This is a genomic window from Kitasatospora sp. NPDC059648 (assembly GCF_042734825.1).
Classification (GTDB): Bacteria; Actinomycetota; Actinomycetes; order Streptomycetales; family Streptomycetaceae; genus Kitasatospora.
The window spans coordinates 1-56,370 of sequence record NZ_JBHWDU010000038.1; the positions used below are offsets into that span (position 1 = coordinate 1).

At 71.0% G+C, this 56,370-nt stretch carries 52 protein-coding genes, 1 pseudogene and 1 riboswitch; of the genes and pseudogenes, 37 read left to right on the forward strand and 16 right to left on the reverse strand.

What is annotated here, in order from left to right; all coding sequences use genetic code 11:
• Window positions 1-672 precede the first annotated feature (672 nt).
• Together ACFV1W_RS22340 and ACFV1W_RS22345 are read left to right on the forward strand one after the other, a co-directional pair.
• Window positions 673-1,206, forward strand: coding sequence for a SigE family RNA polymerase sigma factor (locus ACFV1W_RS22340; protein WP_380418963.1), 534 nt, complete (start codon window positions 673-675; stop codon window positions 1,204-1,206).
• Window positions 1,203-2,024 carry a hypothetical protein gene (locus tag ACFV1W_RS22345; protein WP_380418964.1) on the forward strand — a complete coding sequence of 274 codons (822 nt, stop codon included), beginning with the start codon at window positions 1,203-1,205 and terminating at the stop codon, window positions 2,022-2,024. The genes ACFV1W_RS22340 and ACFV1W_RS22345 overlap by 4 nt, the downstream gene beginning before the upstream one ends.
• Before the next feature lie 341 nt (window positions 2,025-2,365).
• Here ACFV1W_RS22345 and ACFV1W_RS22350 read toward each other — a convergent pair whose 3' ends face one another.
• Together ACFV1W_RS22350 and ACFV1W_RS22355 are read right to left on the reverse strand one after the other, a co-directional pair.
• Window positions 2,366-3,055, reverse strand: a complete 690-nt coding sequence (locus tag ACFV1W_RS22350; RefSeq protein ID WP_380418965.1) for a PIG-L deacetylase family protein — start codon at window positions 3,053-3,055, stop codon at window positions 2,366-2,368.
• A 596-nt stretch (window positions 3,056-3,651) separates the two neighbouring features.
• On the reverse strand, window positions 3,652-4,335 hold the full coding sequence (locus ACFV1W_RS22355) for a hypothetical protein (RefSeq protein WP_380418966.1): 684 nt from the start codon (window positions 4,333-4,335) through the stop codon (window positions 3,652-3,654).
• Between the two features lie 879 nt (window positions 4,336-5,214).
• On the opposite strand from ACFV1W_RS22355, the gene ACFV1W_RS22360 reads away from it, so the two are divergent.
• The 3 genes from ACFV1W_RS22360 (at window position 5,215) to ACFV1W_RS22370 (ending at window position 7,793) form a co-directional block, all read left to right on the forward strand.
• A complete protein-coding gene (locus tag ACFV1W_RS22360) occupies window positions 5,215-5,805 on the forward strand; it encodes a TetR/AcrR family transcriptional regulator (RefSeq protein WP_380418967.1) in 591 nt (196 codons plus the stop codon).
• Complete coding sequence (locus ACFV1W_RS22365) at window positions 5,802-7,286, forward strand: MFS transporter (protein ID WP_380418968.1); 1,485 nt, start codon at window positions 5,802-5,804, stop codon at window positions 7,284-7,286. The genes ACFV1W_RS22360 and ACFV1W_RS22365 overlap by 4 nt, the downstream gene beginning before the upstream one ends.
• Window positions 7,287-7,583: 297 nt before the next feature.
• Entirely contained in the window at window positions 7,584-7,793 is a 210-nt protein-coding gene (locus ACFV1W_RS22370) for a hypothetical protein (protein WP_380418969.1), read from the forward strand.
• Window positions 7,794-7,848: 55 nt separating this feature from the next.
• Here the strand turns inward: ACFV1W_RS22370 and ACFV1W_RS22375 are convergent, their stop codons facing one another.
• A complete protein-coding gene (locus tag ACFV1W_RS22375; protein ID WP_380418970.1) occupies window positions 7,849-8,631 on the reverse strand; it encodes a DUF6193 family natural product biosynthesis protein in 783 nt (260 codons plus the stop codon).
• A 143-nt stretch (window positions 8,632-8,774) separates the two neighbouring features.
• On the opposite strand from ACFV1W_RS22375, the gene ACFV1W_RS22380 reads away from it, so the two are divergent.
• From ACFV1W_RS22380 to ACFV1W_RS22390, 3 genes are read left to right on the forward strand one after another with little or no spacing between them, the layout of a single operon-like run.
• Window positions 8,775-9,407: a TetR/AcrR family transcriptional regulator gene (locus ACFV1W_RS22380; protein ID WP_380418971.1), complete on the forward strand. Its 633-nt coding sequence runs from the start codon at window positions 8,775-8,777 to the stop codon at window positions 9,405-9,407.
• Window positions 9,397-10,014 carry a hypothetical protein gene (locus tag ACFV1W_RS22385; protein ID WP_380418972.1) on the forward strand — a complete coding sequence of 206 codons (618 nt, stop codon included), beginning with the start codon at window positions 9,397-9,399 and terminating at the stop codon, window positions 10,012-10,014. The genes ACFV1W_RS22380 and ACFV1W_RS22385 overlap by 11 nt, the downstream gene beginning before the upstream one ends.
• The gene (locus ACFV1W_RS22390) at window positions 10,007-10,609 is read left to right on the forward strand and encodes a GNAT family N-acetyltransferase (RefSeq protein WP_380418973.1); all 603 of its coding nucleotides are present in this window, start codon (window positions 10,007-10,009) and stop codon (window positions 10,607-10,609) included. Before ACFV1W_RS22385 ends, ACFV1W_RS22390 begins: the two co-directional genes overlap by 8 nt.
• Window positions 10,610-11,053: 444 nt before the next feature.
• On the opposite strand, the gene ACFV1W_RS22395 is transcribed toward ACFV1W_RS22390, so the two are convergent.
• The gene (locus ACFV1W_RS22395; protein ID WP_380418974.1) at window positions 11,054-11,422 is read right to left on the reverse strand and encodes a hypothetical protein; all 369 of its coding nucleotides are present in this window, start codon (window positions 11,420-11,422) and stop codon (window positions 11,054-11,056) included.
• Between the two features lie 619 nt (window positions 11,423-12,041).
• On the opposite strand from ACFV1W_RS22395, the gene ACFV1W_RS22400 reads away from it, so the two are divergent.
• Both ACFV1W_RS22400 and ACFV1W_RS22405 read left to right on the forward strand, forming a co-directional pair.
• Window positions 12,042-12,320 carry a DUF6939 family protein gene (locus tag ACFV1W_RS22400; protein WP_380418975.1) on the forward strand — a complete coding sequence of 93 codons (279 nt, stop codon included), beginning with the start codon at window positions 12,042-12,044 and terminating at the stop codon, window positions 12,318-12,320.
• A 124-nt stretch (window positions 12,321-12,444) separates the two neighbouring features.
• Window positions 12,445-12,879 (forward strand): hypothetical protein, encoded by a 435-nt coding sequence (locus ACFV1W_RS22405; protein ID WP_380418976.1) that lies wholly within the window; start codon window positions 12,445-12,447, stop codon window positions 12,877-12,879.
• A gap of 226 nt (window positions 12,880-13,105) precedes the next feature.
• Here ACFV1W_RS22405 and ACFV1W_RS22410 read toward each other — a convergent pair whose 3' ends face one another.
• Both ACFV1W_RS22410 and ACFV1W_RS22415 read right to left on the reverse strand, forming a co-directional pair.
• A complete protein-coding gene (locus ACFV1W_RS22410; RefSeq protein WP_380418977.1) occupies window positions 13,106-13,480 on the reverse strand; it encodes a hypothetical protein in 375 nt (124 codons plus the stop codon).
• A gap of 44 nt (window positions 13,481-13,524) precedes the next feature.
• Window positions 13,525-15,120, reverse strand: coding sequence for a restriction endonuclease fold toxin-2 domain-containing protein (locus ACFV1W_RS22415; RefSeq protein ID WP_380418978.1), 1,596 nt, complete (start codon window positions 15,118-15,120; stop codon window positions 13,525-13,527).
• 303 nt (window positions 15,121-15,423) lie between these two features.
• On the opposite strand from ACFV1W_RS22415, the gene ACFV1W_RS22420 reads away from it, so the two are divergent.
• The 10 genes from ACFV1W_RS22420 to ACFV1W_RS22465 all read left to right on the forward strand — a co-directional run bounded on the left by ACFV1W_RS22420 (window position 15,424) and on the right by ACFV1W_RS22465 (window position 28,847).
• Window positions 15,424-15,789: a helix-turn-helix domain-containing protein gene (locus ACFV1W_RS22420; RefSeq protein ID WP_380418979.1), complete on the forward strand. Its 366-nt coding sequence runs from the start codon at window positions 15,424-15,426 to the stop codon at window positions 15,787-15,789.
• A gap of 381 nt (window positions 15,790-16,170) precedes the next feature.
• Window positions 16,171-16,755: a TetR/AcrR family transcriptional regulator gene (locus ACFV1W_RS22425; RefSeq protein ID WP_380418980.1), complete on the forward strand. Its 585-nt coding sequence runs from the start codon at window positions 16,171-16,173 to the stop codon at window positions 16,753-16,755.
• Window positions 16,756-16,839: 84 nt separating this feature from the next.
• Entirely contained in the window at window positions 16,840-17,820 is a 981-nt protein-coding gene (locus tag ACFV1W_RS22430) for a zinc-binding dehydrogenase (protein ID WP_380418981.1), read from the forward strand.
• A gap of 1,209 nt (window positions 17,821-19,029) precedes the next feature.
• Window positions 19,030-20,292, forward strand: a complete 1,263-nt coding sequence (locus ACFV1W_RS22435) for a phenylacetate--CoA ligase family protein (protein ID WP_380418982.1) — start codon at window positions 19,030-19,032, stop codon at window positions 20,290-20,292.
• Window positions 20,289-21,659 carry an MFS transporter gene (locus tag ACFV1W_RS22440; RefSeq protein ID WP_380418983.1) on the forward strand — a complete coding sequence of 457 codons (1,371 nt, stop codon included), beginning with the start codon at window positions 20,289-20,291 and terminating at the stop codon, window positions 21,657-21,659. Before ACFV1W_RS22435 ends, ACFV1W_RS22440 begins: the two co-directional genes overlap by 4 nt.
• A complete protein-coding gene (locus ACFV1W_RS22445; protein ID WP_380418984.1) occupies window positions 21,656-22,801 on the forward strand; it encodes a GNAT family N-acetyltransferase in 1,146 nt (381 codons plus the stop codon). The genes ACFV1W_RS22440 and ACFV1W_RS22445 overlap by 4 nt, the downstream gene beginning before the upstream one ends.
• Window positions 22,798-23,964: an acyl-protein synthase gene (locus ACFV1W_RS22450; RefSeq protein ID WP_380418985.1), complete on the forward strand. Its 1,167-nt coding sequence runs from the start codon at window positions 22,798-22,800 to the stop codon at window positions 23,962-23,964. The genes ACFV1W_RS22445 and ACFV1W_RS22450 overlap by 4 nt, the downstream gene beginning before the upstream one ends.
• On the forward strand, window positions 23,961-26,486 hold the full coding sequence (locus ACFV1W_RS22455; RefSeq protein WP_380418986.1) for an acyl-CoA reductase: 2,526 nt from the start codon (window positions 23,961-23,963) through the stop codon (window positions 26,484-26,486). The genes ACFV1W_RS22450 and ACFV1W_RS22455 overlap by 4 nt, the downstream gene beginning before the upstream one ends.
• A gap of 366 nt (window positions 26,487-26,852) precedes the next feature.
• On the forward strand, window positions 26,853-28,130 hold the full coding sequence (locus ACFV1W_RS22460; RefSeq protein WP_380418987.1) for an aspartate aminotransferase family protein: 1,278 nt from the start codon (window positions 26,853-26,855) through the stop codon (window positions 28,128-28,130).
• Window positions 28,131-28,289: 159 nt separating this feature from the next.
• Window positions 28,290-28,847 (forward strand): hypothetical protein, encoded by a 558-nt coding sequence (locus ACFV1W_RS22465; RefSeq protein ID WP_380418988.1) that lies wholly within the window; start codon window positions 28,290-28,292, stop codon window positions 28,845-28,847.
• 363 nt (window positions 28,848-29,210) lie between these two features.
• On the opposite strand, the gene ACFV1W_RS22470 is transcribed toward ACFV1W_RS22465, so the two are convergent.
• Window positions 29,211-29,630: a MarR family winged helix-turn-helix transcriptional regulator gene (locus ACFV1W_RS22470; protein ID WP_380418989.1), complete on the reverse strand. Its 420-nt coding sequence runs from the start codon at window positions 29,628-29,630 to the stop codon at window positions 29,211-29,213.
• A 61-nt stretch (window positions 29,631-29,691) separates the two neighbouring features.
• Here ACFV1W_RS22470 and ACFV1W_RS22475 point away from each other — a divergent pair, with 61 nt between their 5' ends.
• Window positions 29,692-30,486, forward strand: coding sequence for an alpha/beta fold hydrolase (locus tag ACFV1W_RS22475; protein ID WP_380418990.1), 795 nt, complete (start codon window positions 29,692-29,694; stop codon window positions 30,484-30,486).
• A gap of 18 nt (window positions 30,487-30,504) precedes the next feature.
• Here ACFV1W_RS22475 and ACFV1W_RS22480 read toward each other — a convergent pair whose 3' ends face one another.
• Both ACFV1W_RS22480 and ACFV1W_RS22485 read right to left on the reverse strand, forming a co-directional pair.
• The gene (locus ACFV1W_RS22480; RefSeq protein WP_380418991.1) at window positions 30,505-30,816 is read right to left on the reverse strand and encodes an alpha/beta hydrolase; all 312 of its coding nucleotides are present in this window, start codon (window positions 30,814-30,816) and stop codon (window positions 30,505-30,507) included.
• Window positions 30,817-31,288: 472 nt separating this feature from the next.
• A complete protein-coding gene (locus ACFV1W_RS22485) occupies window positions 31,289-31,666 on the reverse strand; it encodes a winged helix-turn-helix transcriptional regulator (protein ID WP_380418992.1) in 378 nt (125 codons plus the stop codon).
• Window positions 31,667-31,796: 130 nt separating this feature from the next.
• On the opposite strand from ACFV1W_RS22485, the gene ACFV1W_RS22490 reads away from it, so the two are divergent.
• From ACFV1W_RS22490 to ACFV1W_RS22500, 3 genes are read left to right on the forward strand one after another with little or no spacing between them, the layout of a single operon-like run.
• Window positions 31,797-32,765, forward strand: a complete 969-nt coding sequence (locus tag ACFV1W_RS22490) for an NADP-dependent oxidoreductase (RefSeq protein ID WP_380418993.1) — start codon at window positions 31,797-31,799, stop codon at window positions 32,763-32,765.
• A 31-nt stretch (window positions 32,766-32,796) separates the two neighbouring features.
• A complete protein-coding gene (locus ACFV1W_RS22495) occupies window positions 32,797-33,117 on the forward strand; it encodes an NIPSNAP family protein (protein ID WP_380418994.1) in 321 nt (106 codons plus the stop codon).
• A gap of 58 nt (window positions 33,118-33,175) precedes the next feature.
• Window positions 33,176-33,622 (forward strand): heme-binding protein, encoded by a 447-nt coding sequence (locus tag ACFV1W_RS22500; protein ID WP_380418995.1) that lies wholly within the window; start codon window positions 33,176-33,178, stop codon window positions 33,620-33,622.
• Window positions 33,623-33,866: 244 nt separating this feature from the next.
• Here the strand turns inward: ACFV1W_RS22500 and ACFV1W_RS22505 are convergent, their stop codons facing one another.
• Window positions 33,867-37,232 (reverse strand): patatin-like protein, encoded by a 3,366-nt coding sequence (locus ACFV1W_RS22505; RefSeq protein WP_380418996.1) that lies wholly within the window; start codon window positions 37,230-37,232, stop codon window positions 33,867-33,869.
• A gap of 627 nt (window positions 37,233-37,859) precedes the next feature.
• Here ACFV1W_RS22505 and ACFV1W_RS22510 point away from each other — a divergent pair.
• Both ACFV1W_RS22510 and ACFV1W_RS22515 read left to right on the forward strand, forming a co-directional pair.
• On the forward strand, window positions 37,860-39,707 hold the full coding sequence (locus tag ACFV1W_RS22510; protein ID WP_380418997.1) for a peroxidase family protein: 1,848 nt from the start codon (window positions 37,860-37,862) through the stop codon (window positions 39,705-39,707).
• 266 nt (window positions 39,708-39,973) lie between these two features.
• Entirely contained in the window at window positions 39,974-40,153 is a 180-nt protein-coding gene (locus ACFV1W_RS22515) for a hypothetical protein (RefSeq protein WP_380418998.1), read from the forward strand.
• Window positions 40,154-40,162: 9 nt separating this feature from the next.
• Here ACFV1W_RS22515 and ACFV1W_RS22520 read toward each other — a convergent pair.
• Window positions 40,163-40,687, reverse strand: a pseudogene (locus ACFV1W_RS22520) (DUF4241 domain-containing protein); the annotation flags it as partial.
• A 13-nt stretch (window positions 40,688-40,700) separates the two neighbouring features.
• Window positions 40,701-42,029, reverse strand: coding sequence for a mucin-1 (locus ACFV1W_RS22525; RefSeq protein ID WP_380418999.1), 1,329 nt, complete (start codon window positions 42,027-42,029; stop codon window positions 40,701-40,703).
• Window positions 42,030-42,197: 168 nt separating this feature from the next.
• On the opposite strand from ACFV1W_RS22525, the gene ACFV1W_RS22530 reads away from it, so the two are divergent.
• The 5 genes from ACFV1W_RS22530 (at window position 42,198) to ACFV1W_RS22550 (ending at window position 47,599) form a co-directional block, all read left to right on the forward strand.
• Window positions 42,198-43,226, forward strand: coding sequence for a LacI family DNA-binding transcriptional regulator (locus ACFV1W_RS22530; protein ID WP_380419000.1), 1,029 nt, complete (start codon window positions 42,198-42,200; stop codon window positions 43,224-43,226).
• Entirely contained in the window at window positions 43,223-44,551 is a 1,329-nt protein-coding gene (locus ACFV1W_RS22535) for an extracellular solute-binding protein (RefSeq protein WP_380419001.1), read from the forward strand. Before ACFV1W_RS22530 ends, ACFV1W_RS22535 begins: the two co-directional genes overlap by 4 nt.
• A gap of 66 nt (window positions 44,552-44,617) precedes the next feature.
• The gene (locus ACFV1W_RS22540) at window positions 44,618-45,589 is read left to right on the forward strand and encodes a carbohydrate ABC transporter permease (protein ID WP_380419002.1); all 972 of its coding nucleotides are present in this window, start codon (window positions 44,618-44,620) and stop codon (window positions 45,587-45,589) included.
• Window positions 45,586-46,419 (forward strand): carbohydrate ABC transporter permease, encoded by an 834-nt coding sequence (locus tag ACFV1W_RS22545; RefSeq protein WP_030555812.1) that lies wholly within the window; start codon window positions 45,586-45,588, stop codon window positions 46,417-46,419. The genes ACFV1W_RS22540 and ACFV1W_RS22545 overlap by 4 nt, the downstream gene beginning before the upstream one ends.
• A gap of 331 nt (window positions 46,420-46,750) precedes the next feature.
• The gene (locus ACFV1W_RS22550) at window positions 46,751-47,599 is read left to right on the forward strand and encodes a hypothetical protein (protein WP_380419003.1); all 849 of its coding nucleotides are present in this window, start codon (window positions 46,751-46,753) and stop codon (window positions 47,597-47,599) included.
• On the opposite strand, the gene ACFV1W_RS22555 is transcribed toward ACFV1W_RS22550, so the two are convergent.
• Window positions 47,568-47,873 carry a hypothetical protein gene (locus ACFV1W_RS22555; protein ID WP_380419004.1) on the reverse strand — a complete coding sequence of 102 codons (306 nt, stop codon included), beginning with the start codon at window positions 47,871-47,873 and terminating at the stop codon, window positions 47,568-47,570. The two genes, ACFV1W_RS22550 and ACFV1W_RS22555, sit on opposite strands and share 32 nt — an antisense overlap.
• 429 nt (window positions 47,874-48,302) lie before the next feature.
• Between ACFV1W_RS22555 and ACFV1W_RS22560 the strand changes: the two genes are divergently transcribed.
• From ACFV1W_RS22560 to ACFV1W_RS22570, 3 genes are all read left to right on the forward strand, one after another.
• The gene (locus ACFV1W_RS22560) at window positions 48,303-48,557 is read left to right on the forward strand and encodes a hypothetical protein (RefSeq protein WP_380419005.1); all 255 of its coding nucleotides are present in this window, start codon (window positions 48,303-48,305) and stop codon (window positions 48,555-48,557) included.
• Between the two features lie 746 nt (window positions 48,558-49,303).
• Window positions 49,304-50,230, forward strand: a complete 927-nt coding sequence (locus ACFV1W_RS22565) for a hypothetical protein (protein ID WP_380419006.1) — start codon at window positions 49,304-49,306, stop codon at window positions 50,228-50,230.
• 589 nt (window positions 50,231-50,819) lie between these two features.
• A riboswitch (cyclic di-AMP (ydaO/yuaA leader) is annotated at window positions 50,820-50,988 on the forward strand.
• Window positions 50,989-50,990: 2 nt separating this feature from the next.
• Window positions 50,991-51,896 (forward strand): CAP domain-containing protein, encoded by a 906-nt coding sequence (locus ACFV1W_RS22570; protein ID WP_380419007.1) that lies wholly within the window; start codon window positions 50,991-50,993, stop codon window positions 51,894-51,896.
• Between the two features lie 221 nt (window positions 51,897-52,117).
• Here ACFV1W_RS22570 and ACFV1W_RS22575 read toward each other — a convergent pair whose 3' ends face one another.
• Window positions 52,118-52,252: a hypothetical protein gene (locus ACFV1W_RS22575; protein WP_380419008.1), complete on the reverse strand. Its 135-nt coding sequence runs from the start codon at window positions 52,250-52,252 to the stop codon at window positions 52,118-52,120.
• 609 nt (window positions 52,253-52,861) lie between these two features.
• On the opposite strand from ACFV1W_RS22575, the gene ACFV1W_RS22580 reads away from it, so the two are divergent.
• Entirely contained in the window at window positions 52,862-53,533 is a 672-nt protein-coding gene (locus tag ACFV1W_RS22580; RefSeq protein ID WP_380419009.1) for a DUF4232 domain-containing protein, read from the forward strand.
• Between the two features lie 37 nt (window positions 53,534-53,570).
• Here the strand turns inward: ACFV1W_RS22580 and ACFV1W_RS22585 are convergent, their stop codons facing one another.
• Window positions 53,571-54,035, reverse strand: a complete 465-nt coding sequence (locus ACFV1W_RS22585) for a hypothetical protein (RefSeq protein ID WP_380419010.1) — start codon at window positions 54,033-54,035, stop codon at window positions 53,571-53,573.
• A gap of 10 nt (window positions 54,036-54,045) precedes the next feature.
• Window positions 54,046-54,462 carry a DUF3052 family protein gene (locus ACFV1W_RS22590; protein ID WP_380419011.1) on the reverse strand — a complete coding sequence of 139 codons (417 nt, stop codon included), beginning with the start codon at window positions 54,460-54,462 and terminating at the stop codon, window positions 54,046-54,048.
• Window positions 54,463-54,596: 134 nt separating this feature from the next.
• Between ACFV1W_RS22590 and ACFV1W_RS22595 the strand changes: the two genes are divergently transcribed.
• Window positions 54,597-55,184 carry a transglutaminase family protein gene (locus ACFV1W_RS22595; protein WP_380419012.1) on the forward strand — a complete coding sequence of 196 codons (588 nt, stop codon included), beginning with the start codon at window positions 54,597-54,599 and terminating at the stop codon, window positions 55,182-55,184.
• Window positions 55,185-55,484: 300 nt separating this feature from the next.
• On the forward strand, window positions 55,485-56,252 hold the full coding sequence (locus tag ACFV1W_RS22600) for a hypothetical protein (RefSeq protein ID WP_380419013.1): 768 nt from the start codon (window positions 55,485-55,487) through the stop codon (window positions 56,250-56,252).
• Window positions 56,253-56,370: the final 118 nt, after the last annotated feature.

A 56,370-nucleotide genomic window follows, 5' to 3' on the forward strand; every position in this document is an offset into this window, starting at 1 on the left:
GACGCGTCCCCACCGACGACAACGACTGACAGCGAGACCACGACTGGCCCTCAACTGAACCGTTGGAACCGGCCCGTTTTCAGCCGTCGCCGACAGGGCCGACCTTCGGCATCGCCGTCGCGGCCGGTGCAACCGGCACGGCTGTTTCAACCATGAGCTCCACTCTGCTGATCCTGGCCGCATTCGCCGCTCTCGGCCTGCTGCCCGCGTCGCGGCTGCCCCGGCGCCCGGCCCACCGGGAGGGAGACGCCACGGCCGCCGTGCCCCCGGCGCAAGCACCAGCACCACAGGCGGTACCCGCCCGGCACCCAAGCAGTTGAGCCACCGCCGAACACGCCCAGGCTGGTCCGGTCGTGCACCGGACCGGCCGAGCCCCAGCGCGAACTGATCGCGGCGCACACCGACGACGGGCCCGCCTCCGCCCACGCCGCCCGGGAGACTCCTGGCGAGCGCGCCACGGCCGCCGCCCTGTGGGCTGCCGCGGCGCCGGCCGCAGGGCCGTCACCGCCCCACGGCTCACTGGGCGGCGAAGTGCCGCGACGACTCCGCCGGGGCCGACAGTCGACGGATCGTCCCGCCCGGCGGGACCGGCGAACTTTTTCTGCGCCCGTGACATCCCGGGACCGGGTGCGCTCCGTCGGAGTGGGCAGAGACGAACGGAGGGCACGCCCTGTGCGTAGCGCAGACCTGGAGGAGTTCCGCGGCTTCGCCGAGGACCGGTTGCCGCACCTGCGGCGGACCGCGTACCTGATGTGCGGCGACTGGCACCACGCCGAGGACATCACGCAGACCGCACTGACCAAGATGTACACGGTGTGGGGCAGACGGCACCGGATCGCCAACGTGGAGGCCTATGCCCACCGCGTGCTGACCCGGACCTGCATCGACCACACCCGGCGACGCTGGCGGCGGGAGGACCCGACACCCGCGATGCCCGACCGGCCCGGCCCGGGCACCGACCCCTCGCTCGGTCTGCAGGTCCGCACCGCGCTCGCCGCCCTGCCGCCTCGTCAACGGGCCGTGGTGGTCCTGCGGTACTGGGCCGACCTGGACATCGCGAACACCGCCAAGGCCCTCGGCTGCACCACCGGAACCGTCAAGAGCAACACCGCCCGCGCACTCACCAAACTGCGCACCCTGCTCGGCGACACCGACCCGTTCGACGAACTGACCACCGCCCCGACCCCCCTGAAGGACGTGCTGTGACCCACGACAACGCCCTCGACCCGCAGGACGAAGTGCGCACCCTCCTCGCGGCCGGCCTCGGCGCCGAACCGACACTGCGCCCCGGCACGGTGGACGCGGCGGTCGCGGCCGGACGCCGCCGCCGCGGCACCCGCCTAGCCGTGCGCGCCGGCGCCGGGGTGGCCGCCACCGCCGCCCTCGCCGCCCTGGTGGCGAACCTGCCCGGTGTCACCACCCCCGCCCCCGGCACCTCGGGCGCCCCGGTGGCGGCCGCCGACCCGCTGACCGGCCCGCTCACCCTGGCCGGCTCCGCCGACGCCACCCCCGAGGCGCTGCGCCCGGACTCCTTCGGCCCCGGCAGCGGCCGCGCCACCGACTGGACCAGCGAGCGCCTGGGAAGCACCCTGGCCTCCCTGCTCCCGGACGGTGCCAAGACGGTGCGCGCCGGCGACATCCCGGGCCGCAGCTTCCGGGTCGGCTGGCAGTCCCCGGCCGGCCCGGTGGACTTCGTCGGCGGCGCCGAGCGCACCGCCGACGCGCCGAAGGTCCCGTTCTGCGCCGCCATCGCCCTGCCGAAGGTCACCGCACGCCCCGGCGTGCCCGCCCCGCAGGATGCCGCCCCGCGCACCGACTGCCACCTGGTCGAGCTGCCCTCCGGCGCGCGCGGCGAGGCCGTGACGCTGACCGCCCGCCAGGACGGGCGCGCCTCCCAGTACGTCCGCCTCCAGCGCGCCGACGGCCGGACGGTGACGCTCCAGCAGTGGGCCGGACAGCCGGACGCGGGCCTGGACGAGGCCGCCCTGCTGGCGATCGCCGACGCCGCCGCCTGGCAGTTCTGACCGCCCCCACACCGGGGGGCCCGGTGCAGCCCCCGCTGGCTGGAGCGGCTCTGACAGCGCCGGTCGCCGCCCGCTCCACTGGCACGAACAGGCCCCCGGCATGCTGCTGACCAGCAGGCCGACCGCCAGGGCCATGGGGAGGTGCGGCGCACCAGGCGACCGCACCTCCCGGTACTCCGGCCGGACTTCTCCATCGTGGCCTGGAAACACTCCTCGACTGTCCAGCGCATCCCGGCGGTCCGCACGAGCTCCCGGTCCGGGACGCTGTGGTAGCCGAGCGCGTAGAGGTTCCGGGACGGGGCCCAGGTGTTGTAGCAGTAGAGGGTGGTTGCGCTTGACCGTCATGTGGGCCGGCGGGATGGCGAGCACGTACGCCGCGCCGTCCGCACGGGAGGAGAGCGGCTGGTCGTAGGCGTAGACGTAGTTGAAGCGCACGTCGGTGAGCGTGCCCGCGCGGTACAACTGCACGGCCGCATCGGTGATCGCCGGGTGGCGGTGGTCTCCAGCCAGCCCGCGGTGAACCTGTGCGAGGCGCCCGGGTACTTCGCGGCGAGGGCCGCGATCTTCAACTTGACGTTCGCGGTGAACTGCTTGAAGGGCTCGGCCCCCTGCCACACGGAGTCGCTCATCTGGAAGTTGATCACCTTGTCCACCCCGATGGCGGCGGCGGACGCCATGAACTCACTCGTCCGGCCGGGGACGATCATGCTGGCGCCGTCGGTCGGCCAGTTCAACCCGTGGTGGCCGCCGGCCGCGCACGGGTGCGCGGGGACGTTCGGGCACGGGTCGGTGTTCATCACGGTTGCCAGATTCGGGTTTTCGCCCCTGGACACCAGCACCAGGTACACCGGTCGGCCGGCCGCCTTGTGCTCCAGGATCGACCCGGCCAGGCCCAGCGCCTCGTCGTCCTGGTGCGGCGAGTAGAAGGTCGCCGGCGGGGTCGCCGCCGAGGCCTTCCCCGCACCCAGTCCCGTGCCCAGCACCGTCGCCCCGGCCAGCGCACCCGCCGTCAGCAGCTGCCGTCGTGACACGACCCCATACCCGTTCCCCACCATCGCCACCTCCCGGTCCGGCCGGACTGTCCCGTGCTCAGCTCCCCGACCGTCAGGGCTCATCAGGCTCGACGGGACGGACGACACCGACCGGTTCACCGGCAGTTCCCGGGGCGGGTGGTCGGAAGCGCGGCCGGTGCTGCCGACCGATGTGCGGCGGCCGGCTTCCGTGTGAGCAGGCTCGCACCGAGAAGAAGCCGGGCCCGCGGCCTCACATGATGTAACGATTCACTATCTGGTAGCGACACCCCGGGGCAGTCACCGCCGAGCCCGTACACCCCGTACGGCGGCCCAGTGCCGGAGAGCCGCCCCGTCGGTCCGTGTGCGCCGTCGGCGGCGCGCCCTGGTGACCCGTCACCACAGCGGCGGCCGCTGTGGCGCCCGTGCCATCGCAGGAGAACCGAGGGGGAGGCTGCCAGCGCTCGGAGCTGGGGAACGCCACGAACACGGGCCCGAGGTGCGGGAATTGATCTGTTGACGTCGTGCAGGATGGTTTGGAACGGGGGTCGTGGCGTCGGTGGAGAGGGCCGTAGGCCCCTCTTCGGCGTGTCTGGATTGGATTTCTGTGCGGGGTCCTACATCAGGTCGCTGATGACCGGGTGATCTGAGGAGCGGGAGCAGGTGAAGATGCGCATGGTCTCTCCTCGCCCGAGTACGACGTCGGTCGGCTCCTGGCACTGACGCCGATCGCGTGGGCTGCCTTCGAGAAAGCCGACAGGCGCCCAGCTTTTCGTGCCCCCGTCCCATTCCCTGCTGGCGATCGCGGCCACGAAGCGCATCTCGCTCCCGCACGTGCCGCACCGCACCGGGCCGTAGTAGCCCTGGTAGTTCCAGGGCTCATGGCCACCGAGCTTCCAGCCCGGGGCTGTCGACAGGTCCCAGGAGTAGCGGGATTCGTATTCTTCGGGGTAGTCGGGATCGGGGAAGGTCGCCATCTCCCATTCCTCGACCCGGGCCTCGAACTCCTCGCCCAGGACACCCGGGTGCGGGTACTCGGTCACCGGCTCCGGCCGCAGCAGGCACGGGGCGGGCAGATAGCCGGGCTCACCGATGGCCACCGGTTCCGGCGGCGTCAGAAAGCGGTCTCCCAGGTCAGCGGTGTGGCGGTAACGGACCTGGACCCACGGGCCGGCGATTCCGTTGTAGGGCACCCCCCGAGCGTCGTAGGAGTGCTGGAACGGACACCACAGGATCTGAAGGATGTCCATGCCCTCCGGAAAACCGTCGTACCAGGGCACGTCACGCGCATACACCTGCATTACGGGCAGCAAGGGCCACGACGCGTCCGCGGGTATCCGGTCCCAGGTGATCTCACCGTGGTAGGCGAACGTTGTCGACCGATCACCTCGGACGTTGGCGGGGCGATGAAGCTGCCTGTGCATCGGATGACGGCCACCCGGGCAGGTCGGCCATGTCTCATCCTCCGGCCAGGCCAGCGGCCCTCCCGCGGAGCTGTCACGCGGGCCCGGATCCGCCGCCGCAGGGTGCAGCCGGACCGCTGTCCTTGCATGGGCGGCGAGCTCGGGAAAGACCGACGTGACATCCAACGGCCGCGGCGGAGACACAGGGGCTTTCATCGCCGCCCCCGACGGTGTCCCGCGTAGCCAACGCGGCCGTGAGGAAGACCATCAGACGACCATGGCGTCTGGACCGGACAAGCAGGCTTTTTCTTGATCACACGCGGCATCGTACGGAGGTGCATTCTCCCGCAACAGTGGAGCCTGCGGCTTCAAGACCACGGCGGTGGGTCCACGGTTCCACAGACGTCCGGCAGCTTTACAAGCTCGGCCGCCTCGCGCACCTCGGGGGTCCGGGCCACCGGACGCCCGGTGCGACGCCACGAACGCGCCGCACGTTTCCCTGTCCGCCGGTAGCTGGAGGGTCCGTGCGGTCCATACCGAGGCCGACGGGTCCATTCCGAGGCCGACGAGCACAACTTGGGACGGCCTGGTAGCAGCTCCTTCCCGCCAACCCGTAGGCACTGCCCGCTGCCATCGCCGCGCCCGCCACGACGCCGACGCCGACGAATGGCCCACGGTCCGCCGCCCAGAACACAATTGACGGAGTGAGTACTCACTCCGTAAGGTGAGGGTATGGCAGAGACTTCTCCCGCTCCCTCTCGGCGCCGTGCGGCGCCCATGGAACCCGACCAGCGCCGCGCGATGATCGTCGCCGCGGCCCTTCCCCTCGTCATCGAATACGGCGCCTCCGTGTCCACGGCGAAGATCGCGCGCGCCGCAGGCATTGGAGAGGGCACGATCTTCCGGGCCTTCGCCGACAAGGACGCCCTGCTCGCGGCCTGCATGGCCGAGGCGGTACGGCCCGACGACACCCTCGCCCACCTGGAATCGATCGCACTGGATCAGCCACTGGCGGCCAGGCTCACCGAGGCGGCCGAGGTGATGCGCGGCTACATGACGCGCATGGGCGCCGTTGCCGGCGCCCTCGCGTCGGCCGGGCGACTGGAACGCCCTGCACCTGCCAATCCCGCCAAGGGCGGCCGTTTCCCGGATCGCGAAGCCAGCCTCGCAGCGCCCCGTGCAGCCCTGGCCGCCCTGTTCGGCCCCGACCAGGACTCCCTGCGGCTGGCCCCGGAACGGCTCGCGGACGCCTTCCAGCTCATGCTCATGTCTGCCGGCCGCCCCGGCGCCCCGGATCCACTGACCACCGAAGAACTGGTGGACCTCTTCCTCAACGGCGCGCTCACGATCCCGGCGGAGGCCCGGTGACCACAACTGACGCGTACGACGCGCTCATGCCCCGGCGCCGGACGGCGATCACGGCTGCCCTGCTGGGCTGCGCCTTCCTGGCCCTGCTGGACGGAACCGTCGTCGGCACCGCCCTGCCGCGCATCGTCGAGCAGATCGGCGGTGACGGTTCCTGGTACGTCTGGCTCGTCACCGCCTACCTGCTCACCTCCTCGGTCAGTGTCCCGGTCTACGGCCGCTTCTCCGACCTGTACGGCCGCCGCCGGTTACTGCTCGGCGGACTCACCGTGTTCCTGATCGCCTCGCTCGCCTGCGGGCTGGCCGGGTCCATAGCGGTGCTGATCGCCTCCCGTGCCGTGCAGGGTCTGGGTGCCGGAGCCCTGCTCACCCTCGGCATGGCCCTGATCCGCGACCTCCATCCGCCCTCCCGGACGCAGGGACTCATCCGGATGCAGACGGTCATGGCCACGATGATGGTGCTCGGCATGGTGGGCGGCCCGATCATCGGCGGCCTGCTGGCCGACCACGCCGGCTGGCGCTGGGCGTTCTGGCTCAACCTCCCCGTCGGCCTCGCCGCCTCGGCCGTCCTTGCCCGGTTCCTGCCCGACCGCCGCCCCGCCGCAACGCCGTCCGGCCGCCTCGACGTGGCCGGGATCGCGCTGCTCGCCGCCGGCCTCTCCCTGGCTCTGACCGGCCTCAGCCTCAAAGGCAACTCCGCCGCCGGACACCCCCCGTCCTGGACCGACCCCACCGTCGCGGGCTGCCTGCTCAGCGGCCTGGCGCTGCTCGCCCTGCTCGTTCCCGTCGAGCGGCGCGCGGCCGTTCCCGTACTGCCCATGCGACTGTTCCAACGTCGCACCTACGTTGCCCTACTGGCCGCCGGCTTCTTCTTTCAGGTCGCAGCGCTGCCGGCCGGAGTCTTCCTACCGCTGTACTTCCAGCATGTCCGCGGCCACTCGGCCACCGTCTCCGGTCTCCTACTCCTCCCCCTGCTCATCGGCATGACGCTGGGCAACCGGCTTACCGCCAGTGCCGTCCTGCGCAGCGGACAGGCAAAGCCCGCACTGCTGACCGGGGCCGGGCTGCTCACCCTCGGCACCTCCGCCTTCTTCACTCTGGACACCGCGACACCGACGACGTGGACGTGCGTATGGCTGCTCATCATTGGACTGGGCACCGGACCGGCCATGGGCGGCATCACCATCGCGACCCAGAACTGCGTCCCGCACGCCGACATGGGCACCGCCACCGCAGGCTCCGCCCTCACCAAGCAGATCGGCGGCGCATTCGGTCTGGCATGTGGCCAGTCCCTGATGAGCCATCACACCACGCCCGCGGCCGCGATCGGATCCACCATCGCCTGGAACGGTGCCGTCGCCGGACTGCTCGCCCTCGCGACGCTCCTCCTCATGCGCAACATCACCATCCCCACACCAGCGGGCCGCGGTATCGAGCCAGCGGTCCGCACCGCGACGCCGGCGACCGGCGAGCCCGCTGCATGACCCAAGCGATCGTCTGGCGACCGGCGGTCGGGGCGTCCAATGAATCCGGACATTCCGGTGCATCGAGGCAGTGCCAATCCAACCGGATCCGTTGGTGGTTGATGCCAGGGTCCGACGACCCCACGGCACCGCTCCCCACCCGGAGCCGGGGCAGCGCCCGATGGACCTTCTCGGCGTATCCGGCCGGTGGTTCGGTTACGGCCCACGGCGAATACGTCGGCCAGGATGCCGGCCTGCGCCAACGCGGTCTCCGGCCGCTTGCGGCTGGGGAGACCACTCGTGGTGTGCAGGGCGATCGTGTCCCAGACGATCCCGATCCGCGCCCTGCTCATTCCCTGCCGGTCCAGGAACTGGGCGGCGAGGTCGGCACCGCCGACCTCGAACCTGGTCCTCCAAGCCCCCGCACCCGTCGTCGCCCGGGCCCTCGGCTACCACGACAAGACCACCACCCAGCTCGTCACCGAGGCGGGCGGCGCCTGGAGCCGATACGCTCCGGGCAGCTGTTGAGGCCCGGCACCGACAGCAGCCCCTCGTCCTGCAGGATGAAAACCCGCCTCCAGCGTCAGCTCACCAGCCCGAGCCCCTCAGGGAGGGCGGCCACCACGAGGGCGACGGCTTCCTCCGGCGTCTCGGTGCGCGCGACCAACTCCCCGCCTCGGCGCCGCACCCCGTACAGCCGCTCGTCGTGCGGGAACAGGCCGAACCCGACCTGCCCCTCCCAGAGGCCGTACCCGACTTGGCTCTTCTCGGAAGGCTCGATTCTGGTGGAGAACCACACGTTGAAGTGGCTGGTGATCGGCGTCAGCCTGCGGAGCGCCGGTTGGGCGTACGCTGCCACCAACAGCGCGTTCGTGCGAGGGGTCCGGCCCCAACACGACGTATGAAAGCGGTCGAGCTTGACGTGCCACACCAACTCGACTGCGCCGAAAGGCTCTTGCTCGTGCGCCAGGGCCCACGGGCGGAACTCGACGCACGGGGCCTGGGCTTTGGTATCTATCAGCCCCGCACCGCTGATCCACGCCGCTGTTGCCCTGACCACTTCGGCCGGCTCCGCGATCCACCCACCGGCCATGGTCACGCCGTGGCTTTGCAGGCGCATCCAGAAGCCCCCGCACTGCTCGCCGGGCGGATACACCGACAACAGCTGCGAGCCCTCAGTCTGCTCGTAGGGCGGATACACCGTCACCCGTCGGCCGAGCCCCTCATCGCCATACGTCGCGATGGCCGAAACCTCACTGTCCGGCTCGGGCAGAACAACCCCGAGGCCCTCCGCTGTACACGTCAACACCTCCCCGAGTACCCCGTTGACCCACTGACGCTCGCCTGCCCCCGCCCTGAAGCCCACCTCCTCAGTATGCCGCGTGGCAGCGCCCGGTCTGCCTGAGCCGGCGCCAGGCGGCCCGGGCGGCGGCGGTGCGCTGGTCGCGGCCGTCCGTAAACCAGGGGTGTGTACTAGCAGTACACCCTTTTGGTGCGTATCATGTGTTCATGCCTCTTCCTCGTTTCGACCGCCTGCCCGCCGAACGCCGGGAGCACATCCTGGGCGTCGCGCGTCGGCACTTCGCCGAGCACGGCGCCGAAGGCGCCTCCTACAACAAGATCATCGAGGCGGCAGGAGTCTCCAAGACCGCCGCCTACCACTACTTCGACGGCCGGGAGGACCTGCTCACCGCGGTCCTCGACGGAGTCCTCGACCGACTGCTGGACGCCCTCGGACCCTGGGAACCGGCCCGCGACGAGGAGGACTTCGGCGCCCGGTTCACCGCTGGATCCGCCGCCCTCGCCGCCCACCTGCGGGACCACCCCGAGGACCTGGCCCTCGCCGACGCTGCCATTGGGCGCAGCGACGGAAGCCTGTGGCTCGACTGGTTCGGCGCCCTGGTCACGGACGGCCGTCGGCTCGGGATGATCGGTACCGATGTGGACCACGCACTGATGGTGTCGGTGACCGCCGCCGTCGTCCGGGCCGCGGACGCCTGGGCCGTGGCCCTGATGGCGAGCGGATCCCTCGAAGGCCTCCCGGAGGGTGCCCCCCCGGACCAGCTGTGGCGCCTCCTGCGCGGCCTGTGGGGTGCAGCGGCGACCGCGGCCCCCGGACAGGAGCCGAACGATGCGCACTGACCTGAGGATCTCCTGGGAGATACCGGCCACCCCGTCCGGCCTCGCCGGCCGCCTGGAACGGTTCATGGGCCCGGGCAAGTCCCGCTCCGAATCCGCGGTGGAGACCATTGGCCTCCTCGGCTGTGCCCTGCTGCTGGCCGCCGGACTGTGGCGCTCGGGAGCCGCACGCGACTGGTCGACGGGGCAGCTCGTCGTGGTCGCCCTGGCCGGGCTCGACCTGATCGGCGGAGTCCTGACCAACGCCACCAACGCCGCGAAGCGCTGGTACCACCGGGCCGACCCGGCGGCGCGGCGCGCCCGGCTGCTGTTCGTCTCGGCGCACCTGATCCACCTCGCCGCGATGGGGCTGTACGTCCTGTCCGGCGACCTCGCCTGGACCTCGGCGAATGCCGCGCTGCTCCTCGGCGGGGCGGTGGCGGTGGAGTTCGCGCCCGTCCACCTGAGGCGGCCCGTGGCGATGGCGGTGTTGATGGCAGCCGTCCTGGTCAACCTGTTCTGGCTGCCGGTGCCGGCCGCGCTTGCCTGGTTTGCACCACTGTTCTTTCTCAAACTGCTCGTCTGCCACCTCGTGCCCGAGGCGCCCCTGGAGCGGGGGCGGGATGTCTGAGGACCTGGCTGCCGCGGCCTCCCGCCGGATCGACACCGACCCCGACCCGGCCGCCTGCGCCGATCTGCTGGCCGCCGCGTTCGCCCGGGAGCCGGCCGTCTCCTGGATCTGCGGCGGCGCGCACTCCGCCCGCGCTCGCTGGTTCCGCGCCACCCTGCGCACCCACGCCGGCCTCGCCGGGGCCCGCCGTGCGGCTCTGGTGGACACCGACGGACGGCTCCTGGCGGCAGTCGTCCTGACCCCGCCGGGCGCGACCCCGCCCGCTGGCGCCCGCGCGCTCTGGGCGGCCCGGACCCTGCTGAGCAGCGGGCCGCGTGCCCTCGGCCGGACCCTGCGTTATCTGGACGCCACCGAGGGCGGGGCCCCCGCGGGGGCCTGGACCCTGGAGTTCGTCGGAGTCCGCCCGGACCTCACCGGGCGTGGAGTGGGCCGCGCCCTCCTGGACCACGTCCTGACGACGACGCCGGGAGCAGTCCACCTGACCACGGCGGACCCGGCGAACGTCCCCCTATACCGCCACTTCGACTTCACGACGCTCGGCGAGACCCCGCTGGGACCGCTGACCGTCACATCGATGGCCCGCGTACCGAGCTAGAAGACTCATGAGGGCCTCGGGGTTCTGGCCCCGCCGTGAGCGGCGGGGCCAGACTCTTCGTTGTGGTGACGGGGGAATGGGCCGGGGAGACGGTCGGTCCGGATGTATGGGAGGTCTGCCTGGAGTTGAGATCCATGACGTTTTGAAATTGGCATTTGCCCCGGTCCTCGCCAGGGCTTCGAGATCAACTCATTGCCCCTTTTACGCGTATCTGGGTCACACCCCGTGATCCCCGCGAGTTCGCGGAAACTGAAGGTCCTTCGGCATGAACCCGAGGGCGGTTTGACCTGATTCTGGGGGCCGAGCCCGTGGGTTCGTGGTCAACTCGCTGGGCCGGTCTCGGCGGCCAGGTCGAGCCGAGCGGGCTGAAGTCGGCGACGACCGGAGTCCAGTCGTTGGCGTACGCCGCTGGCGACGCAGTCGTGATGAGTGCGTCCGGCGAGGTTAGGTGCGAACAAATCCGGCTGGGTCGGCCAGGTAGCGGTCGAGGTCCGGATCTTCGTGAACTGCGCAGAACTTGTCGTGAATGTGCCATGCCGGGCCGAGTTCGGTGCGAAGGCGGCCGAGCGCTTGGTGTACCGCCTCGTTGAAGTCGTGGCATTCCGCTTCACGCCACGGTCCCGGGTGCGGGGGGTAATCCCAGTTCAACGACGTATCGTAGCGAGCTATCAGCCTGCTCAGGTCCTCGCGGAGGTCGTGACTGATCGGTAGTCGGTCCAGGTCAACCGGCTGCCCCCATACCTCCCAGTCCTCCGGGGCCGCCCACAGGACTGCGCCTGATCCTGCGTCGAAGAAGAACCTGGCGGTGGGCATGGCATCGACCTCTCGATCTGTATATCCGTTCAAGCAGCCACCACGGTACTCAATGAGACCGGCGCAGCAGCCCCACAGTCTCCGGTTGCGGCTGACGCCTCGCCTTCATCCCGATCGCAGATCGATCGGACGAAGTGAGAACTCCTCGGGCGTCCTGAAACTCCGTCACCGGATCCGAGAACACTCCAAAGGAGGCCGAACACCCTGGCCACGGGGAAAAGGGTCAAGCAGGGCTCAGGGGAACTCACGGGATGTCGCGCACCTGCTCCACCGCAGACCAGCAACCGGCCGTCACACAGGCCCGGCAATCGCTGCGCGGGCCGGGACCCAACAACGAGAACTCGTAGGTCGGTCGGCCAGCACCTCTCGCCGCCCCGGCCCGAGGTCGTATCCGACGACCTCCACGGGACGCCCGTCGAAGAATTTCCGGACATGTGACTCGACGGCCTCTGGCGCCGGCACCCTCGCAACGCTCACCGCGCGATCATGCCGGACCGTCGACAGGCCACTCCCACTGATCACCCAGTGTCATGAAGCGCTGGCACCAGCCTCAAATCGCGACACCTCAACATGCGAGCTCACCAGTCCGTCCAGCGGTCGGACCGCCGGTGGCGGGCCGATGGGAAAGGCAGGTGCGCTGCGACCAGGGCGTCTGTCATCCTCGGGCGCGTGCCAGCCGATCACCATCCCGGTCCCCTCCCGCGAGGGCTTGACCGGCCGGTCCCTCGAAGGGATCTGGCAGGCGCTCAAAGTGTTCCGCGATTCCGACGTCGACCCCGGCAAGCTCGAGATCACCACGATGAAGGGGCCGAAGCGGGCGGTGCGCCGTCACGGCCCCGTCCAAGGCCACCGCACCGATCTGCACGGCGGCCGCCGGTTTCCGCCGGAGGAATACTGAAGATGAACTCGTGATGTCGGCCGAAGGGAGCGTCTCGTCCAGCTTGGTGCAGCTCCGTGTCTGCTCCGCCCGCTACCTCTGAATTCGCCTGCCGCCGTCCCACGATCTGCGCTGATACTTCGGCATGAGCAGAATCGCGCAGGTCATCGTGTTGGCGCCGGACGCGGATGAGGTGATGGGGCCGCTGACCCAGCCGGACGACTCACGCAGCTGGCAGGGCTGTTTCGAGCAGCTCGACCTCTTCATCGGTGGGTGGGTGATTGAGTTCAACCGAATGCGTCCACGGTCGGGACTGCTTCGGCACCTGGAGTCCCTGGCCTGGCCGCACCCGGAGAGCGTGCAGGTGTTGATCCAGGGCGAGGAGGGCGACTGCTTCGGGCTCTGGATGATGCGGGACGGCGTCCTGACCGAGGTGCCCGTTCCCGGCCATCGGCGTCTTCACCCCCCGGCGCCGGCCACCGATGAGTTCCCGCCCGGCCCAGGCCTGCTGTGGCGGACACGGACGGCCATCCCCACTGGGTTCTCCACAACGCGCCAGGACCAGCGCCCCGCTTGGTAAGGCTCACTCCGCTCAGGTGATGCCGGTGTCGACTGGGTCAGTCGTTCAGGGACGAGCGAAGGGGCGGGGATGGACTCAAGGTCCATCGTGGGGACACCGCACTCACCCCGCAGCGGGATGGCGTGGCCGCGGGCAACGGCGAGGGCTGGCTCGAAAGCTTTAACCCTGTCGCGGCCGGTGCGCGGGCGGAACGTTCAGCACGCAAGTGCCCCCGCGCGAGGCGTTTCTACCCGGGGAAGCTGTCGATGAACGCTTCCTGCCCTCCGGCCAGGTCGAGTGGCTGGAGATCCGCGTCGTAGTCGATCCACCACACGACGGGGGTTTGCGGCGCCAGCTCGTGCAGCACGGTGTAGATGACGGTCAGCGGTGCGGAGTGCGGTGCCCGGTCTTCGAACGAGAAGGCACCGTGCCGCAGGTTGAACGACAGTTCTGCCTGTTGTCCGGGCTCGACCTCGGCTTCGATCTCCAGGAAGTTCTCGAACGCGCCGCTCACCGTGGAGGCCGGCCAGTGCCTGCGGACGCAGTCCTTCACCTGCTCGCCGGTGAAGGTCCACGGTCCGGCGTGCTCGCGGTCGGCGCTGACGTAGAAGGTGGATCCCACGGGGTGTTCTCGTTTCTCTCGGCGGTGCAGGGGCCTGTGCTGGGTCAGGGTTCGATGCGGACGCGCCCGGTGACGCCCTGGGCGGTCATGAGGGCCTGGAAGTAGGAGCTCGCCTTCGCGTCGTTGGTGATGAGTTCGAGGTGGTTGACCTTGTTACGGGGATCCTTCAGGGCGGAGGCGTACTTCTCCAGTTTCTTCGCCTCGCCGTCCATGGTGTTCTCGTACACGAAGTCGAACACGCCGTCGGCGTTGTTCAGCCGGAACGGCGATTTGCAGCTCTTCTGCTGGCCGATGTACTTGGCGTCGATCGCGGCTCCGTCCTCGGGCCGGACCCCGTCGGCGTCCATCCCCAGCTCACGGCCGGTCTCCGGGTCCTTGACGTTGGTGTACAGCCGATACTCGGTCGACCCGGCCACCCTGACCTGGTAGCCGCGCCGCGCGTCGATCTTCGGGTCGCCCTTGACCGACGGACCCAGGGCCTGGAAGGTGCGGCCGTCCTGTTCCATCTGCGCCATCCACGTGCGGATGGCGGCCTGCTGCTGCGGCGGCAGCAGCGGGAACGGGCTGGTCGGGTCATGCGGCAGCGGCGGCATCCCGGGGGTGACCGTGAACGGAGGCGGCTTGGGACCCGGTGCGGCGGCGGCGTCCGTCGCACCGGCCAGCACAACGGCGGTGGCGGTCGCCGCCGTCAGCGTCGCGCCGACCGGGATGAGGCTGGCGGCGGCGCTGTCGACCACGGCCGCGGCCTCGGCGAGCACAGCGAGCTCTGCGCTCCCCTCCACCGCCGCGGTCATGGCGACCGCCGCGGTGCCGGCCTCGGCGGCGATCGCGGCCTCGCCCCCGGCGGCCGCCAGGTCGGAGCCGCCGAGGGTGAAGACCGTCAGGAGGATGCCCGCGCCCGCGACGAGACCGGCGGCGACGGCCAGGTCCTCCAGCTTGTCGCGCAGGTCCTCGACCTCCTTCGCGTACGCCTCGCAGGCCTGCCCCAGCTTGAACGCCGCGTTCGTCATGCTGTTGAGCAGCGGGCCCTCGGTGGCGCAGCCGTCGTGCACCTTCGCCCAGTTCTGCGCGAAAGACGTGACAGCGCTGGAGGTGCTGGAGGCGGTGACCCGCTGCACGCGCTTGTCGCCCTCGGTCCCCAGCCGGCTGATCAGTGCCGCGAAGTGCTTCCAGTCGGCGGCGGCCTTGCGGAGCCTGTCCACGTCGCCCTGCGGCCAGAACTTGCGCAGGATCTCGTGGACGGCGCCGGTGTCGTTGTGCCCGGCGGCCGAGCTCAGCTTGGCCTTGGCGGCCTGTTCGTCACATTGGGGGTCGGTTGTCTCGGGGAGCTTCTGCGGGGCCATCATCGAGGCCGCGACGTCCGCGTCGGTCTGCAGGTAGGAGAGCGCCATGGTGTAGAGGCCGTTGGCGGTTCCGCCGAGCTGGCCGATGACCTGGGCCATCGCGTCGGCGACCTTCTGCGCGGCGGGGTCGTACTTGGCGGCGAACTTCTTGCCCGCGTCGTCGTCACCCGCCATACCCGCGTAGTCGTCCATGGTGACCACCAGGCTGCGGTACAGCTGGGCGGCCGCGTTGTGCAGGTCGCTGAAGCCGGCGGAGGACAGGATCATGTCGGCCGGTTTGACATGGAAGCTTGTCATCAGACCCCCCGGTTTGTCCGTGCCCGTCCACGGTAGCAAGGGCCTGCACCCACCGGGTTCGCTGGTACTCAGGTGCTGATCTGGAATCAGGGCTCGGCGAGCATCCACGTTCGCGGACACACTCGGCTCGCCCCTACCCGCCGCTGGCGCGGTCGCTGCGGAGGCGGAAGCCGGGTCGGGCCGGCTGTTCCCAGGTCAGCGCGAAGTCGCCGCCGGGGTAGCAGGCATAAGGCGGAGGGCCCTACTTGTAAGACTGCCGGACGTTGGTGGCACATGGATCTCCGACTACGACGGAGCCCTGCCGTGCCCCCTTCGCAGCAACAGCACCAGGACCGCCGGGCCCAGCGACGCCTGGCGGTCCTGCGACACGCCGAGGAGGTCACCGGGAACGTCTCGCTGACCTGCCGGTACTACGGAATCAGCCGCAACCGCTTCTACCGGTGGCAACGGCGCTACCAGGAGGAAGGCATCGAGGGCCCGCGCGACCGCTCCAGCACGCCGCACCACAGCCCCAACGCCACCGACGCCGACGTCGTGAACGAGATCGTCTATCTGCGGCAGAACTACCACTTCGGCCCGATGACGATGCAGATGTACCTCAAGCGCTACCACGGCATCGACATCGCCTGCTCCGCCGTCTACCGCATCCTCAAACGGCTGGGCCTGTAACGGCTGCCCTCCTCCCAGCGCTACAAGCGCCACGACCAGCGCCACACCCACTACAGCCTGGTCGTCGAAGTCCTTCGGGGCAGCGGTGGGCACGATGTCGGAGGGCTGCTCAGACGTCGAGGCGGGGGAGTAGGGCTCGCAGATGCGGCCGAGGGCTGCTTCGGGGCGCCCGCGAAGGCTCCGGTGCGGGGCGGGTCCTCTGTACTTGTCTGGCGAGGTAGAGGCAGTGCCCCGTGCGGGACGTACGGCACGCCCCGGCGCTCGCCGACCCCGAGGGTCGGACGCCGGCGCCACTGGCGGCGGTCGCGCCCCGCGTGGCCGCAACCCTCACTCCGAACGCCGGCAGTTGTTCTTGAACGGTCACTCATGTATGTTTGCCTCATGCCCAGACCCCGAGAGTTCGAGCCCGACACCGTCCTTAACGTGGCCATGCTGCGGTTCTGGGAGCGCGGGTACCGGGCGACGTCCATCGAAGATCTGGTGAAGGCGACCGGGGTCAAGCCGGGGAGCCTCTACAGCGCCTTTCCGGGCGGCAAGCACGCACTGTTCCTGGCGTCGCTGGAGCGTTACTCCAGGCTGGTCGTCCCCGAGAAACTGGGCGAGTTGGAGGCTGTGGGCGCCTCAGTGGCCGAGATCCGCGGCTACTTCGACGGGCTGGTGCGCGACCTGCTCAGCCCCGAGGGCCGACAGGGTTGCCTGCTCGTCAACACGGCGATCGAGAAGGCCGCCGAGGACGACGAGGCGGCGGCCGTCGTGCGTGGCCACATGGCCCGGCTCGAACGGTGCATGACCCACGCGCTGGAGAACGCCGCTCGCAGGGGCCAGGTGCGCGCCTCGCTGGACTGCGCCGGCAGCGCCAAGCTGCTGGTCGCGACATGCCAGGGGCTGATGGTCGTCGGGAAGGCGAATCCCGACGAGACGCTCCTGCGGGCGATCGTCGACAACGCCTTCACTGCTCTCGCCTGACAGGTCAGGCACACGGGCCACTGTACGCGGTGGCTCTTTTTTCGCGCCGATAGTTGAATAAGTGCTCAAGAATGGAGCCGGGACATGAAGGCCATCGTCATATCCGCCCACGGCGGCCCCGAGGTTCTCACCCTCACCGAACTGCCCGACCCGGTGCCCGCCGACGGCGAAGTGCTGATTCGGGTCAAGGCGTTCGGCCTCAACCACGCCGAGGCGTACATGCGCAGCGGCGCCTGGGGGAAGGTCGCCGCCGTCCCCGGGATCGAGTGCGCCGGGGTGGTCGAGGCGGACCCATCCGGTGAACTCCCCGTCGGGACCAGGGTCGTGGCGATCCTCGGCGGCATGGGACGGACCCGCAACGGAAGCTACGCGGAACTGGTGACCGTGCCGGCGACCAACGTGGTGGCCGTGCGTTCGTCGCTTGACTGGGCCGATCTGGCAGCTGTGCCCGAGGTGTACGCAACGGCGTGGAGCGGACTGTTCGGCAATCTGGACCTACGACCGGGCGAGACCGTCCTGGTGAGGGGAGCGACCTCATCGCTCGGCCAAGCCGCCGTCAACCTCGCGGTCGACCACGGCGCAACCGTGCTCGCCACGACCCGGGACCCGCAGCGGGCGCCGGTGTTGAAGGAGCTCGGGGCCGCCGACGTGCTCATCGACGACGGCGCGCTCGCCGACCAGATCTCGGAACGGGAGATCAGCGTCGACGCGGTGTTCGACGTAGTCGGCAACAGCGCCCTGCGCGACTCGTTGGCCCTGGTCCGGCCGCGCGGCCAGGTGTGCCAGGTCGGCTTCCTGGGCGGATTCGAGCCGGTGCGGGACTTCGACCCGATCGCCGATCTCCCCAGCGGGGTCCGACTCAGCTTCTTCGGCAGCGCCTTCGTCCTGGGCACCCCCGCATTCCCGCTCACCGACGTACCGTTGGACGAGATCTACACCAAGGTCGACGTCGGTGCCCTCCGGGCCCGTCCCACCCGGGTCTTCCGGTTCGACGAGATCGTCGAAGCCCACCGGGCCATGGAGGCAGGAGAGGCCCTCGGCAAGATGGTCGTCACCCTCGGCTGAGCTCCCAGGCCCTCCGTCAGAACCAGGGCGTGGACGCACCTCACGGCCCGCTCCGCCCTGACCTGGCGACGCCGGGCTTCTGAGCCACCGAGGCAGGGCAGCCCGGCGGGCGGCGGCCGTGCGCTCCGGATGCGGAACCTTGACCGGCCCGATCGGCCGGTCAAGGTTCCGTACGGTGCACGGCTCCTCCGGCAGAGCCCCGCACCGTCAGCAGGGGACGACGAGCCCGTCGGCGTCGGGGCCGGCCCCCGGCGACCAGGCCTCGCGCCGCTGGGGCCGGCGTCAGGGCCCGCCCGCGCGCTCGGGGGGCGGCCTGCGGCCTTGCCCCGCTCAAGTGGGTGACGCCCGAGAACACCTCTACCTCGCCGCCCTCCCGAACGACGCCCCAGGGGTGCTCGGGCAGCCCGGTGTACTTCGCCAGGAATGTGCGCAGCTCGTCGGTCGGGAGACGAGCCAGTTCCCGAGGCAGGCCGATGCCCCGCATCCGCCGGAGAACGGCATCAGCGCCCGGCAGGAATGTGGTGCGCCGAGCTCGGCGACCTGGCGGGCCGCGCGCGGCCGGCCGTCCTGCTGGGCCGCGAGGAATCCTCTCCCGCCTCGTCGCGGCCGCCCCCTCGCACAGGACCCGTTCGGCCCGGCCGATCTGTTCTCCGTCGTCGACCCCACCGCTGCTGCCGTCGCCGCGATCCCGCCGAAAGACGGAGGGCGCACCCCCTGAACGGCGGGTGTCAATTCCGACATCCGGGCCGCTTTCCGGCGGCCCGACATGAAATGTCGCGCATTCAACCAAATAAATGCCGGAATTCTTCGTGCGGGACCGGCGACGGGCCGCCGGGCCGGCCGCCGTGAGACCCACCTCACCCTGGCTCGCCTCGGGCCGACGACGGGCCGACAGCAAGGGCTCGGGTCGTATCCGCACCGTTCTGACGGCGGGTCAGTCTGGAATCCAAAGGCATATCCGAGTGATAGCCTTTGTTTCTGCGAGAGGGATGCCCCACCACTCCCGAAGTCGCAACAGTTGACGAACCGTCCCGCGTGTCGCCCCTTGGCGCCCGCGCTCGGTCCGCCTTCCCGTCCCGTGGCCCGTCGAGTCGCAGCAGGATCGAATTCCCCCGACCGCCGGCCCGAACAATCGTCTCCGATCCATTGGGCGAAGTCGCGCACCACCCGACCTCGCCTTGGCCCTCGCATGCCCAAAAGCAGGAATTGATGCCCGCCCAACCCATTGTCGAACTCATACGTTTCGCCCGCCGGAACTCTCCCTTCTACGCCGATCTCTACGCGGGACTGCCCGACCCGGTCGCGCGGTTGACCGATCTGCCGGTCGTCCCCCAGACCGAGTTCTGGCAGGCCAACACGCCCCGCGACAACCGGCTGCTGACCGGGCCGCTGGACGAGGCGGTCGTCTTCAAGAGCGGCGGCACCACGGGCTCGCCGAAGTTCTCGTTCTACAGCAGGGAGGAGTGGAGGGAGTTCACCACCTCGTTCGGCGCCGGACTGGTCGACGCCGGCCTGCGTGCCGGGCATCGGGTCGCCGATCTCTTCTACGCGGGCGACCTGTACGCCAGTTACACCTTCATCCTCGACTCGCTGCACCGCTCGCCCGTTGCCAACGTCCGGCTGCCGATCGGCGGGGCGGCGCCCCTGGAGTCGACCGTCCGGACCCTGGAGCAGTTCGAGGTCGAGGTGGTGGCCGGCACGCCGACGACGCTGTGCGCGCTGGCCGACCACCTGCTCGCCTCCGGCCGCGAACTCCCCCACGTGGAACTGCTGTTGTTCGGCGGCGAGGGCCTCTACCAGGACCAGCAGCCGCTGCTGACCAAGGTGTTCCCCAACGCCCGTGTCTCCTCGATCGGTTACGCCGCCGTCGATGCCGGACTGCTCGGTCGGCCGGTGCCGGGCCCGGACACCCGGGTGCACCGGGTGTTCGCCCCCGAGACGGTGGTGGAGATCCTCGACGACCACACCGGCGAGCCGATCACCACTGAGGGCGTGGCAGGCCGGGTCGTGGTCACCGACCTGCGGCGTCGGCTGATGCCCGTGCTGCGCTACCCCGTCGGGGACCGCGCGGAGTGGACCGACGCCGCCGCCGGGCGGTTCCGCATCCTCGGCCGGGCCCAGGAGGGCGTGCGGGTGGGACCGGTATCGCTGTACACCCAGGACGTGCTCGACCTCGTCCGGACCGCCGACCCGGCCGGCCGGGTGATCGGCGTGCAGCTCGTGGTGCGCCGCTGGGACGGCCGGGACGGCCTCGCCCTGCGGCTGGCCTGCGACGGCAACCCCGCTGGCCTCCCCGAGCTGGCCGAGGCCGTCACGACCGGGATCCACACGGCACGGCCGCTGTACCCGGAGGCGGTCGCCGCAGGCCACGTCCACCCGCTGTCGGTCAGCTGGGTGCGCCCGCACGAACTCGCCGTCAACACCCGGACCGGCAAGCTGGTCCGCGTCCTCGACGAACGGCCGCACTCGTGACGGCCGTCGAGGCGGCCACCCGCCGCCTGCCGCTCGTGCTGCGCAACCGGCGCTTCGCCGCCGTCTGGGTCGCGCAGGTCCTCACCCAGGCCGCCGGGCGGATGTTCCAGGTCGGCGCGGTGTGGTGGCTGGTGGGCTACGCCGCCGGCGCGGACCGCGGCCTCGCCTCCGGCGCCTTCCTCGCCGTCAGCACCCTGCCCGCGGTCGCCCTGGCGCCGCTGGTGGCCTCGCTCATCGCCCGGCTCCCGCACCGCACGGTGCTGGGCGCCTCGGCCGCTGCCGCCGGTCTGGTCACCCTCGGCACGGCGGGTTGGACGTACGCCGCGACGCCGCCGATGGCCGTCGTGTACGGTGCGGCGCTGCTGCTGGCGGGCTGCCAGGCGGTGTTCGACCCCTGCCTGACCACCTCCGTGCCGGAACTGGTCGAGGACGCCGACATCGAGGCCGCGACCGGCTTCGAACTGGCCACCCAGTCGCTGGCCGGCCTCGCCGGGGGGCTGCTGGGCCCGCTGGTGGTCGACGGCGCGGGCCTGCCCGGCATCGTCGCCGGGTGCGCCGGCGCCTACCTGCTGGCGGCCGCCCTGATCGGCGCCACCCACTTCCCGACGGCTCCGGACGCCCCCGCCACCGACGCACCGGCCACCGACGCACCGGCCACTGCCCGCCCGTCGGCCGATGGTCGGACCGCCGACCTCCCGTCGGCCACCACCCGCCGGCCGCTGCGCCGTATCCTGTCCGAACTGCCGTTCATCCGCCGCGTGCTGCTCTGCTTCACCGCGGCCAACGTGTTCACCACGGCGGTGTTCGTGGTGATGCCGCTGTACACCCGGACGGTGCTGCACGCGGACGGCTCGACCGTCGCCGCCCTGGAGGCGGCCCTCGGTGCCGGCACGCTGGTCGGTTCCTTCACCGGCAGTCTCCTCCCGGGCGCGCCGACCGCGGTCGGCGCCGGCTGCCTGGGTCTGATGGCCGTAGCGCTCGCGCTGCCCGGCCTGGCCGCTGGACAGGCCCCGGCCGTCGGGGCGATGGCCGTCGCCGGCTGGTGCGTGGGCGTGATCGGCGTGCGTTTCGTGGCGCTGTTCCAACGCTTGGTACCGGCCGAGGACCGGCCGGGCTTCTTCGCGGTCATGCAGGCGCTGCTCGGGGCCACCTTCCCGCTGTCGTCGCTGGTGTTCGGCCTGCTCGGCGACCACCTCTCGCCGCGGACGCTGTGCCTGGTGCAGGGCCTCGGAGTGCTGCCGGTCGCCGCCGCGCTGTGGTGGACCGGCCGACCCAGCAGCGTGACAGCCCCGCAGGAGGACCCGGCACCGGACGCCGCAGGACCGGTCGCAGAACCGGCCCCGGCACCGATCGGAGGCACCCGGTGACGGTGACGCTCGCCCCCGCGGCGCCGCAGGACGTCGCCCAGCTGCGACAGCTCTACTTCGACGTCTACGGCCACGGCTACCCGGTCGCGCTCGGCAGCGACCCCGCCGAGATGCGCCGCCTGATCGACGACCCGCAGACCCACTGGCTGACCGCACGCCACGAGGGCGCCGGCCGCCTGGCCGGCTCCGTGGCGGTGCAGACCGACCCCGGCGGCGGGATCGGCAAGCTGGTCGGCCTGGCGGTCCACCCGGAGCAGCGGGGCGGCGGCCTGGCCGGACGGCTGACCGCCGCGGTCTGCGCGGACGCCTTCGCCACCGGCACGCTGGACTCGGTCTACGCCACCGTCCGCGTGGTCACCCCCGGCCCGCAGCAGGTCTTCGCCCGCAACGGCTTCCAGGCCCTCGGCCTGATGCCGAACGCCGTCGAGGTCGCCGGCTGCGAGAGCCTCGCGCTGTTCGCCCGGCACGCCGACGGTGTCCTGGCCCGGCGGGAGAGCGTCGACGTGGTGCCCGCGGCCCTCGTCACGCTGCTGGAAGCGGCCCGGCGGAGCACCGGCGTCGACTACGGCCGCCCCCGCCCGACGGACCTTCCCGCCCCGACCGTCGGGCAGACCGCACCGGTGACCGCACCGATGGAGCTGGTCAGCGCGCCCGGCTTCGTCCGTCGCCGCTTCCTGGAGCTGTTCCCCGACCCGGGCGAGCGGTTCTTCCCGCTCCACCTGCCCAACGCCGTGCTCACCCCGCCGGACGGCGCGTTCGAGGCGTATGCCGACCTGGACCGGGCCGCGGCGAGCTGCTCGCTGATCGCGGTGCACCCGTCCCCGGCGGCCGTCACCGGGGCGCTGGAGCCGCTGATGGCGGCCGTCAGCCGTGCGGGCGCCGACTACGTCGAGACGCTGCTGCCGCTGGCCGACACCGCCGGGCTGCACGCCTTCCTGGCCGCCGGATTCATCCCGAGCGCCGTCTACCCGGCGATGCGCCGGATCGGCGACCGGTTCCACGACTACGTGGTGCTGTCCCGAACCAGCCGTCAGATCGACTTCCGGGCCGCGGCCGTCAGCGGTCCGCTCCAGCCGTACCTGCAGGCCTACCTGACCGCCTGGACGTCGACCTACCTACCCCTTTCCGAGGTTGCCCCGTGAACACCCATCTCGCGCCGGTGCGGGTCCCCGACCCCGCCGCGCTCCCGCACGTCCAGCAGCTCTGCGACCTGACCGCCCCGTACGCGGCCGGGCCGGAGACCGACGCCCTGTTCGCCGCCGCGATGGCCGAGACCAACGCGTGGCACGCGCAGCGCTCGCCGTTCCTCCGCTCGCTGCTGGACGGCCCGGCGGAAACCCCGGCGCCGACCGTCGGCGCGGGGATCCGCACGCCCCTGGTGCACGCCAACTTCTTCAAGCGGCACGAGGTGCTCTCCATCCCGCGGGAGGAGGTGTTCCTCCACCTCACCTCCTCCGGCACCACCGGCCAGAAGTCGCAGATGTTCTTCGACAGCTGGACGATCCGCTCCGCCCAGCGCATGGTGGCCCGCATCTTCGACCACTACGGCTGGATCACGCCCGACCAGCCCGTCAACTACCTGCTGTACAGCTACGAGCCCGCCCCGCAGCTGAAGCTGGGCACCTCCTTCACCGACAACTACCTCTGCGACTTCGCCCCGGCGAACCACACCACCCACGCGCTGCGGCACACCGGCAGCGGCCACGAGTTCGACGTCCACGGCTGCATCGAGGCCCTGCGGCGCTACGCCGAGGACGGGCTGCCGGTCCGGATCCTGGGCTTCCCCGCGTTCCTGCACTTCACCCTGGAGCGGATGCGCGCGCTCGGCCTGCCGCCGCTGCAGCTGCCGGCCGGCTCGCTGGTCCTCCTCGGCGGCGGCTGGAAGGGGCACACCGACCGGCAGATCGGGAAGGAGCAGTTCTACGCCGAGGTCACGGAGCGGCTGGGCGTCCCCTCGGACCGCATCCGCGACACCTTCGGCTCGGTCGAGCACTGCGTGCCGTACATCGAGTGCGGGCACCACCGCCTGCACGTACCGGTCTGGTCGCGGGCTGCGGTCCGCGACACCCGCACCCTGGAGCCGCTGCCCTACGGCGGACGCGGCTTCCTCCACCTGGTCTCCCCGTACATCACCTCGGTGCCGGCGCAGAGCGTCGTCATGGGCGACCTCGCCTCGCTGCACCCCCCGCAGGAATGCCCCTGCCCGCTGCCCACCCCGTGGTTCACCGTCCACGGCCGCGCCGGGGTCAGCCGGAACCGCAACTGCGCGGCGGCCGCCGCCGAACTCCTGAAGGGAATGTCGTGACCACCGCACCCCACTTCTGGCAGGGCTCGTTCATCGACGACGACGAGGCCGCCCGCCGGCTCGCCGGGCTGCCCGCCCTCGTCGCCGATGCCCTGGCCGAACCCCTCTCCACCGAAGTGGTGCTGAACGCCTGTCAGCTCGTCTCCGACGCCCTCCGCGCGCCGGACGGCCCGGTCCGCAGCCGGCTGCTCGCCGAGCTCACCGGTGCCGGCACGGACCCGGCCGAGGCGACGGCGACGCTCGCCGAGATCTCCGAAGCGATCGCCCGCCCGGCCCTGGAACGCAAGCTCCGCCGCGAACTCGGCGGACTGCACCCCGAGCGGCTGACCCGGCCCGACGCCCGCGAGACCACCTTCGAGGCGTGGGCGCCGGTCGGGCTCCTGGTCCACATCGCCCCCGGCAACGCCGCCGCGGTCGCCCCGCTGAGCGCGGTCGAAGGCCTGCTCACCGGAAACCTCAACGTGCTGAAGACCAGCAGCGCCGACACGCTTCTCGCCCAGCACCTGCTCGCCGAGCTGGCCGCCGCCGACCCGACCGGTGCCCTGGCCCGCAGGGTCGTCGCGCTCCGCTTCCCCTCCGCCCGCACCGAGTGGCTGCGGCTGATGTGCGAGCCCGCCGACGCGGTGGCGGTCTGGGGCGGGGAGGACGCCGTCCGCTCGGTCGCCGGGCTGGTCCCGGCCGGCTGCCGGCTGGTGGAGTGGGGGCACCGGATCTCCTTCGCCTACCTGACCCGCGACGCCTGGTCGGAACGTCCGACGCTGGAGGCACTCGCCGCCGATGTCTGCCGCTTCGAACAGCAGGCCTGCTCCAGCCCCCAGGTGATCTATCTCGACACCGAGGACGACGGCGAGGTCTTCGCCTTCGCCGAGCGCTTCGCGGCCCACCTCGCCGACGCCTCCGCAGGGCTGCCCCGGCCCGAGCTCGACCAGGCCGAGCACGCCGAGATCACCACCACCGAACTCATCGCCCGGCTGGAGGAACACCTCGGTCTCACCCGGGTGCTGGCCGCCGCGGACGGTTCCTGGCGCGTCCTCGCCGACACCCGCCCCGCCCTGGCCGCCTCACCGCTCCACCGCAGCGTCTGGGTCAAGCCGCTGCCGCGCGCCCGTGTCATGACCGTGCTGCGGCCGATGCGCCGGTACCTGCAGACCGCGGCCGTCGGCGGCAGCCGCGCCGACGTCGCCCGGCTGTCGCAGGCCGTGCTCGCCGCGGGCGTGCTGCGGGTAACCCCGGTCGGCGGAATGCTCGACAGCTACCACGGCGAACCCCACGACGGCGTGTACGCGCTCCAGCGCTACAGCCGTCGCATCAGCGTCCGGACCGACCGGGCCTTCGCCACCACCGCCTGCCTGGACGACCTGGCGGGCCCGGCCGCCGTCCCCACCGCGCCGAGCGGTCCGCTGCTGGACAAGGCGGGGGTGCAGGAGCAGCTGCGCGCCCTCGCGCCCGAGCACGCCCACCTCCACTTCCGCAGCGGCGGCAGCACCGGCGCCCCGGCCCTGTCCGTGTTCACCAACGCCGACTACGACACCCAGATGCGGGCCTGCGCCGACGGCCTGCTCGCCGCCGGGTTCGACCCCGCCCGCGACCGCGCCGCCAACCTGTTCTACTGCGGCGGCATGTACGGGAGCTTCATCAGCTTCTTCTCGATCCTGGAACGCCTCAACGCCACCCAGCTCCCGATTGCCGCCGGTCCCGACCACGCCGCCACGGCCGAGGCGCTGGTGACGTACCGGGCGGATGCCGTGTTCGGCATGCCGTCGTACCTCTGGCAGCTCTTCCACGACCAGAGCACCGCGCTACGCGCGTACGGCGGGATCCGCAAGGTGTTCTACGGCGGCGAGCACTTCACCGCCGAGCAACGCCGGGTCCTCACCGAGGAGTTCGGCATCGAGCTGATCCGTTCGGCGGCGTACGGCAGCACCGACCTGGGGCCGCTCGGCTACCAGTGCACCCACGCCGAGGGCTCGGTCCACCACGTCCTGACCGGCCTGCACACCCTGGAGATCCTCGCTCCGGACGCCGACCGTCCGGTGCCCGCCGGACAGCCGGGCCGTCTGGTCTTCACCAGCCGCACCCGGGCCGGGCAGCGCCTGGAGCGTTACCAGATCGGCGACCTCGGCCGCGCCGTCGAGGGCGTCTGCCCCTGCGGCAGCCACGCCCCCCGCATCGAACTCCTCGGCCGGTACGGGGACGTCGTCCGGGTCGGCACCTACTTCCTCAACGTCCGGCGCTTCATCGCGGTGGCCGAGGAGGAGCTGGGCTACCGGGGCGAGCTGCAACTGCTCCTGTCCCCCGGCGACGGCCGGGAGCAGGTCACCGTCCGCCTCGACGAGCGGTACGCCCCCGACCCCGCGGCCGCCGCGGCCGTCTTCCCCGCCGCCATCCCCGAACTCGCCTCCGCCGTGGCCGAGGACCTGCTCGCCTTCACGGTCGAGACCGCCGACTCCGCCGCCTTCGACCGGACGCCCACCAGCGGCAAGCTCCGAACGGTGGTCGACCGCCGGCCGATCGCCACGTGAGCTGACCCCCGCCGTGGGGGGGGGGGGGGGGGGGCCCGCCCGCCCCCCCCCCCCCCCCCACCGCCCCCCCCGCCCCCCGCACCCCCCCCACCCCCGCCCGCCCCAGAGCCGGGCCCCCTCCCGGCCGCGCACGGCCCGGCCCGCACCCGCGGCTCCCACCGGCTCCGGAAGGGCCTGATCGACCGCCTTCGGTCGACTCGATCAGCTGCGGGTCGCGCCCACGGGGTCGCACCCCGTGTCGCCCCCGATTGACCGGCCCACGGGCCGGAGGCGGGGTAGCTTGCCCCAAAGCCGTCCGTGCGCCCGGGCTCCTGCCCGGTCGACGCCGGTCGGCGCCCTGGGTGTCGCAAGGAGAGTGAGCCCCGCATGTCGAACCTGCTCGACCGCCATCGCGCGGTCATGCCGAAGTGGGTGTCGCTCTACTACGACGACCCGATCGAGATCGTGAGCGGCAAGGGGCGCCGCGTCACCGACTCCGACGGGCGCAGCTACCTCGACTTCTTCGGCGGCATCCTCACCAACATGCTCGGGTACGACGTGCCCGAGGTGCGGGAGGCCGTCGAGCGGCAGCTGCGCACCGGGGTCGTGCACACCTCGACGCTGTACCTCCTCCGCGCCCAGGTGGAGTTGGCCGAGAAGATCGCGGGGCTGTCGGGCATCCCGAACGCCAAGGTCTTCTTCACCAACTCCGGCACCGAGGCCAACGAGACGGCGCTGCTGCTCGCGACCAATGCCCGCCGGTCCGACCAGGTGCTCGCCCTGCGCAACAGCTACCACGGACGCTCGTACGCGGCCACGGCCGTCACGGGCAACCGGAGCTGGAAGAACTCCTCGCTCTCGCCCGTCAACGTCCACTACCTGCACGGCACCGACCGCGCACGCTTCCCGCACCTGTCGGACGAGGACTTCCTGGCGTTCTGCACGGACGATCTGCAGCACGTCCTCGACACGGCCACCGCCACCGACGTCGCCTGCCTGATCGTGGAGCCCGTCCAGGGCGTCGGAGGCTTCACCGCCGCACCGGACGGACTCCTTACGAGATACCGGGAGATCCTGGACCGGCACGGGATCCTGCTGGTCTCGGACGAGGTGCAGACGGGCTGGGGCCGTACCGGAGAGCACTTCTGGGGCATCCAGGCCCACGGCGTGACACCCCACATCATGACCTTCGCGAAGGGGCTGGGGAACGGGTTGGCGATCGGCGGCGTCGTCGCGGAGGGCTCGCTGATGGACGCGCTCCCGGCCAACGGCATCTCCACTTTCGGTGGCAACCCGATCGCCACGGCCGCCGCCGGCGCCACCCTCGACTACCTCCTCGCCCACGACCTCCAGGCCAACGCCCACCGGCTCGGCCGCCTGCTGACGGACGGTCTGCGGACCGCGGCGGAAGGGATCCCGATCGCGCGGGACGTCCGGGGCAAGGGTCTGATGTTCGCCGTCGACCTGATCGACCCCGGCACGGGAGCGCCGAGCGCCCCGCTGGCCGCCCGGGTGCTGGAGCACGCGAAGGCGCGGGGCCTGCTCATCGGCAAGGGCGGCCTCCACGGCCACGCCCTACGGATGGCGCCCCCGCTCACGCTGACCGAGGACGAGGCACGGGAAGGACTGGGCATCCTCGTCGACTCGCTGCTTGCTGCCTGCTGACACCACGCGCCGGCGCCACTGGCCCTTCCGGACCGGGCTTGCCACACACTCAACCCCGGGGAAGCCCAGGGCCCGGGCTCAGCGGCTGCCGGCGGGCCCCACCGGGCCGCTCCTCTGCTACGATCCGCCGCCGGACCAGTGGATCAAGGAGAGCGCGCGGTGGAGCAGGAGCGGGTGGAACTGGCGTACGCGCCGACGGCCGAGGACTTCCGCGAGGCACTCGCCGCCCAGGCCCGGCACACCACCCTGGGGCGGCTGTCCCGGCTGCTGGTGTGGGCGCCGGCCGCCGTCGCCGCGCTCGGCTGCGCGCTGAAGGCGGCGAGCGGCGGGGCGGGTGCCGCGGACGCGGTGCCGGTCGCCGCGCTGGCGGCGCTGGCCCTGGCCGCGCCGCACTACCAGGTGTTCGCCGCGCGGCGGCGCGCGGTGCGGCGCGGCGGCGCGTACCGCGCGGTGGTGGACGGTGCCGGGGTGAGCGTCACCGACGCGCGCGGCACCCGCGTGCTGCCCTGGGCGCGGGTGCCGCGCTCCCTGGAGACGGAGTACCAGTTCGTGTTGCTGAACCGCAGCGGCAACTGCTTCCTGACGCTGCCCAAGCGCGGCACCTCCTCCCCCGAGGCGCTGCGCGCCCTGATCGCCCGGCACACCGCGCCCGTCGTCCCGCAGTCGGGCGGCGGGACGGGCACGGAGGCGGGCGCGGCTGTGGAGCAGCGGGGGTAGCGCCACGGTGCGCCGGGCGTCGCGGGAGCTGGTGCACTTGGGCCGGACCGGGCAGGGCTGGCACTGGCTCTTGTCGAGACCGCCCGCGCCACCATCGACACCATCACCGACCTCCACCCCCACCTCGAAGACGGCATCGGCATCTCAGGCCCAGCCGCCCGACGTGCCATCCGTGCCGCCGCAACCGCACCACAGTTCACCGGCACGGTCATCACAGAGCGCGAAGGCGAAAGTTCCTGGCCAACCCCCTCCTGGCCGTCTACGACAACCCGAACGCGATGCTGATGTGCGTCTACAACCGCGAGCGGGCTCTGTGCCACCGCGATGAGGCATGGAACACGCATGAGGTGTGCCTGCGGCGGTCTACGTGTCTCCTTCGGCGGTGAGGCGCTGAAGTAGGTCGAGCAGGGTTGCGCGGTCCGCGTCGGGCAAGGCCGAGAAGCAGGCGGCTAGCACCTTGTCCGCAACCGTGTGGCCGGCCGCCAGGACCTGCTCGCCGATGGGCGTGAGATGGTGCTCGATGCGCCGGCCGTGTCCCGGTCGGCGTTCGACGAGGGCCTGGGCTGTGAGGCGGCCGGCGAGTGTTCCGAAGGCTTGCTCGGTCTGAAATGTCGCTGCGGCCAGCTCGCGGGCTGATGCCCCGGGTGAGCGGCTGATCGCTCGCAGCGCGTCCCACTGGGCCAGCGTCGTGCCGATGGCGGAGAGCGCGCTGTCGAGGGCCCGGTGCTGTCGATACTGGGCTTGTTTGACCGCTCTGCCGAGTTCTTGCAGCTCACTGTGCATGGAGCCAGTTTACGCCACAACCAAGCTTCCTTATTTAAGGATGTTTAGTTACTCTGAAGGCATGCCCACCGACGCATCAGCCCCGTACGCCGACCTGTCCCTCACGCTGGACGAGGCCGGAGCCGGCAGGCCGGTCCTCATCCTGCACGGCGGCGGAGGTCGCGCCACAGTCGCCGGCCTCGCCCAACACCTCTCCCGCATCGCGCACACCATCACGCCCGTGCACCCCGGCTGGGACGGCACCCACCGCCCCGCATGGCTCACCGGCATCGCCGACCTCGCCCTCGCCTACCTCCACCACCTGCGCGAACGCGGACTGCGCGACGTTCTCGTCGTTGGCTCCTCGCTCGGCGGCTGGATAGCCGCCGAGATGGCCGTCCGCGACAGCGCGGGAATGATCACAGGCCTTGTCCTGATCGATGCCGTCGGCGTGCAGGTCGATACGGAACCGATCACTGACTTCTTCGCCCTTGACGCCCGCGGCGTCGCGGAGCACTCCTGGCACGACCCGGACCGGTACTACCTCGACCCAGCCGACGTCCCAGCCGAAGAACTCGCGCGCAGGCAAACCAACATGGCCACCATGCGCATCCTCGCCGGCGATCCCTACATGCATGACCCCGAGCTGCTGCGTCGGCTCGGACATGTCCAGACGCCCACCCTCCTGCTCTGGGGCAGGAGCGACCGCATCGTCACCCCCGCCTACGGCGCGGCGTACGCCGATGCCTTCGGCAACGGCCGACTCGAGGTCATCCCCGAGGCGGGCCACCTTCCGCAGATCGAACAGCCCGAAGCCACCTCCGCTCTGATCGACGCCCACCTGCGCCAGACGAGCAACCCGTCCTACCAACAGTGAGTAACCGTCGGCGGCCAGTTACCGCACCGCCAACTGGCCGCCAGGGGGGACCGACGTCATCCGCGAGCGAGGCACGCCATGACCACCCCCGACATCCGCGTGAGCGGCCGGACCGTCGAGATCAAACGGCTCGATCAGGTGGCGGACCGACCCGGCACCCGCGGAGGCTTCCGTGGTGATGATGCCGCCATAGCTGTGGGCGACCACAACAGCGGGTTCATCGCTGTCCAGCCGCACCTGCCGCACCGCCGCGACGTCCTCGGACAGCCCCGGACCGCCGCGGCCCCCGGGAAGGCCCGCCTCGCCGCAGCTCGGCAGCGTCGGCGCCACGCTCTGCACCCCTCGCTCCCGCAGCAATCCGGCAGTGCGATGCCACCACCACGACCCCGTCCCGCACGCACGCCCCATGCACGAACACGACCCGCATCGGGGCTCTATTCGGACGAACAAGCGCTGCTGACTGAAATGAACGAAGCCACGCATCGCTGCCTCCACGTTCCGCCTCGGCCGCCTTTCGACCAACGCAGGTGTAGCCGCTGTTGCAACGACGAGCCGAAGGACATTCACGGCATCGCGGTGCGAGCCGTCTCTTGTGGTCCTCGGCCGTAGGGCCGGGCCATCCGTTGACGGACTGCCCGCTCCGACAGCCAGGGGACGACACCCGTGTACTCACTTGCGGGGGACCTGGTCCGTTGTCCTCCCGAGTCGGCACCAAAGCGCCGAGGGCCATGCCGGTGTCCCGTAGGTCCTCGGGGCAAGGTCCGCACGAGAGGCGCTGCTCTGCCGCACGGAGGTGACGGCCTCAGGGCGCGACCGGCTCCGGCCGGTGGGCGTGGTCGATGTTGTCCTCGACCCACGAGCGGAGTGCGTTGATCGGGATCGCGGCGCTCTGGCCGAGCGGGGTGAGGGAGTACTCGACGTGCAGGGGGACGGCGGGGTAGACGGTGCGGTCGAGGATGCCGAAGTCCTCCAGGCGACGCAGGGTCTGGGTCAGCACCTTGGGGCTGACGCCCTGGAGCTTGCGCTGGAGTTCGCCGAAGCGCTGGGGGCCGTCTTCGAGGGCGCCGATGGCGAGGGCGGACCACTTGTTGGCGAGCAGGTCGAGCAGGGCTCGGCAGGGGCACTGGGCGGCGTAGACGTCGTGGTGCGAGTGCTGGCCGCTGGGGCAGGTGGTCGTCATGCTCACCAGGTTACTTCCCGATGGGAAGTACTAGGCCTTGAAGGTAACTATACCCACAGGGATAGCGTCGTCGACGTCGAGGGAGGGCCGCCAACGGCCCTCCGCAGAGTGCCCTTTCAGGAGATGACGCATGTCCGCAGACACGATGCGCGCGGTGGTTCAGGACGGTTTCGGCGGCCCGGAGGTGCTGCGGGTCGAGCGGGTGCCGCGCCCGGTGCCGCTTCCGACCGAGGTGCTGGTGCGGGTGCACGCGGCCGGGATCAACCCGGTGGACTGGAAGACCCGCGGCGGGACCGGCATGGCGGGCCTGCTGGGGGAGCCGCCGTTCACCCTCGGCTGGGACGTGTCCGGCGTGGTGGAGGAGGTCGGCTTCGGTGTGACCACGCTGAAGGCCGGCGACGAGGTGTACGGCATGCCGTGGTTCCCGCGCGTCGCCAACGCCTACGCCGAGTACGTGACCGCCCCGGCCCGCCAGTGGGCCCGCAAGCCGGCCACCATCGACCACGTGCACGCCGCCGCCGTGCCGCTGGCGGCGCTGACCGCCTGGCAGGCCGTCGTCGACACCGCCCACGTCACCGCTGGCCAGCGCGTCCTGATCACCGCCGCCGCCGGCGGGGTCGGCCACTTCGCCGTCCAGTTCGCCCGCCACCTGGGCGCCCACGTGATCGCCACCGCCAGCGCCGCCCGCCACCCCTGGCTCAAGGAACTCGGCGCCAACGAGAGCGTCGACTACACCGCTACCCGGTTCGAGGACGCCGTCAAGGACGTCGATGTCGTCATCGACCTGGTGGGCGACGCCCACGACAGCACCAGCACCCGCTCGCTGAAGGTGCTGCGCCCGGGCGGCCTGCTGGTCGCGATTCCGGCCGGTGTCTCACCGGAGCTGGCGCAGGCCGCCGAGGCCGCCGGAGTGCGAGTCACCCCGTTCCTGGTCGAGCCGGACGGTGCCGCGCTGACGGCGATCGCCGGGCTGATCGACGCCGGCGAGGTCGCCGTCGAGGTGGAGGAGACCTTCCCGCTGGAGCAGGCCGGCGCGGCCCACGCCCGCGGCGAGGCCGGCCGCACCCGCGGCAAGCTCGTCCTGACTGTCACCAACTGAACCACTCTCACGTGGAGTTCGGAGCAGCAGCATGTACTACGAGATTCGCCGCTACCAGGCCCAGCCCGGACGTCGCGAGGAGTGGGTGCGCTACATGGAGGACGTGGTCATCCCGTTCCAGGCCTCGCTGGGCATGGACGTGACCGCCTCCTTCGTCGACGCCCAGGACGAGGACGGCTACGTGTGGATCCGCCGGTTCGAGGACGAGGCCCAGAGCGAGGCGCTGTACGAGGCGGTCTACCAGCACGACCGCTGGAAGAACGAGATCGGCCCGGTGGTCTACGGCCTGCTGATCCCCGAGAAGTCCGTCGTCACCCGCGTCACCCCCACGCCCGCCTCGCCGCTGCGGTGACCCGGCTGCGGCCCCCGCACCCGTCACTCGCCCGGTACAGCGACACAGGAGACTGTTCATGACCACTGACGTGCTTCAGAAGTCGGGCCCCACCGCCTCGATCACCCAGGCAGCCGCCGGCGCACTCATCGCGGCGGTGCACACCGCCGCCGCGCGGATCGGCTTCACGGCGGCCGTCGCCGTCACCGACCAGGGCGGGCATCTGATGGCCTTCGACCGCGCCGACGGCGCGCCTTTTCTCACGGCCGAGGTCGCGCTCGACAAGGCCTGGACCGCGGCCTCCTTCCACACCCCGACCCATGTCTGGAACGACTACGTGGCCGATCCGCGTGTCGCGCCGCTGGCCGGCCACCCGCGTCTGATGGCGGTCGGCGGTGGCTACCCGATCATCGATAGGGGCAGGTGTGTCGGGGGCCTTGGAATCTCCGGCGGCAGCTACGAGCAGGACCAGCAGGCCGCCGAGGAGGCGCTGATCGCCCTCGGGTTCGAGCTGCCTACGTGCTGACTGCTCATCGGAGACCGTAGCCGGGGATGAGGCCGCCTCCGGTGACCGTGCCGGTCAGCCGGAGGCGGCCACCTGGGCAATGAGGGTGGGCCCGCGTCTCCCCGCGCGACTGCCACCACCCGTCCAGGAGAACAGACCATGGCCGACAAGGACGTTGAGCAGACCGACGAGCGGGGTTACATCCCGGGGCCCTGGGGGGCGGGACTCGGGACGTGGGGGTGTCGCACTGTACTCGTCCGACCGTTCACCGCTGTCGATCGCGGCGTCCGGTCGGGGCTGTTCCGGTCTCCGAGTCCGGTTCCGATGGGCGGCGCTGGGCTCCGGCCACCCACCAGCCAACCAGGACGATGAACACTCCCACGCCGATCCTGATCAGCACGCTCAGCGCGGACTCGTGCGAGTGGTGCGCCACCCATTCCCAGATCAGGTAGGCGAGGACGGCGGCGAGGAGCACGACGACGCCCGCGAGACGCCGTCCCACCCTGCGGGCTCCCTTGGCCGGCGACTGTGACGCGGGATCTTTCGAGGGCTTCCCGGTGCTCGCCGAGGGCTTCCCATCGGGCCTCGACGGTGGTGGCGGCGCGGACCTGACCAGCAGGGCCGATGCGGAGGCCCCGGCCAGTAGCAGGAGGGCTCCGGCGAGCGTGAACACGGCGGGCAGGCCGGGCACGAAGAGGGCGCAGGCGATGAGCACCCCGCCGGCGGCGATGGCGAGTTCCACCGTGTTGGTACCGAACCGGCTCCGGCGGGTGAGGAAGGTGACCATCCCCCAGACGGTGAGGGTGTAGCCGCGGAAGGCCGCGAGGACCGTGCCGAGCAGCTTGATCCTGTGAAGGTCGAACGCCGAGTTGGGCTCCGGTGCGGTCGCGGTGTTGACGGCGACCGATGCTGCCTGGGAGACCGTGCGGGCGAAGGTGTCGCTGCCCGCGTCCCCGGCGATCAGCTCCTCACCGATCTGATAGGTCTCCTCCCACAGGTCCCACAGGGCCTGGGTCGGGAGAACGCCCCCGACAGCGTCCTTCTTCCGCGTGTTGTAGAGATTCAGCCAGCCGCTTTCGCCGCGGGTACGGTCCCTGCTCGGCTCACCGTTGATCGAGACGGCCAGCGCATCGAGGTCCTCCCTGAGGATGTCGGTCTGAGCCGCCTGGGTGATCACCTCGATGCACGCCTGCAGCCCGGCCGGGTCGACCGCGGCCTCAGGCTGTCCGGTCCGGTTCGAGTCCCGCGTCCAGCGCCTCCACCTCGGTGTGTTCAGGTGGACGACGGTGACGATGCTTTCCAGGAATGTCCTGCACTGCGCCTCACGTTCCTCCCACTTGGCCTCCAGCCAACTGCGATCGTCGCCGTCCGACCTGGTGTACAGGGCGCACTCGCGGACGGCGTCGAGCAGTTCGGCCACGCGTTCGGGCGAGGTGGCCCCGCTGTCCGCCGTGACCACGGCGCACTGCCTGAGCTGGTCGGACGAGAGCAGCATCCGCACGATGTGCTCCGCACCGTCCATCCGCCCGCGCAGCCAGTCGTTGACCCTCCAGGACGGACGGTAGAACGCACCGAAGTGGTGAAGTTGCCTGCCCGTCAGCAGATGCGGATCCTTGGCCGAGAACTGGACCAGCTCCACCTCCTGCTCGACGGCCTGGCTGGCGCCGGAGAAGGAGAGCTGTACGACGTCGAGCCGGAGCATCCGCCGCAGCACCTCGTGCTCGGACGGAAGCCCGCGCCACGGCACCCGCGCCGCTCCTGCCGGCCGCCTCGCCGGGCCGAACAGGTAGTCGTGGAGGGCTCTGAGCCGTTCGCTCGCCTGGCGATCGGATTCGGCCGGCCACTGAATCCGGGCTACCGCAGCGATGTCCGAAGCGCAGGCGCACAGTGCCCCCGCCATCGCACGAGCCCGTTCGTACTGCCACTGGCGGTCTTCGTGGCGCATCCATCCCTCGAGGGTCTCGTCGAGCCATTTCTCCAGCTCGTCCATGTTCGTCGCCGTCCCCGATCCGGGCTTCGCCTTGCGGCTCGGCATCTTCGACGCGGGCGCGCCGGCCCAGTAGTCGTCGAGCCTGCGCCGCTCCCGGCGGATGTCCTCCAGTGCGAAGGTCAGCCTGTGACGGGCAGCGATGACCGCCCGGCGTTGATCGGTGTTCATCGGCGCCAGCAGCACCGCCCGCCTCAGCACGTCGACGGCAATGTCCGCCAGCCGCTCGACGGTGGTCACGCCCCAGTCCCACTCGCTGCCCGTCCGGTTCAGGGCCCGGTCCAAGGGGCCGGCGGGGATGAACGAGGCGGCCTGGCCGCGGCTCCGCCACAGCAGCCTCCGCAGCACGTCGGCCAGCTCGCTCCGGCTCCACCTGTCCCACTGCGCCGGCTGCCCCGCGGCGATGAGTCCTGCGATGATCCGGGCGGCAAGGTCGATGCGCACCTCGATGTATCCGCTCCAGGCCCGCTTCGACAGGTCCCCGGTGGCGCCCGCCATGGCTGCCCCGAGACGGTCCCTGACCCGCCGTCGAAGGCGCACCGCCTCGTTGTTGTCACGGATTTCGGCGAGTTCACGCGACACCGAGTCGGTCGACCGCAGCCGGGTGAACACGCCGAGCACGGCATCCCGGGCCTGCGGGCGGTTCTCCTTGCCCGGCAGGGTCGTCGTCTCGCCCGGGTCGGGCACGACGTAGGCGAGCACGCGACGGACCTGGATTTCCGCGGGCTGCCGGTACACCGCCTCCAACGCCGGGCGGATGGGCTTGTTGAGCAGCACACCGCCGTCGAGGACGTACTGCGACTGGCGGAAGTTGGCACCGCCGGCGGATGACGGCCACGGTCCGTCCCCGGCCGTGGTCGATGCGTCCACATCGACCCAGTGCGGCTCGAACGCCCCGGGGAACGAGGAGGTGCACCGGGCCGCGCTCGCCAGCTTCTCCACGACACCGTCGACACCGTCGACGGCCAGGTCTCCGAGGGCGGGTCTGCCGGCGACGGGCTTGGCGAACCTGAAGGTCGCGTCGTGGTCCACTTCGGTGATCCCCACCCCCAGGTCGTCGGTGAACGACGTCGTCCGGCCCTCCCACAGGGTGCCGGTGAGAATGAGTTCGACCGGGTGGCCGTCACTGTCCGCGGCTCCCTGATCGGCGGGCGTGGGGGGCTTGGCGTCGAGGATCCTGCCAAGGGCCTGCTCGAGTTTCGGGAGGAAGTAACCCTCCCCCTGGAGGAGGGACGGCGGGTCCTTGTCGAGTGGACTGCGCAGCAGCCTCTCCAGGCTGCCGTGATCGCGCCACAGGTCCCGCAGGCCACGGAGGTCCCGATTGCGTGCGAGACCGAGGGCCAGGAAAGCGCCATTGATCCCGCCCGCCGACGTCCCGGCGATGACGTCCACTCGCGCATCGGCCTGCACCAATCCGAGCAACGGCTCGTAGACCGACTGCTGCCAGCGGCGCGCCATCGCCAGGTGGTGCAGCTCCAGCGTCACACCACTCATCCAGACGGCAAGGCTCACACCGCCGTTCAGCACGACGGCGAGGCGGATTTCCTGGTCGAAGGCATCTCCTTCCGCGGAATTCCCGGAATTTGGACATTCATCCACTGTATCCACCGCAACGTCTCCATCGGCTTCCCGCGCCCTGCGCACCGGACCTGGCGTAAGCAGTCTGATCCACGGTCGGCAAGGTCCGCAAAATGTCAACAAGATCGTTGGCGAATCAACAGGTTCGCCGCAGCCTGAGCGCACAGCCCCGCACGGTGTCACGCATGTCACGCATTCGGCTCTCCCCGGTAGCGCCATGCCCCGGACGATGATGAACTCGGCTTGTTCGATGCCGCTGGGAGCGCAGCGGTGAGCGCGGCGTGAGCACCTTCGGAAAAGGCGTGAGCGCATTCGGAAAATCCGGGCAGGGAGGAACGGCGACCTGCCGCCCCGGTCGGCGGCGATAGCCGCGGCAACCTCGTCCGTCAACGTCGCACTGACCTTCCCCGCGCGGGAGCCGTCACGATGAACGCACCGCGACGGAGGCCGCAGGCCCCCACCTCGACTGCACGCAACTCGCCAGCTGCGCAGAGAAGTTGCAACTCCGCTGTCGTCGGATCAGGAGAGCGCGGAGGGCCGCAGGCGGCCGGCCCGGCCGAAGCCCGGTGCCGCGTGTCGCTGTTTCGAGGCCGGCGGCGAGGACACGGGCCTCAACCCCATCCCCCGGCCTTCCACGGCCAGGCGACCGCGGACCGCCGGCACCGGCGGCTCCATCGAAACGAGGAGGCCAGGATGGCCAAGCAGCCCACCCCCCAAGGAAAACCGCAGACGACCGGCGCCACCGACCGGCCCGAGCCCGCGTTCTTCCTGCGGGCGTACGAGCAGCTGGCGCTTCTCGTCGACCACAAGATCGGCTGGGACCGCCTGCCCATGCCGCTCGGCCTGGCGACCTTGTACGGCCTGCGGAACCTGCTGCGCCGCAAGAACCTCTTCGACACCACCGGCTTCCCGGCGACGAACCTGCCGCAGATCGAGCCACGCCGGGCCAGTGACACCACCGAGCGCTCGGCCGACGGCACCTACAACGACTTCGCGAACCCGCGGATGGGGATGGCCGGTTCGCGCTTCGGCCGCAATGTGCCGCCCGGACGGACCTTTCCGGAGACCAGGCCCCAGATCCTCTCGCCGAGCCCCCGCGAGGTGAGCCGCGCGCTGCTCACCCGCGACGAGTTCGTGCCCGCCACGACGGTCAACTCGCTGGTCGCCACCTGGATCCAGTTCATGATCCGGGACTGGTTCAGCCATGGGCAGGGCACCATGGAGGATCCGTGGACCATCGAGCTGCTGGAGGACGATCCATGGCCGGTCCGCCCGATCGTGGTGCCGCGGACCATCCCCGACCCGACCAGGCAGCCGGGCGACGGTCTCCCTCCCACCTTCATCAACCAGGACACCCATTGGTGGGACGCCTCCCAGCTCTACGGAGACAGTCTGGAGGCGCAGGGACGGCTGCGCAGCTATGACGGCGGAAAGCTGCGGGAGCCCCTCAACGGCGCGGCGATTCCCGACGACCAGGGACAGGATCCGGCGAACACACCGGGATTCTGGCTGGGCCTGGCGATGATGCAGCGTCTGTTCATCCTCGAGCACAACGCCATCTGCGACCGGCTGCGCGACGACTATCCGCAGTGGACGGACGAACAGCTCTTCCAACGAGCCCGGCTGATCAACGCCGCCCTCATCGCCAAGATCCACACGGTCGAGTGGACCCCGGCGGTCATCAGCCACCCGACCACCGTCGCCGCGCTGCGGGCCAACTGGTACGGCGTCCAAGGCGAGCGGCTGCGTCGGCTCCTGGGCCGGCTCAGCGGCAACGAGGTGATCAGCGGGATCGTCGGCGGCAGGACGGACCACTTCGGCGTCCCCTACGCGCTCACCGAGGAGTTCACCGCGGTCTACCGGATGCACCCGCTGATCCGCGACGACTGGACCTTCCGCTCCGCCGTCGACGACGCGCTGCTGCAGGAGGCGACGTTCCGGGACCTGGCCGGGCCGCACGCCTACGAGCTCCTGGCGAAGCACTCGCTGACCGATCTCTTCTACTCGTTCGGCACGGCCCATCCGGGTCTGGTGACACTGCACAACTACCCGAAGTTCCTCCAGGAGTTCGAGCGACCGGACGGGAAGCGGGTCGACCTGGGCGCCGTCGACATCCTGCGCATCCGGGAGATCGGCGTGCCCAGGTACAACGAGTTCCGGCGCCTGCTCCACCTCAAACCCGCCAAGGACTTCGAGTCGCTGACACCGGACCCCGCCTGGGCCAGGGAGCTGCGCCGGATCTACGAAGGCGACATCGAGCGCGTGGACCTGATGGTCGGCATGTTCGCCGAACGCCGCCCGAAGGGCTTCGCGTTCAGCGACACCGCCTTCCGCATCTTCATCCTGATGGCCTCGCGCCGTCTGAACAGCGACCGGTTCCTCACCAGGGACTACAGCCCCCAGGTGTACACCCGCACCGGTCTCGACTGGGTCGAGAACAACACCATGGCCTCCGTGCTGCTGCGCCACTTCCCGGATCTGCGTCCGGCGATGTCCTCGGTGACCAACGCGTTCACTCCCTGGCAGAGCACCGGGGTCTGAACGCCTCCGCGCTTCGAGGAGCAGTTCGTGGGCCTCGCCGCCGGCATCACCACCAAGGTCAAGAAATCGCAAACCCCTAGAACGTTGCAGGTCGGAAAGGGTCCTCCCCACGCGATCGGGGGTCAGCCGACCGGGGGCGAGGTCACCTACACCGAGGACATGTCCTCCCCGCGCGAGCGGGGGTCAGCCAAAGTAGTGACCGCCCGGTCGTCCGTAACGACCGGCTCATCGACGCCCTGATCGCCCAAGCCTATTCCGCGCTGCGGGTGTCTCCTGGTGCGAGGGCCTACTACGAGAAGCAACGGGCCCGCGGCATCGAATTCAATGCCGCCCTGCGCCAACTCGCCAACCGGCTCGTCGGCATCCTGCACGGCTGTCTCAAGACCGGCACGATGTACGACGAGGCGACCGCCTGGTCGGATCGGGGCCACGTACTCGCAGCTTGATACCCCGGCTCACGGGGTCAACGGTTCCAGACAGCCGACTCCGAAGCCGTCCGCCACTACGACCGCCGTGACCTCACCCGTGTCGTCGCGTCCCACCCAGACCGGGTAGACGCCGTCTCCGCCCAACACGAAGGTGACCAGCCCGGCCCCGGTAGCGTCGTCGGTCACCTTGCTGTAGCCGTCTTCGGTGTCGTGGACGCCTTCGCCGCCGCCGGAGGTGAGGGCCCGCATGTAGCGGCGGCCCAGTTCGGTTCGAGCGGTGGAGTCGACAAAGCAGCCCGTGGCGGAGTCGACGCCGAAGCCGAAGTACTGGCCGTCACGCAGCAGCCTCACGTCCTTGCCTGGTGGGACTGCCATCGTCCAGCGGGCAGTCGGCTTCTGGTTCACCAGCAGACGCACGGCATATGTGTCGCGGGCGGTGAAGCGGTCGCCGAACATTTCGTCCTCGTAGCCGGCGCCGGTCTCCTGCACCGGGTAGACACCGGGCGGAACTTCGATCACCAGCGGGTCACCCTCCGTGCCGGTGGGCAGGTACGAGGGGTCACAGTCAGTGCGGGCCGGGCCACAGCGCGGAGGCGTCGTCGCGGTGCTCGTCCGGCAGCCGGACCGGCCTGACGGGCACCGTGTGCGTCGCGCCGCCGCGGGTGACGGTCCACCGGCAGCTGCTGCCGGTGTAGCTCAGGGCGACCAGCACGAAGGCGTCGTCCGCGTAGAGTTCGACGTACTCACCGATCGTCAGGATACGCAACCGCCTCGGTTCGTCGGGAAGTTCGGTGGACGCGAGGACCGCGTCACCAGACCCCTGGACCCCGAGCCGGCCGTCCGCCCAGCGGACGGTCAGCGCCGGGGCGCCGTCGACGCCCGTCCGCAGCACGACCTCGGTCGGCCCGGCGACGGCCACGTCGCCCACCGCGTGCAGCACCGCCTGCTCACCCGGCTCGTCCAGCCAGCCGTCCAGTCCGGGCCACCATGTCAACCGCGGCGCCCCATCGTCCGCCCGGGTCAGGGCTTTCGGCTGGGCGAGCATGCCCCGGCAGGCGGCGCCGGAGTCCTGGAGCCCGACCCGGCGAGGCACAGTGTGCAGCACGACCCGGGCGCCGTCCGGCGCGGTGACGACCCGGGGCGCGTACGCCAAGGGCGGCCCGAGCGGACCGCGTCGTACCCACGGGCCGTCCAGGTGCGGCGCGGTCCAGGCTTCGATGTGTCGGGTGGCTCCGATGGAGCCGAGCAGCAGCCAGCCGTCTTCCAGCCGTTCCAGGACCGGGCACTCCAACTCGTCGACGTCACCGGGCGACAGCAGGGGCGGGTGCACCTGCCAGTGTTCGAGGTCGTCGGAGGTGGCCAGTCCGACGCAGCCGCCGCGTTCGAAGGGCAGGGCGGCGTCGCTGGCACAGACCACCATGACCCAGCCGGTGCCGTCGTCGTCGCGCACCACGAACGGGTCGCGCCAGGCCATGCCTTCGCCGGTCCGGTACCAGCGCGGATCGGCACGGACCACCGGTTCGGTGCCGTGCCGCCGCCAGCCGGTGCCGTCCGCCCGGTCCGAACGCGCCAGGCCGACCGACTGCAACGGGCCGCCGGAGGGCAGGGTGGTCACGCCGGTGTAGAACATGGCCGTGCCGTTCCCGTGCGGGACCGGGTGCATGGTCCACACCGCGTGCTCGTCGAAGCGGCCGGGCAGCCCCACCCCGAAGGCGCCGCCCTGCGGCCGCCAGTGCACGAGGTCGGGGGAGGTGGCCCTGCCGTAGGAGGTCTCCGCCTTGATGGCGTCGAACGGGTCTGTCCACGGCCCCTGCAGGTGGAGGACGGTGTAGCCATCGTCCCCGGGGAGGACCGCGAAGTCGTTGAGGCATAGGCCGGGAGGTGCGTAGCGCAAGGACAGCTCCTGTCGTGCCGGCGGAACAAACGTGTGCGTCAGGGCGTGCTCCGTCTTTCCGCCCCTGGCGAAGTCGCCTTAGTACAACGGAACGCAAACGCTTGCGCAAGTGCGTTGGGCGGCTTACGGTTCGGTGACCCGGTCGACAGAGCCGAGAGGAGCCGCAACGTGGCGGCCAGCATTATCGATGTGGCGCAGGCGGTTGGCGTCTCCCCCTCTACCGTCTCCCGTGCGCTGCGCGGACGGGACGGGGTATCCGACGAACTGCGCGTCAGGATCATTGCTGTGGCCGCAGACCTCGGCTACACGGCCTCGCGCAACGCATCGAGCCTGGCCAGCGGCCGTACGTGCAGCATCGGCGTCCTGGCGCCGTACGTCGGCCGGTGGTTCTTCGGCACCGTCGTGGACGCCGCCGAGCGGGTGTTCAGCGCCGCCGGGTATGACCTGCTGCTGTACAACCTCGGCTCAGTGGACAGCCGCAAGCGGTTCTTCGCCGAACTGCCTGTCCGCAAGCGGGTGGACGCGATTCTCTCGCTGCTCATCCCGACCGAGGACGAGGCCGAGCGCCTGCGGTCCCTCGGTATCCCGCTGGCGATCACCGTCGGTGGCCCTCGGCCGGGCTTCACCACCGTGGGAATCGACGACCGGGCCGGCGCCGAACTCGCCACCCGCCATCTCGTCAACCTCGGCCACCGCCGAATCGGTCGGATCGGCACCCAGCCCTCCGCTCCGCTGTACTGGACCACCCCCGACCTGCGCCGCCGCGGTTACCTCGACGTGCTCGTCGACGCAGGCATCCCGCACGACCCGGACCTGGAGGCGGACGGGGAGTACACCGTCGAGGGCGGCGAACGCGCCATGACCCGGCTCCTCACCGCCGTCCGGCCGCCGACCGCCGTGTTCGCTGAATCCGACGAGATGGCCATGGGCGCGCTGCGCGCCCTGCGGGCGCACCGGCTGCGCGTCCCGGAGGACATCGCCATCATCGGCTTCGACGACCACGAACTCGCCGACGTAGCCGGGCTGACTACCGTCGCCCAGCCCGTCGCTGAGCACGGCACCCAGGCCGCCGGCCTCCTGCTCCGCCTCCTGCGGGGCGACACCGACGTCCCGGATCACGTCGAACTGCCCACCCACCTGATCGTCCGCAACTCCACGGCTCCCCACCGCGGTTCCCTTCACGGAGACATCGAATGACCGACCGACGCCACGTCCGTCTGGGCCTGCTACTCGCCCTACCAGCCGTCGCCCTGACCGCCTGCGGCGGCACGGGCAGCACGGCCGCCATCTCGGCCGGCGACGGCACCGGCACCATCACCATCTGGGCGCACCAGGGCCAGGACAGCGAGAACACCGTGCTGCAGAACGCGGTCGACTCCTTCAACGGCTCACAGAGCGCCATCAAGGCCACGCTCAAGTTCGTCCCGGAGAAGGACTACACCAAGACGCTGACCGCCACCAGCGCCTCTGCCCTCCCGGACATCGTGGAGTTCGACGGTCCGATGATGTCGAGCTTCGTCTACAACAAGAAGCTCAGCCCCATCTCCGACTACGTTTTGCCCGCGACCGTCGCCAACGCCACCGCCGCCGTCAAGGCCCAGGGCACCCTGGACGGTAAGCTCTACGGCCTCGGCATGTACGACTCCGGCCTCGGCATCTACGCCAACAAGAAGCTGCTGGACGCGGCCGGGGTCAAGTATCCCACCAGTGTGCTCGACGACTGGACCGCCGCCGACTTCACCGCCGCGGTGCAGAAACTCGCGGCCGCCAATCCCAGCCACAAGGCCCTCGACCTCAAGGAGGACTACGGCCTGGCCACCGAGTGGGGCACCTACGGCATGTCCCCGATCGTCTGGTCCGCCGGTGGTGCCCTGGTCAAGCAGGGCAAGGCGGCCGGCGCCCTCGACAGCCCGGCCGTGGTGGACGCCTTCCGGACCTTCCAGTCCTGGAAGCCGTACGTGGACGCCGACACCGACGGAAACGCCTTTGTCAACGGCCGCGTCGCGCTCAGCTGGGTCGGCCACTGGGCCTACCCCGCTTACAGCAAGGCCCTCGCCTCCGACCTGACGGTGCTGCCGCTCCCGGACTTCGGCAATGGCGCCAAGACCGGCCAGGGCTCCTGGGCCTGGGGCATCAGCTCCGGCTCCCAGCACGCCAAGGCGGCCGGCAAGTTTCTGGACTACCTGCTCGACGACACCAACGTCACCGCGATGACCACCGCCAACGGCGCCGTCCCCGCCACCAAGACCGCGCTGGCGGCCAGCCCGCTGTACCGGCCCGGCGGCCCGCTCCACCTGTTCGCCCAAGAGCTCGCCGAACCCTGCGGTGACACCGACATCACCAAGTCCTGCGTCGCCGTCACCCGGCCCCTCACCGCCGGATACCCGGTCATCACCGCCCAGTTCAGCCAGGCGCTGAACGACATCTACGGCGGCGCCGACCCGCAGACCTCGCTCGCCAAGGCCGCCCGGGCGATCGATCAGGACTTCTCCGACAACGACGGATACTCGCTCACCAAGTGACCGCGGCCGGGGGGCCGGCCGGCCGCGCTCGCCGGCCGGCCACCCGCCGGGAACAGGACCCCGCCCATGTCCACCGCCGTCAGCCCCTCGCCGACCCCGGCGCAATCCCCAGCCGCCGCCCGGCCGACCACCCAGCGCCGCCGCAGCCGGGACCGGGTGCACGCCCTGCTGATGACCGCCCCCGCGCTCGCCGGACTGATAGCCTTCGTCGCCGTCCCGTTCGGCTACGCCGTCGTGCTCTCCCTCCACAAAGCCCGGCTCGGCTCCGACCGGCCACCGGCCTTCGTCGGCCTGGAGCAGTACCGCCGGATCCTCACCGACCCCGACCTGTCTGGCCGGTTCCTGCACGCCCTGCTCAACAACCTCACCTTCGCCCTGGCCGTGGTCCCGCTGCAGACCGGCCTCGCGCTCGCCCTCGCGGTGCTGCTCAACCGCAAGCTCCGGGCCATCGGGCTGTTCCGCGCGGTGTTCTTCCTGCCGGTGGTCTTCCCGATGGCCCTGGTGGCGGTGATCTGGCGGCTCATCCTTGCCCGCAGCGACCAGGGCATCCTCAACTCACTGCTTCACCAGCTGAGCTTCGGCCACTGGGGCTCCTTCGACTGGCTGGGCTCCCCGCTCACCGCGATGGCCTCCGTCGTCGTGCTCTCGGTGTGGCAGGGCGTCGGCTTCCAGATGGTCATCCTGCTGGCAGGATTGCAGGCCATCCCGGACGAACGGTACGAGGCCGCGCAACTCGACCGAGCCTCCCGCTGGCAGCAGTTCCGGCACGTGACACTGCCCGGCATCCGCACCACCCTGATCTTCGTCGCCCTGCTCACCTCGGTGCTGTCCTTCCGGGTGTTCGACCAGGTCTACATCCTGGTCCGCGGCGGCGGGCTGAACGAGAACGCCACCCGGACCGTCATGTACGAAGCGGTCACCACGGCCTTCGACCAGAACAACATCGGCCGCGCCTCGGCCATCACGGTGGTCTTCTTCCTGATCGTCCTGGTGCTGACTCTGGTCCAGCGCCGAGTCGCCCGAGGGGACGACGCATGAACCGCACCATCCGGCGGATCGCCGACCATACCGTCCTCGGCCTGCTCGCCCTGGTCTTCGCCCTGCCCGTCCTCTATCTGGTGATCGGCAGTCTCAAGCCGTCCGACCAGGTACTCGCCGGCCTGTCCGGCTTCCTGCCCACCAACCTGTCCCTGCACAACTACGCCGCTGTCCTGCACAGCCTGTCCTCGGACAGCACCGGCCACTTCTGGCGGTTCATGGGCGTGTCGCTGCTCGTCGCCGCCACCGTGGTGGCCGGCGGCCTGGTAGTGAACTCGATGGCCGCCTACGCGCTGTCCCGGCTGGAGTGGGGCGGGCGGAAGCTGCTGTTCACCCTGGTCCTGCTATTGATGCTGATACCGTTCGAGTCGGTGGCCGTGCCGCTGTTCTACCTCTTCGACACGCAGCGGAACACCGTGTGGATCCAGGCCGCGCCGTTCATCGCCAACGCGTTCTCGGTCTACCAGTTCCACACCTTCTTCCAGGCCATCCCCGTCAGCATCGAGGAAGCGGCCCGGATCGACGGCGCCGGACCATGGCGAATCCTGTTCCGGATCATCTACCCCATGAGCAAACCGGCCTTCGCCTCGGTCGCGATCCTCACCTTCCTTACTCAATGGGGCTCGTTCCTTTGGCCGGTGCTCATGGTCGACGATCCCTCCGTACGGCCCCTGCCCCTGGAGATCAGTGTCTTTCAGGGCCAGCAGCCGCCGGACTGGGGGCAGATCCTGGCGTTCGGCGTGCTGCTCGTGCTCCCGGTGGTCGTCGTGTTCGCCTTCTTCCAGCGGTGGTTTGTCCAGGGCGTGGCCGGCTCGGCCGTCAAGGAATGAGAAGCGCGGCATGAGAGGAGAGGTCAGAAGGATGCCCCGCGACCGATTACCGTCCTCGGGGAGTCTGCGGCCGACGCCTTCCCCGGCGACAGCACCCCCGACGGCGGCCTTGCCCTGCGGGTGCTGCCCGGCGGCGGCCCCTCGAACACCGCCGTCGCCCTCGCCAGGCCGGGAACCCCCACCCGCTTCCTCGGACGGATCTCGACCGACCCGTTCGGCCAGCTGTTCTGTGTGAGGACGCGTCCAAGCGCTTGTCTGGCGGTCGCAGTCCGGCCCTGGTCTGTCATCGGCGGACCCGGTGTGCTGGCGGCCCACCCGCTACCTTCCTCGTATGGAACGGGCCGAGATTCTCAGCAGTCTCGCCGCGAGCGGAACTGACACCGCCCCGGAGCGACTTACCGAACTCGCCGACGAGCTCGACATACCGGCTGCCGACCTACTTGTCGTCGCGGGCCACCCGGTGCCGGCGGAACTCCTTCCCCCGGAACGCGACGCCAAAGTCATGAGGCAGTTCGCCTACCGCGTCAGCCACTGCAACCACTCGCAGCTGGCCTTGCTGGAGGGCTTCGTCCGCTCGCTTCCGCGCGTCGCTGCTTCGGCACCCTTCGTGCAGCCGACCTCGCCGTATCACCGCCCCGCCGAGACCGGTTTCGGCGCCGAACTCAGTGGGCTGATCCGCAATCGAGGCTTCGGCATCCGCGAACTGCCGTTCACAGGACTGTCCCTCAGCACGCTGTTCGGGATGGTGTCGAGCCGGGAGCCGAGTCCGCATCGGCGGTACCAGCTTTGTGCCTTGGCCGGTCCGCTGGGCTGGACCTTGTCCGATCTGTTCGCGGTAGCCAATGAGCCGCACACGGGTGAAATCCGTCCGGTGCAGCACTGTCACCATCCCGGGCGGGTGTTCGCAGCCGTCGTTTCCTTGACTACTGCCCAGCTGATCGAGGCCGCCGCGGACGAGACGCTGTTCCGGCGGCTGCCCGGACTGCGGCTCGCCGTGCCGTACGAGTCGATCCGCTACTGCACCGATACCGCACCGACATGGTCGTGTACGGGGTGTACGAGCTGCCGGTGGCCTGCTAGGGCCACGCCGCCCTGGCGGCGCGAGGCGGGTGCTGGCTCGCACCGGACGGCAGTTCTGGGAGCGGCGGTCAGTACTCCTCGTCCGGGTAGCCCCAGGTGATGAAGGTCTCGGCGTCCGGGGCGACCTCGGCCACGGCGGCGGCGAAGGAGGTCTCGAAGTACGGCTGCCAGCGCCCGAATCCGCTGATGATGATCGGGTACCTGGCCTCGCCGCTGACGTAGTGCACACCGTTGTCGACGACCGGGCCGTAGCTGATCTGGTCCTCGAAACCCTCGTCGCGCAGCAGGTCACCGACGGACGAGGAGACCGCCTCGGCCTGCGGGGCGTCGGCGATCTTGGATACGGTGAAGTGAAGATCGATGTTGACGGACATGCCCGCAGGCTACCGGCTCTCGCCGACAGCCCCGCGGCCCGTGCCGGGGCGGAGCTCCGGCACCGGGCTGACCCCTGGTAGCCCTACCTCACCCTGACGAGCCGAAGTCAGTAAAGACGTGCTCATCGTCATCATGCTCCTTGCGGTGTCCGTTGTGGGGGTCGTCGTGGGGATCTGGGCGCTCATTCACGTTGGGGATGGTCAATGCCCGGCGCACGACTTGTGCTGACAGCGCGCCCATCGGCAGTCACCAGCCACTGCCGCTCCGTCCGCAGGCCTTCAGCCGGATCTCGCTGCCCGCCCGCCCCGCTGCGCCCTGGCCGTCATCCTGGTAGCCCTCCGCCGTCGTCCTGGCCGTCGGGGTCGCGTGGGTCGCTGTTCCTGGTCGACGTGGTCGGGAACGCCTCGCGCGTGGCATGGAGCCGGTGGGTGGCTGCGCCCCCGCGGCTGCCCGCCAGGCCGTCTACGTCCGCCCTGACGGACTGTGCGTCGTCGGTGTGGCTGGCCATGGCCGCCGAGACAGGATCGGTCGCGCTGCTCATCGGCAGGCTCGACTGGGACGACATCTACGCCGAGCAGGCGCCTTGGGCGGCGTACGCGTGTGCCGTGCGGTCTGGGCGGCTGGTCGGCGTCCTGCTCGCCGCTGCCCCGGCCGGCCTGGGCGAGGCCTCGGCCGCCGTCTGAGACCGAGGGGCGCTTCGCTGCGGTGAGGGCAGTAGCCCTCTCCATCCCCAGCCCGCCTACCGACCGCCGACCGTCGGGGTTCTCTTACTGGTTGATGATGATTGTGGTTGATGCGAGCATGCCTTGTCGCCCTGCTCCGACGGCGTGCAAGGTCCGAACCCCGCCCACGTGAAACCGACGGAAGCCGGCGCCCGTACCTGCCGGATCGGCCGCGGGATTTCCCCAGTGAGACCGGCAGGTTCGGCTGCGAATCCCGCCCCCGCACCCTCGTCTTCCGCCACGCCATCGCCTTCAGACCGACAGCGCCGCAAGATCAGGTTTTCAGTCGGTCGGCGAGACCGGCGGAGGAGGTAGGCGAGCGTCTCGGCGCTTTTCTCGTTGGAGTCGTGCCAGTGGTCCTCGGGCGGGCCGGTGCCGTAGAACAGCAGCGGGTGTCCAGGGTCTCGGCGAGGAAGGCCGCGGGGGTCCCGCCACCGTTGCGGATCCACAGTGCCGGACACTGCATGGTCCGGCTCATGGCGTCCTCGAGGGCCGCCAGCGCCGGGTGGTCGGGCAGGGTGAGGTAGGGGTCCTGGTTGGTCTCGGCGGTGGTGAGTGGCGCGGCATCACCCGCAAGTCCGGCACGGCAGCCGGCACGCCACCGACGCCGCCGCGCCTGATCAGGCCGACCGGCGCAGCCGCTGAACCATATGCCCCTTTGTGGCGTCTTCTGCCCCGGTACCCGTCCCGATCAAGGAGATCCCACTGTGAAGGTCCACCCCGTTACCGCGCTGTTCCCGATGCTCGGCCCCGACGAACTCCTCGACCTCGCCCAGGACATCGAGAGCAACGGCTTGACCGAGCCCGTCGTCCTGGACGCCGACGGCGTCCTCCTGGACGGCCGCGGACGACTCGCCGCCTGCGAACTGGCCGACGTCGAACCCCGCTTCACCACCTATCAGGGCGACGATCCGGTCTGCCTGATCGTGTCCGCCAACCGCCACCACCCGAACACCACCGCGAGCCAGCACGCCATGATCGCCGCGATGGCACGCTCACTGTCCCCGGGCTCACTCCCGTCCGACACCGCCCGCTGCGGCATCAACGTCACCCGGCTGTCCATCGCCACCACCGTGCTCGAACACGCCCCCGACCTCGCCGAACAGGTCCGCACCGGCACCCTCGCCCTCAATGCCGCCTACACCGCCGTCCGCAGACGCAAGGCTGACGCCAAGGCCCTCCTCGCCCAGCACGCACGACTGCGCCAGCACGCCCCCGACCTCGCCGAGCAGGTCATCGCCGGCCACCTCGCCGTCACCGACGCCACCGCGGCCCTCGACTCCCGACAGGAGGAGGAACACCTCCGCCGGCGCGTCGAGGAGATCGACGCCATCCGCCTCGCCGACGGCGACACCACGCCGGCCTTCGCCCGGACCGCCGAAGCGGGCGATGTCGACTGGCGCCACGCCCATCAGATGGCCGAGCAGTACCTCGCCCAGCGCCACGACGCCATCCGCCACGTCCAGCACAGCCTGGCCGGCATCGCGGAACTCTGGAGCGCCGTCCAGGATCTCGCCCACCACCCTCGGAGCCCCTACGCCCGGGAGATCCTCAAGGGCCTCACCGGCCCGGCGCGCACCCTCGCCCACCGCCTCATCGCTCTCGAAACCGCTTGCGCGACAGGCACGGCCTGATCTGCACCCCGTCGCCGTTACGGCTGAGACAGGTCCGGAAGTCTGCTGCGGCGGCGGAGAAATGTCCCGCCGCCGCTGCCTGTGCATACTCCAACGCGCTCCGACGGACCCCGGGTGCCGCATCTGCCGGCGGCTTCGCGCCCATCCAGGGCCTGGCCGCTGACGGCTCAAGCGCCGCTCCACCCGGCTCCGGGCGCTCGCCCACCGACCTGGACGGACCAGGGCCCGAGTTGCCGTGCAAGAGGCGGAGACCTAAGGAACGCCGCGCAGCCGTCCATGCGGGCCGTGTCAACGCGAAGCCGGGTAAGACCGTGGCCCAGCGGGCGACCTCGCCCGACTGCGCCCCAGCCCTTCCCGGGACGGCGGCCGTCGCGACCGGCATCGACGGTCAGGAGAATTGTCCGATTAAGACACTTATACGATGTTATATCAGCCAATATGGCATTCCGTCAGTTCTTCGTCGGATGTCCATGTGATCTGCATGATACGAACTTGTGTATTCCGGGTCGGTCTGCCTAGCGTTCAGGCTGTTCGCACCTGCGGACCCTGCCGCCGGGACGCCGAGTCCTGTCCACCGGTCGGCCGGACGTCGAGCAGTGCACCGGGCAGGAGCGGGGGAACCAGGTAGTTCGCCGCGCCCTGCTCGGCCCGTTCACGGACGAGATGGGTGTGGCTAGGGGTGAAGCCGCTACGTGCGGCCGGGCTACCTCACGGCCCGAACCCGACAGCTCACCTCGCAGGCGTCGCAGAGGGACGCCCCATGCTGATTTCAGGTACCGGCCGGCATCGCCGTGCGCGCCGGAGACACACCCCGCGTCTGGCCGCCACCGCCGGGATCGCCGGCGCCGGCCTCATGCTGCCGCTGCTGAGCGCGAGCGGAGCCTCCGCCGCGCCCGGCTCCCACACGCACGCGAGCCACGCCGGCTGGCAGGAGCACCATCAGCACCGGCACCAGAGCGACTCCGATAGTCAGCACCGCCACCAGGCCGGCCCACCCTCCGCTCCTGCCTCGCCCGACGCCTCGCACGCCTCGCCGTCGCCGTCCGCCCCGGCCTCCCACGCCCCGGAATCCGCGGCCGCGCGCCCCGGCGGCGAGTCCCAGGGCTCCCATCCGGCGTGGCCCTCTGCTCCGACCCCGGCGGCGTCCCACACGTCCGCGCCGTCGTCCCCGTCCGCCCCGGTCACGCACGCCCCCGCCCCCGCGGCCCCACCCGCCACCCCGGCCGCGCAGACCGGTTCGAACTCGGACGCCGTGCAGCAGGTCCTCAATCTGATCAACCGGGCGCGGGCCGCGCAGGGTCTGCCCGCCTACACCATCACGTCGGGGCTGACCAGCAGTGCCGAGGCCCACAACCAGACGATGGCCGGCGGCTGCGGCATGTCCCACCAGTGCCCGGGCGAGGCCGAGTTGGGGGCACGGGAGACGGCTGCGGGCGTCCAGTGGAACGCCGCCGGGGAGAACATAGGCTACGGCAGCGGGGTCTCCGCCTCGGCCCAGGACATCGCCGCCCTGGCGGTCAGCCTGACCCAGGGCATGCTGAACGAGACGCCGCCGGACGACGGCCACCGCAAGAACATCCTCAGCAGCGTATTCACCCACATCGGCATCGCCGTCCACCGGGATGCCAGTGGAACCGTCTGGCTCACCCAGGACTTCTCCAACTGACCCGTCCGTCAAGGACGTAGGCCGCGGCCGGACCGACCCCGTCCGGGCGGGTCGGCCGCCTCCGTCCCGCGGGCACCCGGCCCGTGGGACGGAGGCGGCCGGAGGATCAGGACCGGATGTCGAGCGCGCCCACCGGGTGGCCGGCCCAGATCGCCCGGGCGGCCACAGCCGGAAGGAGTCCCCCGTTCGGACGCCGTCCTGGCTGTCGTGCGGGTCATGACTCACGGCGTGCGGTACACCGTCGAGGCGAAGACGGCGATCGACGCGCTGCCCGCCGAGCGTCGTGCTCTCTTGGCCTCCCGGCCCAGCAGGCGGTGCGCGGTGATCAGCGCCACCGCGGCCCTGCGGGCAGGCATCGCCTCCTCTTTAGCTTGCGATTTATCCGTTTACGGCGGTTCGCCGGGGTTTGGTGCCTTTCTTGTGGTGAGCCGGTCGGCGGTAGGACTCGTCGGTGGCCAGGAGCAGGCCCGCGTCGTAGTGGTTCGCGGGACGGCGATTCTTCGAACCGGGTGGGCGACCGGGGCCGGGGCGGGAGGGTTTCGGCACTGCGGCCGGTGTTCCGCTTCGACCCCGCCGACGCACCCTGGAGGAGCACCGCTTCGCCGCCGGCTGCACCCGCGACGGACGGGTCATGGGCGCGGTCGGCATCGCCGCCGCCAAGGCCCTGCGCGACCTGCGCACCCACGTGGCCGCCCACGCCCCGTGGCCCCCGGCCTGACCGGCCCCGCCCGACCGGACGACCGCCGCACCCCCGGGGTCAAAGGGAGTAGCCGCTGGGCCGCAGGGTGGTCGCTGGCCCCAGCGCCGCACGCACGGCCTCGTCCGGGCCTATGATCGCTGGGACTTCCCGATCCCGTCACCGTCCTGTCACAGCAGGCCGTCGGCGCAACCGGCGCCGCGACGGCGGTGTGTACCGGGCAGGTACCGGCGCCGGATCGGCACCGCTCGATCCTTCGGAGGACGTCATGCACGGCAGCAAGCAGTACGGAACGAAGGCCCGCAGAGCCGTGGTCGCCGCGGTCTCGGCCGCCGCAGCGGCCCTGGTGGTCACGGCGTGCGGGCCTGCGAACGACGAGCCCGCCGCCGCACCGACCGCGCCGTCCGCCGCGCCCGAGGCTCCCACCAAGGGCAGCACGCCCTCCGCGGCACCGGCCACGGCAGTCGCTTCGCCCGGCGGAACCGCCACCGCCGCGGCGCCGACCTGCGCGGCCGGCGACCTGAAGGCGGACGCCCACCAGGCCAAGCAGCGGCCCGACGGCACGGGGATCGGGGCGGCGATCGTCGCGTTCACCAACGCCTCCGCACACCCGTGCACGCTCCAGGGCTTCCCGACGGTGGCCGGGGCGGCCAACGGTTCCCCGGAGCACAACGCCCCGCTCGCGGTGACCCACAGCGGCTCCGCCGCCCCGGTCCACCTGGCCCCGGGCGGCAAGGCCTGGGTGAAGCTCACCTTCGTCCAGGTCCAGGGCGAGGCCGACGGCTACTGCGTCTCCGGGGCGAAGCCGGTCGCCTACCCCACCCTCGTGCTGGGCCTGCCGGGCGCGGGGGCCCACCAAGTGGCCCTGGACGACGGCCTCTTCGCCGAGTGCGACAACAAGGTGACCACCACCGCACTGCTGGCCACCAGCCCCTCCTGACGAACACCGCCCGACCAGGCCCCCGGCCGGGGCCCCGTCAGCCCCGGCTGAAAACGCCGCCGTTGAGGTCGTAGAGCCGCTCGGCCTGCGCCGGGTCGGTGTGGTGCCAGAGACGGTCCCAGCCCGGGAACCGGTCGTCCTTGGGAGTCATCGACCAGTCGATGAAGCCGGGCGCGTCGTCGGCCTCCGCCAGCGCCGCCCACAAGTCGTGGTCCCGGCAGACGAATCCGTGCTGGAGGGCCTCGCCGATCGCCTCCAGCGTCCCGGTCCGGAAGAGGACGCCGCTGTCCCCGCGGTGGAACTGCCACCACTCGGCCCGCACGTGTCCGTCCTCGTCGCGGACCTCGAAGCACCGCAGGACCAGTCCCTCCTCGGCAAGGACTTCGAACGTCGGGTAGTCGTCCAGGTCGTAGGAGGAGGCGTAGTAGATCGCCTGGGTGCGCCGGTGTCCCACCAGCCGGTCGACCGGTGGAAGGCCGACGTCAACGAATCGAAGCTTCACGGCCGGGATGCTAGCGCCCGTCAGAGGTGAGGCAGCAGCCGTCCCAGTGCTCCGCGACGCCGGTGGTCCAGCTCCGGGACAAACCCCTGGCCCGGGCGGCGGTCTCGATGACGCCCGGTTGGACGTGGCCGGTCCGGCCGGCCTTGGGGGTGAGCAGCCAGATCATGCCGCGCTCTCCCAACAGGTCGAGGGCGTATCCGAGCATGGAGGCGAGGTCATCGTCGTCCTCGTCGCGGAACCAGAAAATCACGGCGTCGGCCAGACCGTCCCAGTCCAGGTCGAGGAGGTCCTGGCTGGCGATCACGTCGACACTGTCGTGTAGGCCCTGGTCGATGTCGTCGTCGTAGCCGACCTCCCGCACGACCATGCCGTGCTCGAACCCGAGCCGCAGAGCGCGCTCGGCGAGCTCTTCCTTCGATACCGCCATCGTGTGCCGTCCCCTCCCGTCCCGGGACGCCGACCGCCCCGCACACGAGTAGCCAATCGCACACCTGTGACAACGGCGGCGTGCCCTGTCCAGGGAGTGGAATTCCGCCCGCGGCAAGCGGCGCGCGCGACACCGTGATCCTTCAACCGGAGACCGACGACCTCGCCGCCTACCTCGCGGCCGACGAGACGATCGACCATCGGCACACCGAACTGTGGCGTCTGGCCGCCGAGTTGGCCACACCCGAAGCGGCGTTCCACCACGTGCGCGACCACGTGGCGCACTCCGCCGACGCGGGCGCGTACAGCGGGGCGTTCCGCGCCTCCGAGGTGCTGGCCGCGCGCAACGCGATCTGCCACGGGAAGTCCCACCTGCTGGCCGCACTGCTGAGGGCGCAGGGCGTGCCGGCCGGCCTCTGCTACCAGCGGCTGGCGGACGGCGAGGGCGGCTCCGCCCTGCACGCCCTCAACGCCGTGCAACCGAACGGCCGCTGGTCCCGCCTGGACGCCCGGGGCAACCGGGAGGGCGTGGACGCACAGTACGACCTGCAGACGGAACGCCTCGCCTGGCCCGTCCGCCCGGAACTCGGCGAGCGCGACTACCCCGGCGTCTTCGCCACCCCGCCGGCCCCGGTGCTCCAGGCGCTCGTCCAGGCGGTGCCCGGCCGGACCGGCCACGGCTACCTGCCGAGCGAACTCCCCGGGACGAACACCGACGGCTGAAACGGGCGGCCGCCTGACCGGGGCGGGGCGCCGGGCCCCGGTCAGGCGGCGAGCACCTGCCCCGCGCACTGGACGACCGGTTCCTCCGGCGACAGGGGAACTCGATCCAGCCCGAGCCATCCGTGCTCCGCCATTCCACCCGATCGGTGCCGCCGGTGCCGCCGGTGCCGCCGGTGCCGCCGGTGCCGCCGGAGCGGCCGGCCTGCGGCCCCGGCCCTTGGCCGCAGGTGGCAGGACAGCCCTGCGGAGCACCCGGCACCACCCCGCTCGTGAAACCGGACTCCTGTCACACTGTGCGGCATGACTGAGCCCGAACCCCATGCCCCGGCGCAGCTCTCCGAGGCACTGCACCGCAGGCTGGAGCGGATCGAGCGGCTCCTGGAGCCGGCGGAGCCCGAGGAGCCGCAGCGTCCGGCGTGGCGTTCGGTCACTCTCGGTGAGCAGCGCTGGGCGGTCTCGGTGGCCATCCTGGTCGCGGTGGGCCTGCAGCTGGCCCTGCCGACCCGTCTGACCATCCATCCGCACTGGATGCTGCCCACCCTGGAGCTGGCGCTGCTGGTGGCCTTGGTGGTCCTCAACCCGCACAAGCGCATCGACCAGACGTCGCGGTTGCTGCGCTTGCTGAGCCTGGCCCTGGTGGCGGTGATCAGCCTGGCCAACGGCTGGTCGGCGGTGAAGCTGGTGCGCGACCTGATCCACACGGCCGCCTCGCCGGGTGCGCTGGCGCTGCTCGGTACCGGCGGCGCGGTCTGGGCGACCAACATCATCGCCTTCTCGCTGTGGTACTGGGAGTGGGACCGGGGCGGCCCGGCGGCCCGTGCCCAGGGGGTGAGGTCGTACCCGGACTTCCTCTTCCCGCAGATGCAGCAGGAGGGCATCGCGGAGCCGGGCTGGGAGCCGTCCTACCCGGACTACCTGTACGTGGCATTCACCAACGCCTGCGCGTTCAGTCCGACGGACACCATGCCGCTGTCGGTCTGGGCGAAGCTGCTGATGATGACGCAGTCGGCGGTGTCGCTGATCACGGTGGTGCTCGTGGTGGCGAGGGCGGTCGGCATCCTGCAGTGAGGGCCCCCGGGACCCGGCTCGTCACCGGCCCTGGCCCTCCCTGGCCCTGCCCCTGCCGCTGCCCCGGACCCATGACGAGTTCAATCAGCCCCGGGTCGCGTCGTCCCCGGAGCGCTGC

Excerpts from the sequence above, each read along its gene's own strand:
- ACFV1W_RS22360 (WP_380418967.1), top strand. The coding sequence starts at position 5,215 with ATGGAACCCGACCAGCGCCGCGCGATGATCGTCGCCGCGGCCCTTCCC.
- ACFV1W_RS22405 (WP_380418976.1), top strand. The coding sequence starts at position 12,445 with ATGAGCAGAATCGCGCAGGTCATCGTGTTGGCGCCGGACGCGGATGAG.
- ACFV1W_RS22600 (WP_380419013.1), top strand. The coding sequence starts at position 55,485 with ATGACTGAGCCCGAACCCCATGCCCCGGCGCAGCTCTCCGAGGCACTG.
- ACFV1W_RS22570 (WP_380419007.1), top strand. The coding sequence starts at position 50,991 with ATGCTGATTTCAGGTACCGGCCGGCATCGCCGTGCGCGCCGGAGACAC.
- ACFV1W_RS22510 (WP_380418997.1), top strand. The coding sequence starts at position 37,860 with ATGGCCAAGCAGCCCACCCCCCAAGGAAAACCGCAGACGACCGGCGCC.
- ACFV1W_RS22545 (WP_030555812.1), top strand. The coding sequence starts at position 45,586 with ATGAACCGCACCATCCGGCGGATCGCCGACCATACCGTCCTCGGCCTG.
- ACFV1W_RS22475 (WP_380418990.1), top strand. The coding sequence starts at position 29,692 with ATGCCCACCGACGCATCAGCCCCGTACGCCGACCTGTCCCTCACGCTG.
- ACFV1W_RS22485 (WP_380418992.1), bottom strand. The coding sequence starts at position 31,666 with ATGACGACCACCTGCCCCAGCGGCCAGCACTCGCACCACGACGTCTAC.
- ACFV1W_RS22380 (WP_380418971.1), top strand. The coding sequence starts at position 8,775 with ATGCCTCTTCCTCGTTTCGACCGCCTGCCCGCCGAACGCCGGGAGCAC.
- ACFV1W_RS22495 (WP_380418994.1), top strand. The coding sequence starts at position 32,797 with ATGTACTACGAGATTCGCCGCTACCAGGCCCAGCCCGGACGTCGCGAG.
- ACFV1W_RS22460 (WP_380418987.1), top strand. The coding sequence starts at position 26,853 with ATGTCGAACCTGCTCGACCGCCATCGCGCGGTCATGCCGAAGTGGGTG.
- ACFV1W_RS22425 (WP_380418980.1), top strand. The coding sequence starts at position 16,171 with ATGCCCAGACCCCGAGAGTTCGAGCCCGACACCGTCCTTAACGTGGCC.
- ACFV1W_RS22535 (WP_380419001.1), top strand. The coding sequence starts at position 43,223 with ATGACCGACCGACGCCACGTCCGTCTGGGCCTGCTACTCGCCCTACCA.
- ACFV1W_RS22500 (WP_380418995.1), top strand. The coding sequence starts at position 33,176 with ATGACCACTGACGTGCTTCAGAAGTCGGGCCCCACCGCCTCGATCACC.
- ACFV1W_RS22590 (WP_380419011.1), bottom strand. The coding sequence starts at position 54,462 with ATGGCGGTATCGAAGGAAGAGCTCGCCGAGCGCGCTCTGCGGCTCGGG.
- ACFV1W_RS22415 (WP_380418978.1), bottom strand. The coding sequence starts at position 15,120 with ATGACAAGCTTCCATGTCAAACCGGCCGACATGATCCTGTCCTCCGCC.
- ACFV1W_RS22580 (WP_380419009.1), top strand. The coding sequence starts at position 52,862 with ATGCACGGCAGCAAGCAGTACGGAACGAAGGCCCGCAGAGCCGTGGTC.
- ACFV1W_RS22490 (WP_380418993.1), top strand. The coding sequence starts at position 31,797 with ATGTCCGCAGACACGATGCGCGCGGTGGTTCAGGACGGTTTCGGCGGC.
- ACFV1W_RS22470 (WP_380418989.1), bottom strand. The coding sequence starts at position 29,630 with ATGCACAGTGAGCTGCAAGAACTCGGCAGAGCGGTCAAACAAGCCCAG.
- ACFV1W_RS22400 (WP_380418975.1), top strand. The coding sequence starts at position 12,042 with ATGGGAAAGGCAGGTGCGCTGCGACCAGGGCGTCTGTCATCCTCGGGC.
- ACFV1W_RS22555 (WP_380419004.1), bottom strand. The coding sequence starts at position 47,873 with ATGTCCGTCAACATCGATCTTCACTTCACCGTATCCAAGATCGCCGAC.
- ACFV1W_RS22575 (WP_380419008.1), bottom strand. The coding sequence starts at position 52,252 with ATGCCTGCCCGCAGGGCCGCGGTGGCGCTGATCACCGCGCACCGCCTG.
- ACFV1W_RS22355 (WP_380418966.1), bottom strand. The coding sequence starts at position 4,335 with ATGCAGGTGTATGCGCGTGACGTGCCCTGGTACGACGGTTTTCCGGAG.
- ACFV1W_RS22435 (WP_380418982.1), top strand. The coding sequence starts at position 19,030 with ATGCCCGCCCAACCCATTGTCGAACTCATACGTTTCGCCCGCCGGAAC.
- ACFV1W_RS22395 (WP_380418974.1), bottom strand. The coding sequence starts at position 11,422 with ATGCCCACCGCCAGGTTCTTCTTCGACGCAGGATCAGGCGCAGTCCTG.
- ACFV1W_RS22550 (WP_380419003.1), top strand. The coding sequence starts at position 46,751 with ATGGAACGGGCCGAGATTCTCAGCAGTCTCGCCGCGAGCGGAACTGAC.
- ACFV1W_RS22385 (WP_380418972.1), top strand. The coding sequence starts at position 9,397 with ATGCGCACTGACCTGAGGATCTCCTGGGAGATACCGGCCACCCCGTCC.
- ACFV1W_RS22390 (WP_380418973.1), top strand. The coding sequence starts at position 10,007 with ATGTCTGAGGACCTGGCTGCCGCGGCCTCCCGCCGGATCGACACCGAC.
- ACFV1W_RS22540 (WP_380419002.1), top strand. The coding sequence starts at position 44,618 with ATGTCCACCGCCGTCAGCCCCTCGCCGACCCCGGCGCAATCCCCAGCC.
- ACFV1W_RS22430 (WP_380418981.1), top strand. The coding sequence starts at position 16,840 with ATGAAGGCCATCGTCATATCCGCCCACGGCGGCCCCGAGGTTCTCACC.